The organism is Alcaligenes faecalis (assembly GCF_041521385.1).
Classification (GTDB): Bacteria; Pseudomonadota; Gammaproteobacteria; order Burkholderiales; family Burkholderiaceae_B; genus Alcaligenes; species Alcaligenes faecalis_E.
Genome location: NZ_CP168006.1, coordinates 1,428,264 through 1,485,934, shown reverse-complemented (window position 1 = coordinate 1,485,934; position 57,671 = coordinate 1,428,264). Strand labels below are relative to the sequence as shown.

General features: G+C 56.7%; 46 protein-coding genes and 1 other RNA gene (2 of these 47 cut by a window edge). 36 read left to right on the top strand and 11 right to left on the bottom strand.

Annotated features, from left to right (window positions below; all coding sequences use genetic code 11):
• From ettA to ACDI13_RS06650, 3 genes are all read left to right on the top strand, one after another.
• On the top strand, positions 1–575 hold the 3' portion of the coding sequence (gene ettA / locus ACDI13_RS06660; RefSeq protein ID WP_316988209.1) for an energy-dependent translational throttle protein EttA. It extends 1,099 nt beyond the left edge of the window; 575 of the gene's 1,674 nt are visible here — the last part of the coding sequence; its start codon lies off the left edge, out of view; its stop codon occupies positions 573–575.
• 10 nt (positions 576–585) lie between these two features.
• Complete coding sequence (locus tag ACDI13_RS06655) at positions 586–1,122, top strand: isochorismatase family protein (protein ID WP_316988208.1); 537 nt, start codon at positions 586–588, stop codon at positions 1,120–1,122.
• A 125-nt stretch (positions 1,123–1,247) separates the two neighbouring features.
• Positions 1,248–1,475: a glycine zipper 2TM domain-containing protein gene (locus ACDI13_RS06650; RefSeq protein WP_094195732.1), complete on the top strand. Its 228-nt coding sequence runs from the start codon at positions 1,248–1,250 to the stop codon at positions 1,473–1,475.
• A gap of 106 nt (positions 1,476–1,581) precedes the next feature.
• Here ACDI13_RS06650 and ACDI13_RS06645 read toward each other — a convergent pair whose 3' ends face one another.
• The 5 genes from ACDI13_RS06645 to ACDI13_RS06625 all read right to left on the bottom strand — a co-directional run bounded on the left by ACDI13_RS06645 (position 1,582) and on the right by ACDI13_RS06625 (position 6,847).
• Positions 1,582–2,730: an aromatic ring-hydroxylating dioxygenase subunit alpha gene (locus ACDI13_RS06645; protein ID WP_316988207.1), complete on the bottom strand. Its 1,149-nt coding sequence runs from the start codon at positions 2,728–2,730 to the stop codon at positions 1,582–1,584.
• Between the two features lie 259 nt (positions 2,731–2,989).
• Positions 2,990–3,268, bottom strand: a complete 279-nt coding sequence (gene minE / locus ACDI13_RS06640; RefSeq protein WP_009455079.1) for a cell division topological specificity factor MinE — start codon at positions 3,266–3,268, stop codon at positions 2,990–2,992.
• A 1-nt stretch (position 3,269) separates the two neighbouring features.
• Positions 3,270–4,085, bottom strand: a complete 816-nt coding sequence (minD, locus tag ACDI13_RS06635; protein ID WP_316988206.1) for a septum site-determining protein MinD — start codon at positions 4,083–4,085, stop codon at positions 3,270–3,272.
• A 223-nt stretch (positions 4,086–4,308) separates the two neighbouring features.
• Positions 4,309–5,079 carry a septum site-determining protein MinC gene (gene minC, locus ACDI13_RS06630; RefSeq protein ID WP_316988689.1) on the bottom strand — a complete coding sequence of 257 codons (771 nt, stop codon included), beginning with the start codon at positions 5,077–5,079 and terminating at the stop codon, positions 4,309–4,311.
• 10 nt (positions 5,080–5,089) lie between these two features.
• Positions 5,090–6,847, bottom strand: a complete 1,758-nt coding sequence (locus ACDI13_RS06625) for a glutamine--tRNA ligase/YqeY domain fusion protein (protein ID WP_316988690.1) — start codon at positions 6,845–6,847, stop codon at positions 5,090–5,092.
• Between the two features lie 161 nt (positions 6,848–7,008).
• Here ACDI13_RS06625 and ACDI13_RS06620 point away from each other — a divergent pair, with 161 nt between their 5' ends.
• The 8 genes from ACDI13_RS06620 (at position 7,009) to yfaE (ending at position 18,107) form a co-directional block, all read left to right on the top strand.
• The gene (locus ACDI13_RS06620; RefSeq protein ID WP_316988691.1) at positions 7,009–8,349 is read left to right on the top strand and encodes a cytochrome ubiquinol oxidase subunit I; all 1,341 of its coding nucleotides are present in this window, start codon (positions 7,009–7,011) and stop codon (positions 8,347–8,349) included.
• On the top strand, positions 8,346–9,395 hold the full coding sequence (locus tag ACDI13_RS06615; RefSeq protein ID WP_316988692.1) for a cytochrome d ubiquinol oxidase subunit II: 1,050 nt from the start codon (positions 8,346–8,348) through the stop codon (positions 9,393–9,395). Before ACDI13_RS06620 ends, ACDI13_RS06615 begins: the two co-directional genes overlap by 4 nt.
• 8 nt (positions 9,396–9,403) lie before the next feature.
• On the top strand, positions 9,404–11,176 hold the full coding sequence (locus ACDI13_RS06610; protein WP_316988693.1) for a ClcB-like voltage-gated chloride channel protein: 1,773 nt from the start codon (positions 9,404–9,406) through the stop codon (positions 11,174–11,176).
• A gap of 21 nt (positions 11,177–11,197) precedes the next feature.
• Positions 11,198–12,334: a hypothetical protein gene (locus ACDI13_RS06605; RefSeq protein ID WP_316988694.1), complete on the top strand. Its 1,137-nt coding sequence runs from the start codon at positions 11,198–11,200 to the stop codon at positions 12,332–12,334.
• 9 nt (positions 12,335–12,343) lie between these two features.
• Positions 12,344–14,170 carry a DNA helicase RecQ gene (gene recQ / locus ACDI13_RS06600; RefSeq protein WP_316988695.1) on the top strand — a complete coding sequence of 609 codons (1,827 nt, stop codon included), beginning with the start codon at positions 12,344–12,346 and terminating at the stop codon, positions 14,168–14,170.
• Between the two features lie 197 nt (positions 14,171–14,367).
• Positions 14,368–16,647 carry a class 1a ribonucleoside-diphosphate reductase subunit alpha gene (gene nrdA / locus ACDI13_RS06595; protein WP_316988696.1) on the top strand — a complete coding sequence of 760 codons (2,280 nt, stop codon included), beginning with the start codon at positions 14,368–14,370 and terminating at the stop codon, positions 16,645–16,647.
• 18 nt (positions 16,648–16,665) lie between these two features.
• Positions 16,666–17,802, top strand: a complete 1,137-nt coding sequence (nrdB, locus tag ACDI13_RS06590) for a class Ia ribonucleoside-diphosphate reductase subunit beta (protein ID WP_316988697.1) — start codon at positions 16,666–16,668, stop codon at positions 17,800–17,802.
• Entirely contained in the window at positions 17,799–18,107 is a 309-nt protein-coding gene (yfaE, locus tag ACDI13_RS06585) for a class I ribonucleotide reductase maintenance protein YfaE (RefSeq protein WP_316988698.1), read from the top strand. The genes nrdB and yfaE overlap by 4 nt, the downstream gene beginning before the upstream one ends.
• Before the next feature lie 15 nt (positions 18,108–18,122).
• On the opposite strand, the gene ACDI13_RS06580 is transcribed toward yfaE, so the two are convergent.
• A complete protein-coding gene (locus tag ACDI13_RS06580; RefSeq protein ID WP_316988699.1) occupies positions 18,123–19,937 on the bottom strand; it encodes an ATP-binding cassette domain-containing protein in 1,815 nt (604 codons plus the stop codon).
• A gap of 65 nt (positions 19,938–20,002) precedes the next feature.
• Between ACDI13_RS06580 and rnpB the strand changes: the two genes are divergently transcribed.
• From rnpB to lpxC, 16 genes are all read left to right on the top strand, one after another.
• Positions 20,003–20,409, top strand: an RNA gene (rnpB, locus tag ACDI13_RS06575) — RNase P RNA component class A.
• 289 nt (positions 20,410–20,698) lie between these two features.
• A complete protein-coding gene (gene mraZ / locus ACDI13_RS06570; RefSeq protein WP_003803565.1) occupies positions 20,699–21,127 on the top strand; it encodes a division/cell wall cluster transcriptional repressor MraZ in 429 nt (142 codons plus the stop codon).
• A gap of 7 nt (positions 21,128–21,134) precedes the next feature.
• Positions 21,135–22,205, top strand: a complete 1,071-nt coding sequence (gene rsmH, locus ACDI13_RS06565; protein ID WP_316988700.1) for a 16S rRNA (cytosine(1402)-N(4))-methyltransferase RsmH — start codon at positions 21,135–21,137, stop codon at positions 22,203–22,205.
• Entirely contained in the window at positions 22,202–22,504 is a 303-nt protein-coding gene (ftsL, locus tag ACDI13_RS06560) for a cell division protein FtsL (protein WP_316988701.1), read from the top strand. The genes rsmH and ftsL overlap by 4 nt, the downstream gene beginning before the upstream one ends.
• The gene (locus ACDI13_RS06555; protein WP_316988702.1) at positions 22,501–24,240 is read left to right on the top strand and encodes a penicillin-binding protein 2; all 1,740 of its coding nucleotides are present in this window, start codon (positions 22,501–22,503) and stop codon (positions 24,238–24,240) included. Before ftsL ends, ACDI13_RS06555 begins: the two co-directional genes overlap by 4 nt.
• Positions 24,237–27,014 (top strand): bifunctional UDP-N-acetylmuramoyl-L-alanyl-D-glutamate--2,6-diaminopimelate ligase MurE/UDP-N-acetylmuramoyl-tripeptide--D-alanyl-D-alanine ligase MurF, encoded by a 2,778-nt coding sequence (gene murF / locus ACDI13_RS06550; RefSeq protein WP_316988703.1) that lies wholly within the window; start codon positions 24,237–24,239, stop codon positions 27,012–27,014. The genes ACDI13_RS06555 and murF overlap by 4 nt, the downstream gene beginning before the upstream one ends.
• Positions 27,004–28,176 carry a phospho-N-acetylmuramoyl-pentapeptide-transferase gene (gene mraY / locus ACDI13_RS06545; RefSeq protein ID WP_316988704.1) on the top strand — a complete coding sequence of 391 codons (1,173 nt, stop codon included), beginning with the start codon at positions 27,004–27,006 and terminating at the stop codon, positions 28,174–28,176. Before murF ends, mraY begins: the two co-directional genes overlap by 11 nt.
• On the top strand, positions 28,173–29,702 hold the full coding sequence (murD, locus tag ACDI13_RS06540; protein ID WP_316988705.1) for a UDP-N-acetylmuramoyl-L-alanine--D-glutamate ligase: 1,530 nt from the start codon (positions 28,173–28,175) through the stop codon (positions 29,700–29,702). Before mraY ends, murD begins: the two co-directional genes overlap by 4 nt.
• The gene (ftsW, locus tag ACDI13_RS06535; protein WP_316988706.1) at positions 29,699–30,892 is read left to right on the top strand and encodes a putative lipid II flippase FtsW; all 1,194 of its coding nucleotides are present in this window, start codon (positions 29,699–29,701) and stop codon (positions 30,890–30,892) included. The genes murD and ftsW overlap by 4 nt, the downstream gene beginning before the upstream one ends.
• Positions 30,889–31,962 (top strand): undecaprenyldiphospho-muramoylpentapeptide beta-N-acetylglucosaminyltransferase, encoded by a 1,074-nt coding sequence (gene murG, locus ACDI13_RS06530; RefSeq protein ID WP_316988707.1) that lies wholly within the window; start codon positions 30,889–30,891, stop codon positions 31,960–31,962. The genes ftsW and murG overlap by 4 nt, the downstream gene beginning before the upstream one ends.
• The gene (gene murC, locus ACDI13_RS06525) at positions 31,959–33,365 is read left to right on the top strand and encodes a UDP-N-acetylmuramate--L-alanine ligase (protein WP_316988708.1); all 1,407 of its coding nucleotides are present in this window, start codon (positions 31,959–31,961) and stop codon (positions 33,363–33,365) included. The genes murG and murC overlap by 4 nt, the downstream gene beginning before the upstream one ends.
• Entirely contained in the window at positions 33,362–34,312 is a 951-nt protein-coding gene (locus tag ACDI13_RS06520; RefSeq protein ID WP_316988709.1) for a D-alanine--D-alanine ligase, read from the top strand. Before murC ends, ACDI13_RS06520 begins: the two co-directional genes overlap by 4 nt.
• A 17-nt stretch (positions 34,313–34,329) precedes the next feature.
• Complete coding sequence (locus tag ACDI13_RS06515) at positions 34,330–35,121, top strand: cell division protein FtsQ/DivIB (RefSeq protein WP_125277037.1); 792 nt, start codon at positions 34,330–34,332, stop codon at positions 35,119–35,121.
• Between the two features lie 7 nt (positions 35,122–35,128).
• On the top strand, positions 35,129–36,355 hold the full coding sequence (gene ftsA, locus ACDI13_RS06510) for a cell division protein FtsA (protein WP_316988710.1): 1,227 nt from the start codon (positions 35,129–35,131) through the stop codon (positions 36,353–36,355).
• Between the two features lie 171 nt (positions 36,356–36,526).
• Complete coding sequence (gene ftsZ / locus ACDI13_RS06505; RefSeq protein ID WP_316988711.1) at positions 36,527–37,693, top strand: cell division protein FtsZ; 1,167 nt, start codon at positions 36,527–36,529, stop codon at positions 37,691–37,693.
• A 208-nt stretch (positions 37,694–37,901) separates the two neighbouring features.
• The gene (gene lpxC, locus ACDI13_RS06500; protein WP_026485180.1) at positions 37,902–38,825 is read left to right on the top strand and encodes a UDP-3-O-acyl-N-acetylglucosamine deacetylase; all 924 of its coding nucleotides are present in this window, start codon (positions 37,902–37,904) and stop codon (positions 38,823–38,825) included.
• Positions 38,826–38,858: 33 nt separating this feature from the next.
• Here the strand turns inward: lpxC and ACDI13_RS06495 are convergent, their stop codons facing one another.
• The gene (locus tag ACDI13_RS06495; RefSeq protein WP_316988712.1) at positions 38,859–39,341 is read right to left on the bottom strand and encodes a DciA family protein; all 483 of its coding nucleotides are present in this window, start codon (positions 39,339–39,341) and stop codon (positions 38,859–38,861) included.
• A gap of 18 nt (positions 39,342–39,359) precedes the next feature.
• On the opposite strand from ACDI13_RS06495, the gene ACDI13_RS06490 reads away from it, so the two are divergent.
• From ACDI13_RS06490 to ACDI13_RS06465, 6 genes are all read left to right on the top strand, one after another.
• Positions 39,360–40,292, top strand: coding sequence for a M23 family metallopeptidase (locus ACDI13_RS06490; protein WP_316988713.1), 933 nt, complete (start codon positions 39,360–39,362; stop codon positions 40,290–40,292).
• Positions 40,293–40,411: 119 nt separating this feature from the next.
• A complete protein-coding gene (gene secA / locus ACDI13_RS06485; RefSeq protein ID WP_316988714.1) occupies positions 40,412–43,138 on the top strand; it encodes a preprotein translocase subunit SecA in 2,727 nt (908 codons plus the stop codon).
• A 214-nt stretch (positions 43,139–43,352) separates the two neighbouring features.
• A complete protein-coding gene (locus tag ACDI13_RS06480; protein ID WP_316988715.1) occupies positions 43,353–44,246 on the top strand; it encodes an NAD(P)-binding domain-containing protein in 894 nt (297 codons plus the stop codon).
• A 247-nt stretch (positions 44,247–44,493) separates the two neighbouring features.
• The gene (locus ACDI13_RS06475) at positions 44,494–45,102 is read left to right on the top strand and encodes a M23 family metallopeptidase (RefSeq protein WP_372372891.1); all 609 of its coding nucleotides are present in this window, start codon (positions 44,494–44,496) and stop codon (positions 45,100–45,102) included.
• Between the two features lie 119 nt (positions 45,103–45,221).
• A complete protein-coding gene (secA, locus tag ACDI13_RS06470; protein ID WP_316988714.1) occupies positions 45,222–47,948 on the top strand; it encodes a preprotein translocase subunit SecA in 2,727 nt (908 codons plus the stop codon).
• 214 nt (positions 47,949–48,162) lie between these two features.
• On the top strand, positions 48,163–49,056 hold the full coding sequence (locus ACDI13_RS06465) for an NAD(P)-binding domain-containing protein (protein WP_316988715.1): 894 nt from the start codon (positions 48,163–48,165) through the stop codon (positions 49,054–49,056).
• 388 nt (positions 49,057–49,444) lie between these two features.
• Here ACDI13_RS06465 and mgtE read toward each other — a convergent pair whose 3' ends face one another.
• From mgtE to ACDI13_RS06450, 3 genes are all read right to left on the bottom strand, one after another.
• Entirely contained in the window at positions 49,445–50,926 is a 1,482-nt protein-coding gene (gene mgtE, locus ACDI13_RS06460) for a magnesium transporter (protein ID WP_316988716.1), read from the bottom strand.
• Positions 50,927–50,947: 21 nt separating this feature from the next.
• Positions 50,948–51,292 (bottom strand): acyl-CoA thioesterase, encoded by a 345-nt coding sequence (locus ACDI13_RS06455; protein ID WP_003803527.1) that lies wholly within the window; start codon positions 51,290–51,292, stop codon positions 50,948–50,950.
• A gap of 185 nt (positions 51,293–51,477) precedes the next feature.
• A complete protein-coding gene (locus ACDI13_RS06450; RefSeq protein WP_316988717.1) occupies positions 51,478–52,677 on the bottom strand; it encodes a M20 aminoacylase family protein in 1,200 nt (399 codons plus the stop codon).
• Between the two features lie 80 nt (positions 52,678–52,757).
• Between ACDI13_RS06450 and ACDI13_RS06445 the strand changes: the two genes are divergently transcribed.
• Positions 52,758–54,455 carry an AMP-binding protein gene (locus ACDI13_RS06445; protein ID WP_316988718.1) on the top strand — a complete coding sequence of 566 codons (1,698 nt, stop codon included), beginning with the start codon at positions 52,758–52,760 and terminating at the stop codon, positions 54,453–54,455.
• A gap of 162 nt (positions 54,456–54,617) precedes the next feature.
• Here ACDI13_RS06445 and ACDI13_RS06440 read toward each other — a convergent pair whose 3' ends face one another.
• Positions 54,618–55,481 carry an inositol monophosphatase family protein gene (locus ACDI13_RS06440; protein WP_372372889.1) on the bottom strand — a complete coding sequence of 288 codons (864 nt, stop codon included), beginning with the start codon at positions 55,479–55,481 and terminating at the stop codon, positions 54,618–54,620.
• A 131-nt stretch (positions 55,482–55,612) separates the two neighbouring features.
• Here ACDI13_RS06440 and mnmC point away from each other — a divergent pair, with 131 nt between their 5' ends.
• Both mnmC and ACDI13_RS06430 read left to right on the top strand, forming a co-directional pair.
• Complete coding sequence (mnmC, locus tag ACDI13_RS06435) at positions 55,613–57,478, top strand: FAD-dependent 5-carboxymethylaminomethyl-2-thiouridine(34) oxidoreductase MnmC (protein WP_316989129.1); 1,866 nt, start codon at positions 55,613–55,615, stop codon at positions 57,476–57,478.
• Positions 57,479–57,629: 151 nt separating this feature from the next.
• A protein-coding gene (locus tag ACDI13_RS06430) for a glycoside hydrolase family 31 protein (RefSeq protein ID WP_316989128.1) crosses the window boundary here: on the top strand, positions 57,630–57,671 show its beginning. The gene runs 2,127 nt beyond the window's last position; only the first 42 of its 2,169 coding nucleotides appear in the window; its start codon is at positions 57,630–57,632; its stop codon lies beyond the right edge, outside the window.

Genomic DNA, 57,671 nt, shown 5'->3' with positions numbered 1-57,671 from the left:
CCTTGTTCCGCATGCTGGCCGGTAAAGAGCAGCCTGATTCCGGTACGGTCAAACTGGGTCAAACCGTCAAACTGGCGTATGTGGACCAGTCGCGTGATGCGCTGGCCAACGAGAAAACCGTATTTGATGCGATTGCCGATGGCGCAGACTTGCTGACCGTGGGACGCTTTGAAATGCCATCACGTGCTTATCTGGGTCGCTTCAACTTCAAGGGTGCGGATCAGAACAAGATCGTGGGCAATCTGTCCGGCGGGGAGCGTGGTCGTTTGCACCTGGCCAAGACCCTGATTGCCGGTGGCAACGTCTTGCTGCTGGACGAACCGTCCAACGACCTGGACGTGGAAACCCTGCGCGCCCTGGAAGATGCCTTGCTGGAGTTTGCCGGCTCAGTCATGGTGATCAGTCACGATCGCTGGTTTCTGGATCGTATCGCCACTCATATTCTGGCTTTTGAGGGTGATTCGCAGGTTGTCTTCTTTGACGGCAACTACCAGGAATATGAAGCAGACAAGAAGAATCGTCTGGGCGAAGATGCTGCCAAACCTCGTCGTATCCGCTACAAATCCCTGAAATAAGGAAATTGCCATGCCTGTGCTCAATGCCCACCAGTCTTTCGTCCTGATTGTTGATATGCAAACGGGTTTGTTGCCCGCCATTGCAGACCATCAAACCTTGGTCGAACGGGCCGGGAAGCTGGCACAGGCGGCCCGCCTTTTAGGGGTGCCGGTTCTGGCAACCGAGCACTGGGCCGAGAAAATTGGCCCAACAGCTCCGGCCCTGCTGCCACATATAGACAAAGTGCTGCATAAAACCCACTTTGATGCCACGCGTGAAACCGATTTTTTGCCCGCTTTGCCGGTAGGACGCACACGTGTCTTGTTACTGGGTACAGAGTCTCATGTGTGTGTGTTACAAACTGGCCTGGGTTTGATGGAGCGCGGTTATGAGCCGGTCATGGTGGGTGATTGCGTCGGCTCGCGTCATCCCGAGTCCCGTCAGGCGGCCTGGGATCGATGGGCGATGCATGGACTGGAGCGTGTTAGCGCCGAAATGGCGATGTTTGAATGGCTGGAAACGCCAGCTCATCCCGCATTCAAGCAGGTTCTGGCCTTGATCAAATAAACTGAACAAAAGCTGAATTACATCTGTTGCGTTACCTAACAATCGGGTCTGGACTAATCTGTTCCATAAGGTGAAGATAGACTTTAACGCCGTGTTAAGCACGGATACTTCACGGAGGTTTACGGATGAAAATGACGACTATCACTAAAGTAGGTATGGCCACGGTTCTAGCCGTCGTGATGGCGGGTTGCTCTTCCTGGGATAGTATGAGCAAGCGTCAGAAGGGGGCCGTAACCGGCGCTGGTGTTGGTGGCGTGGCCGGGGCAGTGATCACTGGCGGCGGTGTACTGGGTACTGTGGGCGGCGCTGCTATTGGTGGTGTGATCGGTGACCAGGTTGGCAAGAACCGTTAAATTAAAAATCGTTTGGTTGAGCTGACACGCTCGCCGAAGCAAAAAGCCTCAAGGCATGGGGAATGAGTCCCGACCTTGAGGCTTTTTTTGATGGGTACGTCCAGATCTATCGGTACGCGTCTCCATCCATCATGGAGCGATACCAGTGGTGAAAGTGCTTCATGCCGTCCTCCAGTGGTGACTGGTAAGGGCCAACTTCTGATACTCCGCGCTCCATCAAGGCGCGGCGGCCGGCATCCATGCGTTCGGCAATCTCATCATCTTCTACGGCCGTTTCCATATAGGCGGCGCGCTGCGCTTCTACAAAGTCACGCTCGAAGGCCACGATGTCCTCCGGGTAGTAGAACTCCACCACATTCATGGTTTCCTGCGGCCCCTTGGGGTAGAGCGTGGAGAGCACCAGCACATGTGGATAGATCTCGATCATGTGGGTGGGGAAGTAGGTCACCCAGACAGCACCGAAATCCGGCGCTTCGCCCTGGCGGTAGGCCAGGAGCCTGTCGTGCCATTGGCGATAGGTGGGTGAACCCGGATTGGCCAGGGCTTGATGCACACCGACTCGTTGCAGGCTATACCAGTCGTTGAACTCCCATTCCAGATCATCACAGGTCACGAACTGACCCAGACCGGGGTGGAAGGGGGCGACGTGATAGTCCTCCAGATAGACCTCGATAAAGGTCTTCCAGTTGTAGTTGCACTGGTGGATTTCGACGTGATCGAGCACATAGTCCTGAAAGTCGAACTCGGGGCGGCTGAACAAGGCTGCCATATCCTGGGCTGGATCGCGCGGGCCTTCAAACAGCAGGCCATGGCAATCGCGCAAGGGATAGCGTTCCAGGTTCAGACAGGGTTTGTCCTTGAAGCGGGGTGCCGCCAGTAAATCGCCTTGGGCGTTATAGGCCCAGTTGTGCAGGGGGCAGACAATATTGCCTCCCGTGCTGCTCAGGGAGCCGTGGCTGGCCTGATTGGGCTGGCCGGGCATGCCACCCAGCATCAGGGCCTGACGGTGTCTGCAGACGTTGGAGAGCAGTTCTACGCCGTGTTGGCTGCGTATCAGGGTACGGGCAGCATTTTCCTGTGCCAGGGTGCGCCAGTCGCCGGGTTCGGGAACGAGTTTTTCATTGCCGACGTATAAGGCGGACTGCTGAAAAATACGCTCTTGTTCGCGCTCGAACAGAGCGTGGTCAAAGTAGGCGCTAACAGGAAGCTGGGGGTGAGCGGGCACAAGACGTGCCATCTGACCGAGCTCGGTCATGATTCCCTCCGCATGGGTCAATAAGCCAGGCCTCTGTGGGCATTTGATGGCACTACTTGCCATCTCTGGCGCGAAGAAAAATCGGAACGGGCCGATTACCAAGGCGAAATTGTACCTGATCTATTAGCCACCTAGCCGCATTGCACCAGCCTTGGCGGGTGTTTTGCGTAATGCTTTTGGTATAGGGAACCGCCAAGAAAATGGCCATCCGCACGGGATGGCCATTTCAAGCAGCAAGGGTTTGCCTGTCAGCGACGCTTTACTTGTTCTCCAGCGTGCTGGCATCAATTTGCGGCATTTCGATTTTGACTTCCAGCACTTCCAGCGAGTCCTGGCGATCAAGGTTCACCTTGATGTCATCGGGGTTAATCTTCACGTAGCGCGAGATCACTTCGACCAGTTCTTTTTGCAGGCGGGGCAAGTAGTCCGGGGCAACACCCCCTTGGCCACGTTCGTTAATGAGGATCAGTTGCAGACGGTCTTTGGCAACCGTTGCCGACGTTTTCTTGTGACCGAGCAGGAAGGACAGGAAAGACATATTACTTTCCTCCGAACAGGCGCTTGAACAGACCTGGCTTTTCGTAATCCACAAAACGCAACGGTTTTTCGCCACCCAGGTAACGATCTACGATGTCCTGATAGGCCTGGGACACATCACTTTCCTTGATATGGATAACGGGTACTCCTTGGTTGGATGCTTGCAGCACGGTTTCCGACTCGGGGGTGACCCCAATCAGTTTGATGCGCAAAATATCTTCCACATCCTGTAAAGACAGCATTTCGCCGTCCGATACGCGCTTGGGGCTGTAACGGGTCAGCAGCAAATATTCTTTGATCGGCTCGTCGCCTTGCTCACCGCGTCGTGATTTGGCGGCCAAAATACCCAGGATGCGGTCTGAGTCACGAACCGAAGATACTTCGGGGTTGGTCACAACCAGGGCATCGTCTGCAAAGTAGGAGGCCATCAAGGCGCCGGTTTCGATACCTGCGGGTGAGTCGCACACAATGTATTCAAAGCCCATGCCCTTGAGCTCTTCCAGTACTTTCTCCACGCCTTCGCGGGTCAGGGCGTCTTTGTCGCGCGTCTGGGAAGCGGGCAGGATGAACAGATTTTCCAGCTGTTTGTCACGGATCAGGGCCTGGTTCAATGTGGCTTCGCCCTGGATCACGTTGACGAAGTCATACACCACGCGTCGCTCGCAACCCATGATCAGATCCAGGTTGCGCAAACCGACGTCAAAGTCGATGACCACGGTCTTGTGACCGCGCATCGCAAGACCAGATGCAAAACTGGCACTGGTGGTGGTTTTGCCCACGCCACCCTTGCCGGAGGTCACTACAACTATACGCGCCATGACAATCGGATTCCTTTGTTTTTCAAGTCACATAATCGTAAAGCATAACGGGCCTAATTTTGACATCCGTTCTGCCACTTAGCCTACTGCTTAGAAACAAAACATATCAATTGCTTTGTTCCGTGTCAGCTTACACGGTTGCGCTTGCACTTGCTTGCCCTCATGCGGGTTCTCAGTGCAAGCCACTATAAAAAGCGCCGGCAAAAGCCGGCGCCTTGTACGGTTAGGAGCTTAGGGGATCAAATCTGAGCGTGTCGTTGTCCAGTGTGACCACGGCTGGTTTATTGCGTAACTGCGTATCCAGCCGCGTTTCAATAATGCGATACACACCGGCAATGGCGATCAGTTCCGGGTCCAGTTCGGTCGTGAAAATGCGTGCCTTGGTATCACCACGGGCACCAGCCATGGCTTTGCCACGCAGTGGGCCGTAAACATGGATGTTGCCGTCAGCCACCACTTCTGCGCCCTGACTGACGGCTCCAATCACAATCAGGTCTGTGTGACGTGCGTAGATGCGTTGGCCGGAACGTAGCTGACGGTTGATGATGAGCGCAGCCGGAGCAATAGCGGGCGGCGGTGGGGTGGCCACGGCGGGGGCTTCCTGCTGGGCCGCTTGCGACAATACAGGCACTTCCTTGTCCGGAGCCGCCTGGGCTTGCGGGCGGGCCGGCGGGTTGGACAGTTCGACGTGTGGCAAGCCACTGTCGATAGCATTGTCGGCATGATCGGGGTGGGCAATGATGCCAACCGGATGCAGCTTGTGCTGACGCAGCGCGTCCACCAGAGCAGCCCAATCCACCGGCGCGTCAATGGCGCTGGCATCGATGACGACGGGCTCGTCTTCAAAGAAGGAGCCAGCGTCTTTCATGCGTTGAGCCAGTGCGGCTAATTGTTCGGCTGTATCCGCCGAACGTAGCACCACCCGTACGGCGTACAGTGTGGCGCTTTTGAAGTCCAGGGCCTGAGGCCCTTTGGCATGAGTCTGATCGTTCACGTTAATAGCCTTAGACCCAAGTGTCTTTCAGAGTCGTTGTGCGGTTAAGAACGGGTTTTTCGGGCGTCGAGTCCACACGGTCTGCCACAAAGTAGCCCAGACGCTCAAACTGCCAGCGAGCATCGGGTGTGGCATGGGTGCCAGGTTCCAGCCAGCCCTGAATCACGCGCAGCGAGTTTGGATTGATGTGCTCCAGGAAGTCCTGGTCGGCCGCGTCGGGCTGAGGATGGGCAAAGAGACGGTCGTACAGACGAATCTCGGCTGCAATCGCGTGTTCTGCGCTGATCCAGGTGATGTTGCCCTTGACCTTGACCGAGTCCGCACCGGGCGTGCCGCTCTTGGTGTCGGGCAGGTATTCGGCCAGTACCTGGGTGACATTGCCTTGCTCGTCCTTGACGCAGCCGGTGCAACGCACCACATAGCCGTACTTCAGGCGCACGGTATTGCCGGGAAACAGACGGAAGTACTTTTTAGGAGGTTCTTCCTTGAAGTCCTCGCGCTCGATGTACAGGCGAGCGGAGAAGGGGAACTCGCGTTGGCCGGCTTGCGGATTGTGCGGATTGCGTGGTGCGTGGCACAGCTCGCTTTGGCCTTCGGGGTAATTGGTGATGATCAGTTCTATCGGGTCCAGAATGGCAACGCTACGGTCGGCGACCGGGTCCAGATCATCGCGCAGAGCTTGTTCCAGTAGGCTGTAGTCCACGTGCTGGGCGGCTTTTGATACCCCCAGACGGTCTGTAAACAGACGGATGGCACCTGCGCTGTAGCCTCGACGGCGCAAACCGGCCAAGGTAGGCATGCGCGGATCGTCCCAACCGGATACGCGGTTTTCCTGAACCAATTGGCGCAGCTTGCGCTTGCTGGTGACTACATAGGATAGGTTCAAACGCGAAAATTCGTACTGTTTGGGCAACGGGTCGGCCAACTGACCCAGTTCGACCAGACGCTCCAGAATCCAGTTGTAGAAGGGACGCTGGTCTTCAAATTCCAGGGTACACAGGCTGTGCGTGATGCGCTCGAGCGCGTCTTCCACCGGGTGCGCCCAACTGTACATGGGGTAGATGCACCACTTGTTGCCCGTGCGATGGTGTTCAGCATGGCGGATACGGTACATGACCGGGTCACGCATATTGATATTGGGTGAGCCCATATCGACCTTGGCGCGCAGGGCCATACTGCCGTCAGGGTGTTTGCCGTCGCGCATTTCGCGCAAGAGCTGGATGGACTCCTCGGCAGGGCGGTCGCGCCAGGGCGAGTTCACCCCTTTTTCGGTCAAGGTGCCACGGTTGGTACGCATTTGTTCAGCGTTCTGTTCGTCAACGTAGGCATGACCCGCATTTACCAGAGCCTCGGCAAACTGGTACATATAGTCGAAGTAGTCGCTGGCAAAGTACAGGTTTTCTTCTTTCTTGAAGGTCCAGTCAAAGCCCAGCCATTTCACCATGTCGAGAATGGCGTCGACGTACTCCTGCTCTTCTTTTTCGGGATTGGTATCGTCAAAACGCAGGTGGCAGGCGCCTTGGTAGTCGCTGGCCAGCCCGAAGTTCAAACAGATACTTTTGGCGTGCCCGATATGCAGATAACCATTGGGCTCGGGGGGAAAGCGCGTACGAATACGTGCGGCATCAACAGCCGCCCCTTCCTGGGTGCTTGCCGGGCCCGGCTGACCGGCCCAGGTCTTTTGTGCGTAACGGCCGGCGCTCAAGTCCTGGTCGATGATCGTGCGCAGAAAATTAGATGCGGGAGCGGGAGTGGTGTCAGAGGTCATACACGTTTGAAATAAAGAAGCCGACAGACGAATCGGCCATTTTGCCACGTTCTTGTTTTAGAGGGGTATTTACCCCATGAACGCGTTCTGAAAAATCAGGGGAAAACTTGGGGTAGTATGGTGGCGTTTTCTGGCTAATTCACCCTACACTAGTGCTCATTATGACGCACTCCGCCCTTTCCCTGTCTCATGCCCAGTTTTTTCTTAGTCTGGGATTCATGCTGCTGTTTCTGGCCCTGGAGCTGGGGCTGGCCTGGGTGCTGCTGTATTTCAAAGTCAGGACCTTTGGCCGCAACGCAACAGCCTGGATGGGGGCATACCGTTTTTGGGTGCGTCTGTTTGCATTGGCGTTTATTTTAAGTTTTGCTGCGTCCATGCCGGTACTGATTCAGTTTGGCAGCGTCTGGCCAGGACTGATGGGACAGGTAGGCGATGTGATTGGCCCCATGCTGGCCGCCTCTATGTTGTCGCTGTTTGTTTTTAAATCCTGTTTTTTGGGTGTCATGCTGTTTGCCCAGCGCATGCTCTCCAATCTGGTTCACACCTTGGTGGTGCTGATGGTGGCCTTGGGCGTAACGGTAACGGCATTTTGGCTGGTGGCGATGGTGGCCTGGATGCAGGTGCCAACGGGTGTGGATGTTATTGAAGGCCATTATGTGGTGCTGGAGTGGCTGGATGTGCTTGGCACACCGGCCTTGCCCTGGTACGCCGGTCTTTTATTTGCAGGCAGTTTACTGACGGTTGCCTTTTTTATTTTGGGCGTGACGTGTGCGCAGACCATGCAAAAGCCGGTTACCGATCAGGAGCGCCTGGCTTTTCGTAGCGCCTTGTCTTTAGGCGCAGCCGCTTGGCTGGCTCTGGTTTTTGCGGTGGTGGGCAATGGTTTCATGACCGCCGAGCATCAGCCAGCCAAGGCTGCGGCGACGGCTGCGTATTGGGAAAGCGGCTCGCAGCCTGATCTGATTTTTGTGGCCGCACCCTCGGCCATGCAGGACAGCGTTTTGGGTGTGTTGCGTTGGTCACACGCCGGTGGTCGCTGGCTGGGCCGCAACGACAGTGGCATCCTGATGGGCCTGGATCAGTTTTCTGAAGCCATGCCTCCCGTTACCTTGACCTTCTGGTCCTTTCGTGTGGCGGTGCTCGCCGGCGCCTTGATGCTCTTTCTGTTGGTGTGGGTCTGGTTGCGTACCCGTCGTTATGGCTTGGATCCGCATTCACTTTCCTATAGAGAGCGTCAGGGAATGGTGATGGCGTCTGTACTGGGCTGGATCATGTTGTTGGGGGGGGCGGCCTATGTCTTGCTGGGCTTTCTGCCCTACCTGGTGGGTAACGATATCAAGGCCGTGCAAGTGCAAAGCACCGAAAGCGTCTTTACCGTGGGCCTGGGTTTGCTGTTCTATGGCCTGGTCTACGTCTTGTGCATGATTGGTTTTTTCCAGAAGTTGCGCCATGCCGTTCGTTTTGGTGTGGTGCCGATCGCACGTCATCGGGGTCGGGCATGATTGATTCTTTCGCCAATGCGCTGGGCCTGGGCGCCCATGATCCCGCGTTCTGGATGCCGCTGGCCTTTTTGGCCCTGTTCTTTTTGATTATTGTGGCCGGTACGGTTCTGGACGGCTTCGATATTGGTGTGGGCTGCCTGTCCTTGCTGGCACCGGACTCCTTGCGTCCCCGCATGCTGTCATTGCTCAGCCCCTGGCGCGATGCCAACGAGTTCTGGTTGTTTCTGGGTTTGGGCTTGTTTGTCTGTGCTTTTCCCAAAGCCTGGGGTGCAGTGATGGGGGGACTGTATGCGCCTTTATCCGCCTTGGGTATCGGCGTCTTTGTCCGTTCCGTATCCTTTGAGTTCCGGCTGCGTGCGCCAGTAGAGCGTCAGTCCCGCTGGCAGATGGGTTTTGCCCTGGGGTCCTGGTTGACGGCGTTCTCCCACGGTGTTTTGTTGGCACAAGTCGTCGTGGGTTTTCAAAGCGATGCGGGCTATATCTGGTTCTCTGTCTTCATGGGTTTTTGCGCTATTGCCGCCTACTGCTTGTTGGGCGCCAGTTGGCTCATCATGCGCGAGGCAGGCGAACTGCGTGCCCGTGCAGTGAACTGGGGGCGTCGCTCGGTACGTTGGTTTGCGGCCGGAGCCGTGGGCGTTTCGGTCGTGTTGGCCTTTGTCAATGCCGGTGTCCTGCTGAAATGGAGCGACGGGCCGTACTGGGGCTTGGTCTTGTTTCTGTGGGCCTTGATTCTCAGTTGCTTTGTGTCGATTGAAATGAGCCTGCAGCGCATGATCAACAGCAGTTATCGCACTACTGCCTTGCCCTTTTTGCTGACTCTGTTCGTGATGGTGTCTGTCATGGCAGGATTGGCGTTCAGTTTTTTCCCCTATCTGATTCTGGACGAGATGACGATCTGGGATGCCGCCGCGGGGGTGCCTGCCTTGAGTCTGATCCTGTCGGCGATTGTGATTACCTTGCCCATCGTGCTGATTTTCAACGTGTGGGTGTACTGGCGCATGTTTGGATTGTCCCGCCCACCTTTGCCGCCCAGCTTTAAAGGCTGACCCTTTTTATGATTGCCCATTCTGTGCTGTCGATGCGCAAGCGTCTGCAGGGTTTCAAGTGGTTATCTGATATGCCCGCCATGCTGGCGTGGGCAGTCTTGGCTGGCATTTTGGGAGCCCTGGCTACGCTGGCCTTTCATCTGGGCATGCGTTTTGTGCAGCAAATAGTTACTGGACAGCACGGCGGTATTGTTGCGGTAACGGAAAGCCTGCCTTGGTACATGCGCCTTTTGTTTCCCACCTTGGGCGGTTTGTGTGCCGGTATCTTGCTGTGGCTGGCGGGACGTCTGCCGTCGGGCAGCAATTCAGACTATATGGAAGCTGTAGCCATTGGTGATGGCCGCTTGTCCATTCGTCAGGGCTTGCTGCGATCCTTGTCTTCCTTGATGACGGTGGCCTCGGGCGGTTCTATTGGGCGGGAAGGGGCGATGGTGCACCTGGCTTCCTTGTCTGCTTCTGCGATTGGCCGTTTCACGCTGTTTCGTGAGGCTCGCCTGCGTTTGTTGGTGGCTTGTGGTGCCGCAGCCGGGGTGGCTGCAGCCTATGGTACTCCCATTGCCGGTGCGGTATTTGTGGCCGAGATTGTGCTGGGCACCATGACCATGAGCAGCTTTGGTCCCCTGTTGATGGCGGCGGTCAGTGCTCACCTGACCATGCGTGTGCTGGGTGGTTATCACGCCCCTTATGAAATGACAAATGTACAGGCGGTGACGGGTTGGGATATTTTGCCTTTTCTGGTTCTGGGGGTACTGATTGGTCTGGCTGCGCCCGCTTTCCTGAAGTTGCTGAATTTGTTTCGCGCTCTGTTCAAGCGTACTGGCCTGGGTCTGCCTCTGCGTTTGGCTTTGGGCGGCTTGTTGCTGGGGCTTTTGCTGATCGCCATGCCGCGCGTGGCGGGTAATGGCTTTAGCGTAGTATCTGCCATGTTGCACAGTGACTGGGCCTGGTACAGCGTACTGCTGATCCTGGCATTCAAGGTTCTGGCCACGGGCCTGACGGTGGGTTCAGGTGCCGTCGGTGGTGTGTTCACTCCCGCTATCTTTGTGGGAGCTGCCTTTGGCACCTTGTTTGGACAGTTGAGCCTATTGATTTTTCCGGGTCTGGACCTGCCTTTGTATCTGTTCACTTTGGTGGGCATGGGGGCGTTTCTGGGGGCGGCAACCAGTGCGCCCTTCATGGCCATTCTGATGTTGTTTGAAATGACATTGAGCTACCAACTGGTGCTGCCGCTGATCGTGGCCTGTGTCATGGCTTATTTTGTGTCGCGTGGGGTGGCCGAAGTCGCCATGTATGAAGTCACCCTGGTACGCGAGCGTGATGCCTTGCTGCGCCACAAACTGCGTCACACCACCTTGGCTGAGCTGGTGCGTCCAGCAGACACCGTGGTCAGTACCACCACACAAATGCGCGATGCCTTGCAGATGTTCCTGGATTATCCCGTGCGCTATCTTTATGTGGTGGATGAGGAGCAGATCTATCAAGGTGTGATTGCCCAGCCTGACCTGACCCGGATGTTGTTGGACGACAACGCTGCCCAGGAACGTGTGGTGGGGGATATCTTGCGTATGGATTTTGTCAAGACGCTCTACCCGAACATGAGCCTGGACGAGGCTCAGGAGCATTTTGTCAGCTTTGCCGGAGAACGCCTGCCTGTATTGAATGGTGACGGCTCGGGTCGCCTGATTGGTGTAGTCTATAAGTCTGCTGTGCTGGAAAAATACTCCGCCATCAAACGCTCCCTGGATGCGAGCGGCGAAGTCATGCTGGATGCCCGGCGCTAAACTCTTTTTGTGACATAAACCATGCGTACCAAAGCTTGCCAGCGAGGCTTGGCAGGCGGGCTGATTGTCGGTCTTGCCATGCTGTTCGCTGTTCCATTGGCCACCGCTCAAAACCGTGTTGGGCTGGAGAACTTATCGGCCACGCGTGTGTATGGTGTGGATGAGGCCCAGGCGATTCCTCCTCAGGAGCTTCCCCCGGTAGAGCCGTTTTTTGATGCCTCGCAATGGCATCGTCAGGGCGACCAGGATTTGGTCAACCCAGCCACGTCGATTGATTTTTCTTTTTCCGATTTCAGCCTGAACGGTGCCAGTACGGCCAGTCTGGCGCGCTCTATTCAATATAGTCAGCAGTCCTCGCCGATCTGGAGTGGGCGGTGGCTGAGCAGCGCACCTGATCAGGTCTGGCAGTTTGGCGAGCGCAATTGGCGCTACGTCAATGATGATGGCTTGCAACTGACCCTGGGTAATGACACGGTGACTGCCCCGGATTGGGCGCGGCCTGTGGAGCTGGGCGGGATCAATATTACCCAGCAGTTTGAACAGGGCCCTGCTGGCCCCTGGCGCTATGCCTTGGCGGTGGGGGCGCTGGATATAACTGGCAAGCAGGACAATGGGGATCTGGTGTACGGATCGTCGGCAAGTAGCTTGATGGTCAGCACCGATATCACCAGCAGGACCAGTATTGATACTCAGGTGGAAAGCGCAAGCGATTTTGGCTTGACCGGAGTGGGCGCTACTTATCACTCCCCTGATTTTGGGGTGTGGCAGGCCAGTGTGGCCAAGGCGTCCCATTCGGTGGGGCAGGGTTGGCGATATCAGGCGGCTTACGGCCTGGATGTGCTGGATGATTTGCATCTGCAATGGCAAGGCGAACGCTATCAGGACCACTTTCTGGATTTAAGTCGTTATCAGGGCATGAAGATCGATGCGGCCAGCAGCCGGCAGGTGGTGGGCTTGTCCGTGCCCCTGCGCCGCTGGGGCGAAGTCAAGACCCAGTACGAGGTGCAGCAGGTAATGGCCGGTGGGCAGAACCGCTATCTTGGGGTCACGCAGCAGTTCTGGTACAGTCCCCACCTTAGGGTGGGTTTGCAAGCTCGCCGTCATCTGGAAAGTCGCCAGTCGAATATCGCGCTGCGCTTTTCCATTCCGATTTTTTAAGCAGGCGGCATGGCCCAGTCAGCACTTGAGGTTCTTCAGGAAGTTTTTGGTTATGACAGTTTTCGTGGCTCTCAGCACGAGATTATCGAGACCCTGATCCAAGGCGGCGACGCTCTGGTCTTGATGCCCACGGGCGGCGGAAAATCGCTTTGTTACCAGATTCCTGCTTTGGTGCGACCCGGCACCGGCGTGGTCGTATCCCCCTTGATTGCCTTGATGCAGGATCAGGTGGACGCCCTTAACGAGTTGGGTGTTAACGCGGCGTATTTGAACTCCACCCAGGACTGGCAAACGGCCCGCGAGGTTGAGCGCGAGTTTCTGACGGGGCAACTGGATCTGCTCTATGTGGCTCCCGAGCGTTTGCTGACAGACCGCTGCCTGGATTTGCTGGCACGCGGCCAGATTTCCCTGTTTGCCATTGACGAAGCCCACTGCGTATCGCAATGGGGTCACGATTTCCGCCCGGAGTATCTGGGTCTGGATTTGCTGGCCCAGCGTTGGCCGGGTGTGCCACGGGTTGCGCTGACGGCGACGGCCACTCAGTTTACGCGGGTAGAGATTGCCCAGCGCCTGAAGCTGGAAGCGGCCCGGCATTTTGTCGCCAGTTTTGATCGCCCCAATATTTGTTATCGCATCATTGAGAAAAACGAGGTGCGCAAGCAGCTCTTGAGCTTTATTAAGGAAGAGCACTCCGGGGATGCGGGAATTGTGTATTGTCTGTCGCGCTCGCGTGTGGAGGATACGGCCGAGTTTCTCTGCAAGAACGGTATTCATGCCTTGCCTTACCATGCTGGGCTGGATGCGCAGCAACGTGCCATTAACCAGGCCCGCTTTCTTCGAGAAGAAGGGGTGGTCATGGTGGCGACCATTGCTTTTGGCATGGGCGTCAATAAACCGGATGTGCGTTTTGTGGCCCATATTGACCTGCCCAAATCAGTGGAAGGTTATTACCAGGAAACCGGGCGGGCAGGACGTGATGGCGAAGCGGCCACGGCCTGGCTGGCTTATGGCCTGCAAGACGTGGTGCAATTGCACCGCATGATTAATCAGTCGCAAGGTGATGCGGCACACCGACGTCAGCAAGGTCAGGCGCTGGATGCCATGTTGGGCCTGTGCGAAACCATTTCCTGCCGTCGCCAGCGTTTACTAGCGTATTTTGATCAGCAGATCGAACCTTGCGGCAACTGTGACACCTGCCTGGAGGCCCCCGAGGCCTGGGATGGCACCGTGGCCGCGCAGAAAATGCTGTCCACTATTTATAGACTGTGGCGCGAGCGCGGCCAGCGTTTCGGGGCCGGGCACCTGATTGACATCTTGCTGGGCAAGCTGACGGATCGTGTCAAAGAGCATGAGCACGACAAGCTTACGGTCTTTGGGGTGGGCAAGGAATTGACCGACCAAGCCTGGCGCGGGGTGCTGCGCCAGTTACTGGCGCATAGTCTGGTCACGGTCGACCCGGAAGGCTACGGCACTTTGTTGCTGACCGAAGCCAGCCGCGAAGTACTCAAGGGAGAGCGCACCTTGATGCTGCGGCGCGAAACCGTAAAACGTGGACCGGCAGCACACCGGGTAAAAGGTCAGGCGCCTGCCGGACCCGCGCTGGAGCCCGATCAACAGCGACGATTCGAGGCTTTGCGCACCTGGCGTGCCACTATCGCACGCGAACATGGCGTACCCGCCTATGTCATTTTTCATGATGCCACCTTGCGCGAGGTGGCCATCCGCTGCCCCAGCTCAGAGGCTGATCTGGAGCCGATTACCGGCATTGGCGTACGCAAAAGAGAGGCCTACGGCGAGGCTTTGCTGCGCTGCGTTCAAGAGTTCCAAACGCAATAGAAATTGTTAGCAGAGCAAAGATTAGTTGCATTTTTATGCGCTGAATCTGCTCTGCAGTGACAAAACCGCTATTCGCTCAATCCGCTATATGTAGTAGAATGACGCCAATATCGCACTATATATGGTGTGCATCAAATGACGCCGGCGGCTGCAAAAGCCGCGTCTTCCGTCAATTACCACCGATTTCCGAGACTGACATGCAATCAACCGAACAGTTAATGGTCACTAAGCGAGATGGCCGTACAGAACCTATTAACCTCGACAAGATTCACCGAGTGGTTGATTGGGCTGCTGAAGGTCTGAGTAATGTGTCCGTCTCTCAAGTAGAGCTGCGCTCGCACATTCAGTTCTACAACGGCATTCGCACCAGCGACATCCACGAAACCATCATCAAGTCGGCGGCGGATCTGATCTCTGAAGATACGCCGGACTACCAATATCTGGCTGCCCGTCTGGCGATTTTCCACCTGCGAAAAATCGCTTTTGGTCAGTTTGAGCCACCAAGCCTGTTCGATCACGTGACCTTGCAAACCAAGGAGGGTCGCTACGATCCACACCTGCTGCAAGACTATACGCGCGCCGAGTTCGATGAGCTGGATGCGCATCTGGATCACTGGCGTGACATGAACTTCTCTTACGGCGCCGTCAAGCAGTTGGAAGGCAAGTACCTGATTCAAAACCGTGTGACCAAGCGCATCTACGAAAGCCCCCAGTTCCTGTACATGCTGGTGGCCATGTGCTTGTTCGCCCGTTACCCAGCCGAGACCCGTCTGGGTTTTATCAAGCGTTTTTACGACGCCGTATCGCAATTCAAGATTTCCTTGCCCACGCCCATCATGGCTGGCGTGCGCACACCCACCCGCCAGTTCAGCTCTTGCGTGCTGATTGAATGTGACGACAGCCTGGACAGCATCAATGCCACGACCAGCGCCATTGTTCGTTACGTGTCCCAGCGTGCCGGTATTGGTATCAATGGTGGCCGCATTCGCGCCGTAGGCAGCGAAATTCGCGGCGGTGAAGCGCAACACACTGGCTGCCTGCCGTTCTTCAAGATGTTCCAGGCTGCAGTGAAGTCGTGCTCGCAAGGCGGCGTGCGTGGTGGTGCGGCAACCTTGTTCTACCCCATGTGGCACCTGGAGGTGGAAACACTGCTGGTTCTGAAGAACAACCGTGGTGTGGAAGAAAACCGTATTCGTCACTTGGACTACGGCGTTCAGATCAACCGCTTGCTGTATCAACGTTTGATCAAGGGTACCCATATCACCCTGTTCTCGCCGCATGATGTCCCCGGACTGTACGACGCTTTCTTTGCAGACCAGGACGAGTTCGAGCGTCTGTACGAAATGTACGAGCAGGATCCCGCCATCCGCAAGCGCAGCCTGCCAGCCGTGGAGCTGTTCTCCTTGCTGATGCAAGAGCGTGCCAGCACTGGCCGTATCTACATTCAGAACGTGGACCACTGCAACACGCACAGCCCATTCCAGGCCGACCGCGCTCCCGTGCGCCAGTCCAATCTGTGCATGGAAATTGCTCTGCCCACCAAACCCTTGAACGATCTGAACGACCCCGAAGGTGAAATTGCACTGTGCACACTGTCGGCTTTCAACCTGGGCGCTCTGGAGTCTCTGGACGAGCTGGACGGTCTGGCTGAACTGATTGTTCGTGCTCTGGATGCTCTGCTGGATTACCAGGACTACCCGGTCAAGGCTGCGCTGAATGCAACCAACAAGCGTCGTTCTCTGGGTGTTGGCGTCATCAATTACGCTTACTACCTGGCCAAGAACGGCGCTCGTTACTCCGATCCCGCTGCCTTGGGGCTGACCCATCGTACCTTTGAAGCGATCCAGTACTACCTGTTGAAGGCTTCGGTTCAGTTGTCGCGCGAATATGGTCCTTGCGACGCCTTCGACGAAACAACCTATGCCAAGGGTCTGTTGCCTACCGACACCTACAAGAAAGATGTGGACGGTATTTGCAACGAGCCATTGCACCTGGATTGGGAGGCCCTGCGTGCCGACATCGTCAAGCACGGTCTGCGCAACTCCACCCTGACCGCCTTGATGCCTTCGGAAACCTCCAGCCAGATTGCCAATGCCACCAACGGTATTGAGCCTCCGCGTGGTCTGGTGTCCGTCAAGCAGTCCAAGGACGGCATCTTGCGTCAGGTGGTGCCTGAATTTGAAAAATATAAGGATCAGTATGAATTGCTGTGGCAAATGCCTGGCAACGACGACTACCTGAAGTTGGTTGGCGTGATGCAGAAGTTTGTTGATCAGTCGATCTCTGCGAACACCAACTATGACCCACAGCGGTTCGAGGGTGGTCGCGTCCCGATGAAGCAACTGCTCAGGGACTTGCTGCTGGCCTACAAATACGGTGTGAAGACCTTGTACTACCACAACACCCGCGACGGTGCTGATGATTCGCATGGCGAAGTAGAGGACGACGGTTGCGCAGGCGGCGCGTGCAAGATCTAAGCAAGGGTAAAGAGCATCATGACTACCTATAGTACTTTTTCTAAAACGGATAACGATCAGCTCAAAGAGCCCATGTTCTTTGGGCAGCCGGTTAACGTGGCTCGCTACGACCAGCAGAAATATCCGATTTTTGAAAAGCTGATTGAAAAGCAGTTGTCTTTTTTCTGGCGTCCGGAAGAAGTGGACATTACGCAGGATCGAATCGACTACCAGAACCTGCCTGATCACGAAAAGCATATTTTCATCAGCAATCTGAAGTATCAGACGTTGTTGGACTCCATTCAGGGCCGTAGCCCCAATGTGGCCTTCCTGCCTCTGGTGTCAATTCCAGAGCTGGAAACCTGGATTGAGACCTGGGCTTTCTCCGAGACGATTCACTCGCGCTCGTACACGCACATCATTCGCAATATTGCCAATGATCCGTCCGTTATTTTTGACGATATCGTGCGTAACGAGAATATTCAGCTGCGTGCTGCTGATATTTCCTCGTATTACGACGACCTGATCAGCGACACCATGCTGTATGCCCAACTGGGTGCTGGTGAACATGAGATCAACGGTGAGACTCGTACATTGAGCCTCTATGAGCTGAAGAAGAAGCTGTACCTGTGCATGATGAGCGTCAATATTCTTGAGGCCATCCGCTTTTATGTCAGTTTTGCCTGCTCTTTCGCCTTTGCCGAGCGCAAGCTGATGGAAGGCAATGCCAAGATCATTCGTCTGATTGCGCGTGATGAGGCGCTGCACCTGACTGGCACGCAACACATCATCAATATCCTGCGTTCCGGCAGTGACGACCCCGAGTTCGCTCAGATCGCCCGCGAACTGGAGCCGGTCTGCTTTGATATGTTCAAAGATGCCGCCGAGCAGGAGAAACAGTGGGCGGATTATTTGTTCCGCGACGGTTCCATGATTGGTCTGAACAAGGACATTTTGGGTCAGTACGTGGAGTACATCACCAATATCCGTATGGGTGCGGTGGGCCTGAAGCCTGCGTTTGAGTCCGTCAAGCACAACCCCATTCCCTGGATCAACACCTGGCTGTCTTCGGACACCGTGCAGGTGGCACCTCAAGAGGTGGAACTGAGCTCTTACCTGGTCGGTCAGATCGATTCGGCCGTGTCGGCTGGCGACTTCGACGGTATCGAGCTATGAGTCTAGTCCGGACAACTGATCATGATTTTCAGTTGCGGGACGGCGAAACTTTGTTGGAAGGTTTGGAGCGAACCGGCCATCAGGTTGAGTATCAATGCAGGAGCGGTTATTGCGGCTCCTGCCGTATTCCTCTTGTGTATGGAAAGGTTGCCTATAAAGAGCAGCCTTTAGCGTATGTCGGCCCAGGTGAGGTTCTGCCGTGTTGTTGTACGGTACTTGAACCGATCATGGTCGATTGTCAGCGCGTTGCCCGGATTGAGGAGGAACCAGAGGATCAGTTCGGTTTTACCGGGCTGAATCCCTGATTCCTTGATCTCCTTTTAGCTGGCCAGGCGTTTTTCTTCCAGCTTTTCCCAGCGTTCAAATAACTGCTCCAGGTCTTTGTTTAGCTGATCTAGTTGGCTGTTGATCTCGTCAGCTCGGGCAGAGCCGTCTTTATATAGATCCGGCGCGCTCAGTTGTTCCGCCAGTTCGGCTTGCTGGCTTTCTATAGCTGCAATTTTCTCGGGCAGCGCGTCCAGTTCCTTTTCTTCCCACGGGGCCAGACGGCCAGGTTTGGCCGTCTTGTTGTTGCGCTCAGCAGCAGGTTTTTCAGCGGCGGCGGGAGTTTGAGTGCTGGCTGCCGGTGTCTCAGCCTTGGCTTGTGGGCGTTGTGCCAGCCACTCGTCGTAGCCACCCACATACTCGCCCCAATGGCCGTCGCCTTCGGCCGCAATCACCTGGGTGACCACGTTGTCCAGGAAGGTACGGTCGTGGCTGACCAGCAGCACGGTGCCCGTGTAATCCTGAATCAGGTCTTCCAGCAGCTCCAGCGTTTCGATGTCCAGGTCGTTGGTCGGTTCGTCCAGTACTAATACATTAGTGGGCTGGGCAAACATGCGGGCCAGAGCCAGGCGGGCGCGTTCACCACCGGACAGGCTGCGTACGGGCGAGTGAGCGCGGGCAGCCGGGAACAGGAAATCCTCCAGGTAGCTCATGATGTGTTTGCGCTGATTGCCAATTTCCACCCACTCGCTACCAGGGCTGATGGTGTCGGCCAGAGTGGCGTTTTCGTCCAGGCGACTGCGCATCTGGTCAAAGTAGCCAATGTTTAGTTTGGTGCCGTGGCGCACTGTGCCGGAGTTGGGTTCCTGCAAACCCAGCATGATGCGCAGCAAGGTTGTTTTGCCGGCACCATTGTGGCCGATCAGGCCAATGCGATCGCCGCGCATCAACACAGTGGAAAAGTTCTTGATCAGGATTCGGTCATCGTAGCCGTGCGTGACATCTTGCAGTTCTGCGACCAGCTTGCCGGAGCGTTGGCCTTCGGAAATGGCAAACTTCACGTCACCGGAGCGTTCGCGTCGTTCAGCGCGATCACGGCGCAATTGCTCCAGACGGCGGACACGGCCTTCGTCGCGGGTGCGGCGCGCTTGCACCCCTTTACGAATCCAGACCTCTTCCTGAGCCAGAAATTTGTCGAATTTGGCGTTTTGCTGCTTTTCCGCTTCCAGAAATTCCGCTTTGCGTTCCTGCCATTGGCTGAAGTTGCCGGGGAAACTGAAGAGTTTGCCGCGGTCCAGCTCGATAATCCGCGTTGCCACTACATCCAGAAAACGACGGTCGTGGGTGATGATGACTGCGCTGCCACGGAAGTCCAGCAGCAATTGTTCCAGCCAAAGAATGCCGTCGAAGTCCAGGTGATTGGTGGGCTCATCCAGCAAGAGCAGGTCGGGTTCGTTGACCAGCGCATTGGCCAGGGCGACACGTTTGCGTTGTCCGCCCGACAGGCTGCCCGCTAGCGCATCCGGGTTTAAACCCAGCTTGTCGATCAAGGCGTTGACGCGGGCAGGGCGTTGCCAGTCTTCGGCTTCGGTGAAATCGCCGCACAGCAAATCGTAAATGCTGAGGCTGGGGTCCAGCTCGGGTTCTTGCTCGACGGTGGCCACTTTCAGCCCGCCCAGTCGTTTGACCTGACCATCGTCAGGTGCCTGACGTTGATCCAGAATTTTCAAAAGCGACGATTTGCCAGCACCATTGCGCCCGATCAGACCGATACGTTCGTTGCTTTGAATGACCAGATCGGCGTGGTCCAGCAAAGCATGGTGGCCAAATGCCAACTGGGCATCGGTCAGGGAAATCAGATTGGTGGACATAAGACTCCAGATAAAACAGCGCGTCCTGCGAATTTCTCTATTGTCGCAGGTTACAATGCATCTGTGAGGCAGGCTGGGCAGTCGCGGTACACAAGTATCGAGGAAGGTCCGGACTCCATAGAGCAGGGTAGCGGCTAACAGCCGTCCGGCAAGTGTGGCATCACGCCAGACGAGCCGAGGACCAGGGCCACAGAGACGAGACCACAGCAAGGGCTTGCGAAAGCAGGCACAGATACGGCCACTTCCGTGTTTTCTTGCGCTTCGGTGCAAAGTGCTGTGGGGTGAAACGCGGTAACCTCTACCCGGAGCAATACCAAATAGGCATACGCAGGCTTTTAGCCCGAGAGGCGGCTCGTCTCAGTATGCGGGTAGGTAGCTAGAACCGGCCAGCAATGGTCGGTCCAGAGGAATGATTGCCGGTCAGCGGGTTCCCGCTGACATACAGAATCCGGCCTATAGGCCTGTCTCACACTTCTCCTGGCATTCGCCACCAATTGCACCGATTTCGTACATTTGAAAGCAATTGTTAAGGATGTTGAGTCCTTGGCAGGGGTTGCTTGTGCGCGTTTTTATAACAATTCACTTTTAATGCACACCGCAATTTCTTGATTTAACACGATATTTTTTTTTAGCCACTTCTGGGATAGTGCGCTAAGTGCTTGTTGTGATTGAAAAAATTGCAACCGCTGCCTTGACCGCAAAGCCTTTCCACCGTAGAGTGGGGAAAAGTAGGAAATAGTGTAAAAAAGTGGGGGAAAAAAGTGTTCCAAGGCAGCAGCGCACTCACACTGGATGCTAAGGGTCGGATGTCTATTCCGACTCGGCACCGTGACGCGCTTTTGCAACAGGAACAAGGCCGCTTGACTCTCACTCGCCATCCCGACGGCTGTTTGCTGGTGTATCCGCGCAGTGTGTGGGAAGAAAAGCGCGAACAAATTGCCCGCTTCCCCATGAGTGCACGTTTCTTGCAACGCCTGCTGCTGGGCAGTGCTCAGGACGTTGATCTGGATTCCGCTGGTCGGATATTGATCGCTCCCGAACTGCGCGCCGCAGTAGGGCTGGAGCGCGACGCCATGCTGCTGGGTATGGCCACCCATTTTGAGTTGTGGAATGCCCAGGAACTGGAACGCCGACAGGCCCAGGACCTGGCTGAAAACTCCACAGACGTATTCGACACTTTTTCTTTCTGAGTAAGTCATGACGCTGGTACATCGATCCGTGCTGCTGGAGCCTACGGTGGCGGCCCTCGTGGACCCGTCCTTTGAGGCCCGACGCTGGGCGAAAAACCCGGAAATTCAGGGTTTGGTCGATGGTGTGTACGTGGATTGCACCTTTGGTCGTGGTGGTCACAGCCGCTTGTTGTTGTCACATCTGAGCCCTGAAGGGCGCCTGATTGTCATCGATAAGGATCCGCAGGCGATTGCCGTGGCTCAGGAGCTGGCGGCACAGGATAGCCGGGTCACGGTTGTACATAGTGGTTTTGGTGATCTGGCCCAGGCTCTGGACGAGCTGGACGTGGGGCCATTGCAGGGCGTCATGATGGATTTGGGCATTTCCTCGCCACAAATCGATGACGCAGAACGAGGTTTCTCTTTTATGCGCGAAGGTCCGTTGGACATGCGCATGGATACCAGCGGTGGTTTGACTGCTGAACAGTGGCTGGCCGAGGTCAGCGTGGAAGTTTTAAAGGAGGTCATTGCAGAATATGGCGAAGAACGGTTTGCTTTCCAGATTGCAAAGGCGATTGTTGATCGCCGCCAATCCCGCCCGCTACATACAACGCGTGATCTCGCCGAGCTCGTCGCCGGTGTCGTCCGCACGCGCGAAAAGGGTCAACATCCGGCAACCAGGACCTTCCAGGCTATACGGATTTACCTCAATCGTGAGCTCGAAGAGCTCGCGTACGCGCTTCCGTCAATTCTGAGTCGATTGGCGACTCGGGGCAGGCTTGCGGTGATTGCATTTCATTCGCTGGAGGACCGTATGGTCAAACAGTTCATGAACGCAGCTGCGCGTCCCGCGCAGGAACAGTCACGTCTACCTATTCTTGAAAAAGACTTGCCCCAGCCTCTGGTGCAGTCTTTGGGCAGAATCTTGCCCACCGACCAGGAGTCCAGCGACAACCCCCGAGCCCGCTCGGCGGTATTACGTGTGGTGCAACGCACCGACACCCCCATCCCTCAGGACTGGATGCGCAGCGCCAGCGAGCGTCTGCTGCAACAGGCCGCCTATAGCCGACAGCCCGCCGGCAAGCGAGGCCGCCGATGATGCGCCTGGTCATCACCCTCTCTTTGGTGTTGATGCTGTCGGCCATCTCTTTGGTGACAGCGCGCTATCAGGCGCGCGAGCTGTTTGTGCAAACGGATCGTCTGATTACCAAGGCCGGCGAGCTGGATACGGATTGGCGTCGTTTGCAACTGGAGCGGGCCGAGTTGGCTCGCAACGCCCGGGTGGATGATATCGGTCGCAACGAGTTGGGTCTGGTGCTCAGCTCCCCCGAGCGCACTCTTTATGTACAAGGTGGTCAGCTAAGTTCGACCCTGGCGCAGCCTGGAGCGCGGCCATGAAACGATACGGCTATCACGAGAACCCTGCCCTGAGCGTCCAGATCCCATTCTGGCGTTCGCGTTTGGTGTTGGTTCTTTTGTTCCTGGGTTTTGGCGCCCTGATCGTCAAGGCCTTGTACTTGCAGGGCCTGTCTACCGAATTTTTGCAGCAACAAGGCGAGCGTCGCTACGAGCGCACCCAGGTGCTGCCGCCCATGCGTGGCAAGGTGTTTGATCGCAGTGGTTCCGTGGTGCTGGCCTCCAGTGTGCCCGTCAAGGCAATCTGGGCTATTCCTGATGATGCCCGTAATGCCAAGCCCGAGCAGATTGGGCAACTGGCCAAGTTGCTGGGCATGGGCTCGTCCGATATCGAGCGCCGTTTGTCCGTCGAGGACCGCAATTTTGTTTACATCAAGCGTCAGGTGGACGTGGATGTGGCTGCCCAGATTGCTGAATTGAAAATTCCAGGCATTCACCAGCAGGAAGAAATGCGCCGCTTCTACCCAGAAGGGGAAGTAATGGCGCATGTTCTGGGCTTTACGAATATTGAAGACCAAGGCATTGAAGGTATCGAGTTGGCCTTTAATTCTGCCTTGTCCGGTACACCCGGTTCGCGTCGTGTGATTCGTGACCGTCTGGGCCGCGTGGTTGAGGACGTACGTGCCATTATCCCGCCTACTCATGGCCAGGATTTGCACCTGTCGATTGACGCAGGTCTGCAATTTGACGCCTACACTGCCCTGAAAAAGGGGATGGAAGACGTCAAAGCCAAGGCGGCGGCCGCTGTGGTCATGGATGTAAAAACCGGGGAAATTCTGGCCCTGGTGAACTTACCTACCTACAACCCCAACGACCGGGATGATCGCAAGGGGCCGGCTCTGCGTAACCGTGCCTTGACTGACACCTTCGAGCCTGGTTCCATCATGAAGCCCTTTACGGTGGGGCTGGCGCTGGATATTAACCGCATTACCACTGCCACCCTGTTCAATACGGGTAATGGTCAGTATCGCTATCAAGGCAATGTGATCAGCGATGTCAGCCGCCACAATGGCACCTTGGATGCTGCGGGGATCTTGCGTCGCTCCAGCAATATCGGCATGACCATGATTTCCGAGCTCCTGACATCTCAGGAGATGTGGAACAAGTTTACCGAGTTGGGTTTTGGCCGTTCTCCGCAGGCCGACTTCCCCGGTATTGCCAGCGGGCGACTACGCCCGTGGGAACGCTGGCGTCCTATCGAGCGCGCCACCATGTCCTATGGTTATGGCCTGTCGGTTTCCCTGCTGCAAATTGCCCACGCCTATACGGCGTTTGCGCGTAATGGCGATATGGTTTCCATGACCTTGCTCAAACGCGAGGGCAAGCCTGCCAGTGTTCAGGTTTACACCCCTAAAGTGGCTGCCGAACTGCGCGCCATGCTGGAGGCTGCAGCAGGCCCTGCCGGTGCCCGGCTGGCCCAGGTGCAAGGCTATCGCGTCGCAGGCAAGAGCGGTACGGCCCGCAAGATTGTAGATGGTCGTTATAGCAAATCCCTGTACCGCGGCTCTTTTGTAGGCTTCGCACCCGTTTCCGATCCTCGCATTGTGGTGGCCGTCACGATTGACGAACCGCATAGTTCCAATTATTACGGCGGGCGTATTGCCGCGCCGGTTTTTTCAGAAATTGTGGCCCGGAGCTTGCGACGCCTAGGTGTCCAGCCCGATGCGCCCATAGATTCGCTGGTGGCTGTTGGCCCCGGTGCGGAGAATGTACGATGAACGCCGCAGCAATACTGGAGTGGCTGGCGCAGCATGTAGCGCCTACGGCTAATCTGTGTTTGGATTCTCGCCAGATCAAGGCGGGTGATGCGTTTTTTGCCTGCCTCGGCCATCAAGGTGATGGCCGTGAGTACGAAACTCAGGCTGTGCGGCAAGGTGCGGTTGCGATTGTGCGTGAGCAAGGCGATCAGACCGTTGATCCTGGTGTGCCTGTTTTGCAGGTTCGCAATCTGGGGGCCTTGCTGGGTGAAGTCGCTCATGAATGGTGGGGCCGCCCCTCCGAGGAAATGACGGTTGTGGCTGTAACCGGCACCAATGGCAAAACCTCCACGGTCCAGTGGGTGGCCTCGGCGCTGAATCATTCCCAAGTGCCTTGCGGCACGATTGGTACGCTGGGTGTGACCTTGCCCGATGGTTCCAATCTGGGTGGCGTGTTGACGACCCCGGATGTGCTGACTGTCCACCGCAGTCTGGCTGCGATTCGCGCTCAAGGTGGGAATGCCGTGGCGCTGGAAGCCTCGTCGATTGGTTTGGAGCAGGGTCGCCTGGATGGTGTCCGTATTGATATTGCCGGGTTCACCAACCTGACACATGATCATCTGGACTATCACCACAGCATGCAAGAGTACAAACAGGCCAAGCTGCGCTTGTTTAGCTGGCCCGGTCTGCGTAGTGCTGTTGTCAATGCAGATGATGAAACCGGCCGTGAATTGATGCAGGCCGGTCTGGCCGCTCGTGTGATTTCTTATTCCATGAGCCAGCCCGAGGTGGATCTGCTGGCGCAGGACGTGCATACCGGTGCTGATGGTCAGGTATTTAATCTGGTTACTGCTCACGGCACTGCTCAAATTCTGACCCACCTGTTGGGCGAGCATAATGTGGCTAACCTCTTGCTGGTGGCCGGTGTGCTGCAAGAGGTGGGTTGGCCGGTCTCCAAGATTGCCCGCATCATGGACAAGTTGGAGTCCGTTCCTGGTCGTTTGCAGATTGTAACGCCCAAGAGTACGGCGGGTCGCCAGCCTTTGCCGTTGGTGGTGGTGGATTACGCCCATACGGCGGATGCGCTGGAGCGCGCCTTGCAGGCGCTGCGTGAAGTGGCCAGTGTGCGGGGCGGCAAGCTGATTTGCGTATTTGGTTGTGGCGGTAACCGCGACACCAGCAAACGCCCCATCATGGGTGAAATAGCCGCTCGTCTGGCTGACAGCGTCCTGGTCACGACCGACAACCCGCGTTTTGAAGATCCCGCCGATATCATTCGTCAGATTGTGGCCGGTATGCCTGAAGCGCCTGCGGTACAACTGGATCGCGCCCGCGCCATTCTGTCTTCAATCTGGGCGGCCAGTCCTGACGATATTGTGCTGCTGGCTGGCAAGGGGCATGAAACCTACCAGGAAGTGCAGGGCGAACGCTCTGTGTTTGATGACGGCGACTGGGCCAAAGCGGCCTTGCTGTGGTTGCGTGGCGTGCGTTTGAGCACCGACTCTCGCAGCTTGGCCAAAGGTGATGTGTTCCTGGCTTTGAGTGGCGAGCAGTTCGATGGTCACCGCTATTTGGAAACAGCCAAAGAGCAGGGTGCTGTTGCCGCCATCGTGGCTCAGCGTGATGCCCAGGTAGAGCTGCCACAGATTGTGCTGGGCGATACACGTCGTGCCTTGATGACCTTGGCTACCGAATGGCGTTCGCGCTTTGACATTCCCGTCATCGGCGTGACGGGCAGCAATGGCAAGACCACGACCAAGGAAATGATTGCGGCTATCTTGCGCGCCTGGCTGGGCGAAGCGCAAAGTCTGGCAACTCGCGGCAATTTGAACAACGATCTGGGTGTGCCTCTGTCCATTTTGCGCTTGAGTGCCGAGCACAAGGCCGCCGTTCTGGAAATGGGCATGAACCATCCCGGCGAAATTGCCGTGCTGGCGTCCATGGCTCGCCCCACGATTGCACTGATCAATAACGCACAGCGTGAACACCAGGAGTTCATGCACAGTGTGGAAGCGGTGGCTCGTGAAAACGGTGCTGTCATTGATGCGCTGCCTCTAGATGGCGCGCTGGTCATTCCAGATGACGATGCGTTCAGTGCCATGTGGGTTGAACAGGCCGGTCAGCGTTCCGTGTTGCGTTTTGGCCTGAGTGGTCAGGAAACGGTGTTTGCAGCCGATATGTTTGTCGAGCCGGCCCAAACCCGTTTTGTGCTGCACGTAGCAAGCCAGTCCTCCGCCTTGATCTTGAGCAGCCCTGGCATTCATAACCTGCGTAATGCCTTGGCTGCTGCCGCTTGCGCCCATGCCGCCGGTGCTCCTTTGAGCGCGATTGTGCAAGGTCTGGAGAGTTTTCGTCCTGTTTCGGGACGGATGCAGCCCAAGCAGTTGTCTTCTGGTTACCAACTGATTGATGACACTTACAACGCCAACCCGGATTCGGTTCGTGCCGCGATTGATGTGCTGGCACAACTGAAAGGTCGCAAGGTGCTGGTGCTGGGCAATATGGCCGAAATCGGTGACAACAGTTCTGAATTGCACGCGGAAGTTGGCGCCTACGCCAAAGAGCGCGGTATGGATGAATTGCTGACCCTGGGTGGCGATGCCAGCCATGCTGCTCAGGCTTTTGGTGCACGTGCGCATCAGTTTGAGACGCTGGAAGACATGGTGGTCTACTTGTTGGCTTTGGAGCCGTCCCACGTGTTGATCAAGGGGTCGCGCAGTGCTCGTATGGAGCGCGTGGTTGCTGCCCTGGAAAGCCATTTCTCCCATAACGAAGGGGCCACTCATGCTTCTTGAATTGGCACGCTGGCTATCGGACGATCATATTCGCGCCTTTGGGGTGTTTGAGTACATCACCCTGCGTGCTATTTTGGCCAGCGCCACCGCGCTGGCGATTGGCTTGTTGGCAGGTCCCTGGGTTATTCGCAAGCTGACCGAACTGAAGATCGGTCAGGCTGTACGCGCTTATGGTCCTGAATCGCATCTGCAAAAGAATGGCACCCCCACCATGGGCGGTGTCCTGATCCTGATCTCCATCGGTATCAGTACCTTGTTGTGGGCAGATTGGACCAACCGCTTTGTGTGGGTTGTTCTGCTGGTGACGTTCGGTTTCGGCTGGATTGGTTGGGCTGACGACTACAAGAAAGTCGTCAATCGTGACCCCGAAGGCATGTCCTCGCGTCAGAAATTTTTCTGGCAAGCCTTGATCGGTATCGTTGCGGCCGTGTACCTGAGCTTTGCCGTTTCGGTGCCTGCCAATACTGAGCTGTGGCCCTTGTTCAAAGAGTGGGTCTTGAGCGGCTTCACCATGCCCCTGCCTACGCAGGCTGACCTGATCGTGCCGTTCTTCAAGTCCGTCAGCTACCCGCTGGGTGTGCTGGGCTTTGTGGTATTGACCTGGGCAGTGATTGTTGGCTCCAGCAACGCCGTCAACCTGACGGACGGCCTGGACGGTCTGGCCATCATGCCTACCGTGCTGGTGGGCGCTGCCCTGGGCATTTTTGCCTACGTGGTTGGCCGGGTCGACTACTCCAAATACCTCTTGTTCCCTTATATCCCCGGCGCGGGCGAGCTGATGGTGATCTGTGCGGCCATCGCGGGTGCGGGCCTGGCCTTTCTGTGGTTTAACGCGTATCCCGCGCAGGTATTCATGGGCGATGTAGGCGCTCTGGCTCTGGGTGGCGCGCTGGGCACGATCGCGGTGATCGTACGTCAGGAAATCGTGCTGTTCATTATGGGTGGCGTGTTTGTGGTGGAAACCTTGTCGGTGATGTTGCAGGTGACCTGGTTCAAGTACACCAAGAAACGCTACGGGCAAGGCAGACGGATATTTCGTATGGCGCCGCTGCATCATCACTTTGAAGTCAGCGGCTGGAAAGAAACCCAGGTGGTGGTTCGCTTCTGGATCATCACCATGATGCTGGTCATGATTGGCCTGTCTACATTGAAACTGCGATGAATGCCTTGAGTTTTCCTTCGATCCGTAAAGACGGTCTCATGCTTATCCTAGGGTTAGGCGAGACAGGCTTTGCTGCGGCTCGTTGGTCTTTGGCTCAGGGGGCCAGCATTCGTTTGGTAGATACGCGCGAAAATGTGCAGGGTCTGGACAAGCTCCAGGCTCTGAGCAGCTCGGCTCTGGATGTGCGTTTGGGGCAGGACGCTGTGCAAGTCGATAGCCTGAACGACGTACACACTGTGGTGATCAGCCCCGGTTTGTCGCCTGTGGATCCTGTTTTGGCTGGTTTTTTAGCTCAGGCACGCGATCGTGGAATCGAAATCATTGGCGAGATCGAGCTGTTCGCCCGTGCCCTGAAAGACCTGGCCGACCAAGGTCACGAAAGCCGCGTAGTGGCTATTACGGGTACCAATGGCAAGACGACGGTCACCGCCATGACGCGCCATTTGCTGGAGCAGGCCGGTGTCGCTGCGCTGGCTGTGGGCAATATCAGCCCTGCAGCACTGACTGCCTTGTGCGACGCTCTGGAAAATAATGCCTTGCCTCAGGTCTGGGTACTGGAACTGTCCAGCTTTCAACTGGATAGCACTTTTAGCTTGCGGGTGGATGCCGGCGTTGTACTGAATATTTCGCAGGATCATCTGGACTGGCACGGCGGCATGGATGCTTATATCCAGTCCAAGCAACGTATGTATGGCATGTGCGATGTGGCCTTGGTCAATCGCGATGATCCCGCCGTTATGGCCATGATCCCCGATGCCAGCCGGGAGTCGGTCCGTAGCTTCGGTCTGGATAAACCCGCTTTGTTGGGTGATACCGGCTTGGTGACGGATGGTGGCATGCAGTGGTTGGTGGCCAGTGAGCCTACTGATTTTGAGCTGCCCACCTCGGGCCTCAAAAAGCGTAATGCGCCTGTTGAGCCGGCCGTGCGCGTCAAGGGGGGGGTGAAACGCTTGATGCCCGTCGAGGCATTACAGATCAAAGGACGCCACAACGCGTTGAACGCACAAGCTGCGCTGTTGCTGGCCCGCTGCCTGGGGCTGGGTTGGGCTGAGTTGCTCAATGGCCTGCGCACCTATCAAGGCGAGCCGCACCGTGTAGAACTGATTCGTGTACTCGATGGCGTTCAGTATCTGGACGATAGCAAAGGCACCAATGTCGGCGCGACTGTCGCGGCCTTGCGCGGCTTTGATCAGCGCGTCTGGCTGATTGCCGGTGGTTTGGGCAAGGGCCAGGATTTTGAGCCGCTGGCTGTGGCTGCTGCCCAGAACGTGGCTGAGGCTTTTCTGATTGGGCAGGACGCCAAGCAGATTGCCGCTGTTCTAGCAGCACACGATGTCCGCCATCGTTTTTGCGATGGTCTGGAAGCCGCGGTGCAAGCAGCCGCCGAGCAGGCGCGTTCGGGCGATGTGGTCTTGTTGTCGCCGGCCTGCGCCAGCATGGATATGTTCAAAAGCTATCACCACCGTGGCATGTGCTTTGTCGCTGCCGTAACGGAGATGGCCCTGGATAGAGGAGAGCTGGCATGAGTCTGTTTGCTGAGCTGACCTCAGGTGTCAATGCGGTACGTCCGGGACGCACGGCATTGCCTGCGTTCGATCGTCCCTTGCTGACTGCCACTTTGATGCTGACTCTGTTCGGTTTGCTGATGGTGTATTCAGCTTCGATCGCTTTGGCAGACGGGCCGCGTTATGAAAGCTATGGCCGTTATTACTTTGTGATACGACACGCCTTGTTCATCGTAGTGGGTGTGGTGCTGGCCATGTTTACGGCTACGATCCCCTTGCGTGTGTGGCAGAAGTTGGCTGTGCCCGTGTTTGTACTGGCTATTTTCCTGTTAATGGTTGTTTTGATCCCCGGAATTGGCCGGGAAGTGAACGGCGCACGCCGCTGGCTTCCATTGGGCATCATCAATTTCCAGCCCTCGGAGCTGATGAAAGTCGCCATGGTGCTGTATGCCGCTGACTACACGGTGCGCAAGCAGCAGCATCTGCATGCTTTTGTACGGGGTTTCCTGCCGATGGCGGTGGCCTTGGGCTTGGTCGGTGTTCTGCTGTTGATGGAGCCCGATTTGGGCGCCTTCATGGTCATTGTGGCGATTGCGGTAGGCATTCTGTTTATTGGTGGCATTAACGGAAAATTGTTCTCCGCCTTGCTGGGGATCATGGTCAGCAGCTTTCTTTTACTGATCTGGCTCTCGCCTTGGCGTCGTGAGCGTTTGTTTGTGTATCTGGACCCCTGGAATCCCGACAATGCCTATGGCAGTGCCTATCAATTGTCGCACTCGCTGATTGCTCTGGGTCGGGGTGAATGGTTTGGCGTGGGCTTGGGCTCCAGCGTGGAAAAACTGCATTACCTTCCTGAGGCCCATACCGACTTTATCGTTGCGGTCATTGGCGAGGAACTGGGCTTTGTGGGTGTTGCAGCCTTGGTTCTGACCTTTGGGTTTGTTATCTGGCGCGGCTTCAATATTGGTCGTCAAGCCTGCGCCATGGATCGTTTGTTCAGCGGTGTGGTGGCTCAAGGTGTCGTGCTTTGGTTTGGCGTACAGGCCTTTATCAATATTGGCGTCGTGTTGGGACTGTTGCCAACCAAGGGTCTGACACTGCCTTTGGTCAGTTATGGTGGTTCGGGCATTGTGATGAATCTGGTGGCTTTTGCCTTGTTACTGCGGGTTGATTTTGAGAACCGGCAAATGATGCGAGGTAAACGCACATGAGCACTCCAACCATCCTGATCATGGCAGGCGGTACAGGCGGGCACATCATGCCCGGACTGGCCGTGGCTGAAGCCATGCAGCAACGCGGCTGGAACGTGTTGTGGTTAGGTCATCCCGAGCGCATGGAAGGTAGCTTGGTCCCTCAGCATGGGATTAAAATGCTGCCTCTGCGATTTTCCGGATTACGGGGCAAGGGCGTGAAGGCATTGCTCTCTTTACCCTTTACCTTGATCAGTGCCTGCTGGCAGGCACACCGTTGCTTGCAGCAAGCCAAGCCTGATGTGGTGCTGGGGATGGGTGGTTATGTCGCCTTCCCGGGTGGCCTGATGGCTTTTGTGTCGCGCCGTCCTTTGATTGTGCACGAGCAAAATGCGGTGGCTGGTACGGCGAATCGCTACTTGGCCAAAATGGCGACCAGTGTGTTGACCGGGTTTCCGGGTGCCTTGCCTGGCGCTGTAACCGTGGGCAACCCTGTGCGCGATGCCTTCGTAGGCCAGGGTCCCGCTGCCGAGCGTTATGCCAAGCGTAGCGGACCACTGCGTATTCTGGTGGTAGGCGGTAGCCTGGGGGCGGCCGCACTGAACAAGGTGGTGCCTGAAGCCATGGCGCTGATCCCTGCCGAGCAGCGTCCGCATGTGACGCATCAGTCGGGCCAGCAGCATCTGGACAGTTTGCAGCAAAGCTATGCAGACAATCAGGTACAGGCTGACTGCAAGGCCTTTATAGGCGATATGGCGCAGGCCATGAAAGAGGCCGATCTACTGATTTGTCGTGCCGGTGCCATGACGGTAGCCGAAGTGGCGGCGATCGGCGTAGCAGCCCTGTTTGTGCCTTTGCCACATGCTATTGACGATCACCAGACAGCCAATGCCCGTTACCTGAGCGAATGCTCGGGGGCGTGGCTCAAGAAACAATCGGAGTTGACGGCTCAGTGGCTTGCACAGTGGTTGCAAGACCTGAACCGTGAAGAATTAAGTCGTGTGGCCAGCCACGCGCAAGAACATGCACAGTTGAATGCCACGCAGCAGATTGCCGAAGCATGTCAGCAGGCGGCAAGGAGGGTGGAATGAAACACCGCATTCAACATATTCATTTTGTAGGGATTGGCGGCTCGGGCATGAGCGGCATTGCTGAAGTCATGCTGAACCTGGGCTTTGCCATCAGTGGCTCGGATATTCAGGAAACGGCAGTAACGCGTCGCCTGGAGCAGCTCGGTGCCCGTATTGTTATCGGTCACAAGGCGGAAAACGTCGCTGGCATGGGCGCTATCGTCACTTCCACCGCCATTGCGGGCGATAACCCTGAAGTGCTGGCCGCGCGCGCTGCCCGTATCCCGGTGGTGCCACGCGCCCTGATGCTGGCCGAGCTGATGCGTTTGAAGCGCGGCATTGCCGTGGCCGGCACGCACGGCAAGACCACCACCACCAGTCTGGTCGCCAGCCTGCTGGGCGCTGCTGACCTGGACCCCACCTTTGTGATCGGTGGCCGTTTGAATTCGGCCGGTGCCAATGCCCGCTTGGGGCAGGGCGATTACATCGTGGTCGAAGCGGATGAGTCCGACGCTTCTTTCCTGAATTTGCTGCCGGTGATGGCCATCATCACCAATATCGACGTAGACCATATGGACACCTATGGTCATGACGTTGCCCGGCTGAAAAGTGCGTTCATCGACTTCACACATCGCTTGCCGTTTTACGGTAGCGCCATCGTGTGCAACGACGATGCGAATGTGCGCGAAATCATTCCTTTTGTATCGCGCCCTGTCACCACTTACGGTATTGATACCGATGCCCAGGTTCGTGCAATCAACATTGAAAGCCGTGGTACCACCATGTGTTTTGATGTGCAGCGCAAAGGGGCAACAGGCGATCTCCCGCTGCTGTCCGTGTGCCTGAATCTGCCCGGAAAACACAATGTACTCAATGCCTTGGCCGCCATTGCGGTTGCCACTGAGCTGGGTGTCAGTGACGAGGTCATCGCGCGTGGTCTGAAAGAGTTTACCGGCGTGGGTCGCCGCTTCTCCATGGTGGGAGACTTCCCGGTCTCGACCGAGCATGGCGGTGGCACGTTTACCGTTGTTGACGATTATGGTCACCATCCTGTCGAAATGGCTGCTACCTTGGCGGCCGCACGGGGTGCTTGGCCTGATCGCCGCATCGTGCTGGCATTCCAGCCACACCGCTACACGCGTACCCGTGATTGCTTTGAAGATTTCGTGCAGGTACTTAGCCAGGCCGACGCGGTCCTCCTTGGAGAGGTCTATCCCGCCGGCGAGGCTCCCCTTGTGGCCGCCGATGGCCGTGCCTTGAGTCGCGCAGTGCGTGTGCTCGGCAAGGTCGAACCCATTTTCGTGGCCGAAATCAGCGATATGGCACAAGCCGTTCTGGACTTTGTCCGTGACGGCGATGTGGTGTTGGTAATGGGTGCAGGGTCCATCAGCCGGATTCCTGCTCAATTGGGAGAAATGGCATGACAGCGGATTTTGGTCGGGTCGGCGTGTTGTACGGCGGCAAGTCCGCCGAACGGGAAGTGTCCTTGATGTCTGGCGCAGGCGTGCATGATGCCTTGTGCAGCATGGGTGTGGATGCGCATTTGTTCGATATGGGCGAGAAAGGACTGACCGAACTGGCGCAGGCCGGATTTGACCGCGTGTTTATTGCTTTGCATGGTCGTTACGGCGAAGACGGCACTTTGCAGGGAGCCCTGGAGTGGATGGGCATCCCTTACACCGGTAGCGGGGTGATGGCCTCGGGCCTGGCCATGGACAAGATCATGACCAAGCATGTCTGGCAACACCTGGGCTTGCCAACCCCTGGCTTTGCGCAGTTGGATCATGTCAGCCAGGTTGCCGCTGCCGTGGAACGTCTGGGCGTGCCCCTGATCATGAAGCCGCCCCATGAAGGCTCTACCGTGGGTGTGGTGCGTGTGGATCGCGCCGAAGAAGCCGTTGCCGCCTTTGAAACCGCCATGCATTACGACACAGTCGTGCTGGCTGAGCAATTCATTCGGGGTCGTGAGCTGACAGTGCCCATCATTGGTGTGGGCGCTCAGGCACGCGCCTTGCCCGTGATCGACATTGTGGCTCCGCAAGGCAATTACGACTTTGAACACAAGTACTACTCGGACGAAACCCAATACTTCTGTCCTGCTGATCTGTCGCCTGAACTGACGGCGCATATTCAGGATTTGTCGGTCCGTGCGTTTAATGCACTGGGCTGCGAAGGCTGGGGCCGTGCCGATTTCATGCTGGACGAGCAGAACCGCCCCTGGCTGCTGGAGATGAACACCTCTCCAGGCATGACCAGCCACTCTTTGGTACCCATGGCGGCCAAAGCGGAGGGCATTAGCTACGCCCAGTTGTGCGTGAACATTTTGGCAACGGCGCGCTGCAAAGTGCAGGCCATTGCCCGCAGCCTATAGAGCGTGGAGCCAGAGTCATGTTTTCCGATGCCCGTCTGACCAACCTGATCGCCAATACGCTGGCTTTGCTAGCGGTATCGGCATTGGTGATCGGTGTTGTGGTTTGGGCGGTACGTCGTCCGTACTTCAATATCGAGCGCATTCAGATCGAGTCCTCGCAAGGTGAGCGTCTGGCCTACGTTACTCCTGAAGGGGTGAAAGCCACGATTGCCGGCCGGTTGCAGGGGAATTTCTTTACGGTAGACCTGGATCAGTCTCGCGCCTTGGTTGAAACGGCCCCTTGGGTGCGACGTGCGCAAATTCGCCGCGTCTGGCCCAACAGCCTGTCGGTACGGATTGAGGAGCAGCAGCCACTGGCGTATTGGAACGAAGACGAAATGATCAACACCTGGGGTGAGTCATTTTCGGCCAATAAAGCGGTCGTGCCCGATGACGTGGATTTGCCCCAGTTAAGTGGCCCTCCGAATTCGGAGCGTCTGGTGGTGCAACGGTATGCCGAGCTGGCACGCTGGTTTGGTCCTCTGGATGTGCAGGTTCGTGAAGTGACCTTGAGCCCGCGCTATGCCTGGGATGTGGTTTTGTCTAACGGTGTGCAGTTGAGCCTGGGGCGTGACCCGGCGGCTGATATCGCCGACCCGCATGGTCGTAAAGGGGCCTTGCCCTTTGCGGTTCGTGTTGAACGATTTGTGCAGGCCTGGCCTGCCTTGATGCAACGGCTTGGCGACCGTGCTTTGCAAAGTGCCGATTTACGTTACCCGAATGGCTTTGCGATAACGCTGGCTCCGGTTTCATCTACCCCTGTGAAGTAAAGAATATATGACTCGTGACATCAAAGACCTGATCGTTGCATTGGACATCGGCACCAGCAAAGTGGTTGCGGTGGTGGCTGAAGTGCTGCCGGAAGGCCGGTTTGAAGTGCTTGGTCTGGGCCAGCATGAATCCCAGGGCATGCGCAAAGGGGTGGTCGTCAATATCGAGACGACAGTCAACTCCATCCAGCGCGCTTTGGAAGAGGCAGAGTTGATGGCCGATTGCAAGATCCGTGAGGTCTACACCGGCATTGCAGGCAGCCACATTACCAGTTTCAACTCCAGCGGCATGGTGGCGGTGAAAGACAAGGAAGTCACGGCGACCGATGTGGCGCGCGTGATCGAAACGGCCAAGGCGGTGAACATCCCCACCGATCAGCAGGTGCTGCACGTGTTGACGCAGGAATTCATCGTGGACTCGCAAGAGGACATTCGCGAACCCATCGGCATGAGCGGTCTGCGCCTGGAAGTGCGGGTACACATTGTGACTGGTGCGGTCAGCGCGGCGCAGAACATTGTCAAATGCGTGCGTCGCTGCGGTCTGGAAGTGCAGGACCTGATTTTGCAGCCTCTGGCCTCCAGCCTGTCCTGCCTGACGGCGGACGAGAAAGAGCTGGGGGTGGTGCTGGTGGATATTGGTGGTGGCACCACCGATATTGCCATCTACACCGGCGGCGCGATTCGTCATACTGATGTGATCCCGATTGCGGGCGACCAGATCACCAGCGACATCGCCGCCATGTTGCGCACCCCCACGCCGGATGCGGAAGAGATCAAGCTGCGCTTTGGTGTGGCCAAGCAATCGTTGGCTCATCAGGAAGAAATGATTGAGGTGCCTGGTCTGGGTGATCGCCCCAACCGGCAGGTCAAGCGTCAGGCTTTGGGCGCGGTGATCGAGCCGCGTGTGGAAGAGCTGTTTACCTTTGTGCAGCAAAGCCTGCGTGAGTCGGGTTACGAAGATTTGTTGTCCTCGGGCGTGGTGCTGACCGGTGGTACGGCCATGTTGCCAGGCATTGTGGAGCTGGCCGAGGACGTATTCCTGAAACCTGTACGTATTGCCGTGCCCAGCTACGAAGGCAGTCTGGCTGACGTGATGCGCAACCCGCGTTTTTCGACGGTGATGGGGCTGTTGACCGAAGCGCGCCTGCAAAGTGCTCGCGGTCGCAAAGTGGCCCAGCAAAAAGGCAGTGTCAAAGGCCTGATGGCACGTATGAAGGAATGGTTCATGAATTAAGGGCGTTGCAATACGCTCAGGTCGGGCAGCCCAAAAAGGCGGTCCAGGAGGCAGTTCAAACCGGGTGCGAACCCCTTGGTTGGCAGATGTTTTGAGCTGATTCCAAATTTCAGTTGTATCGGGGAAGTACGTAGGAACTTGACTAATTAAGTGTTTGAGTGGGAGTCAATCATGATGAACTTTGAAATGTTAGATACCAGCGGTAGCGGCACGGTCATTAAGGTCGTGGGTGTGGGCGGCGCAGGCGGCAACGCGGTGATGCATATGATCAACTCTGGTGTTCAGGGTGTTGATTTCATTTGCGCCAATACTGATTCGCAGGCTCTGGCCAGCAGCGATGCACCTATCCAGATCCGTCTGGGCCGCAGCGGTCTGGGCGCCGGTGCCAAGCCTGACCAAGGTCGTGCAGCCGCTGAAACCGCTCGTGAAGAAATTCGCGCCGCACTGAACGGTGCCAATATGGTGTTTATCACGGCCGGTATGGGCGGTGGCACCGGTACGGGCGCCAGCCCCGTCGTGGCTGAAGTGGCCAAGGAATTGGGCATTCTGACCGTGGGCGTGGTCACCAAACCTTTCTCCTTTGAAGGCAACCGTCGTTTGCGCATGGCCGAAGAAGGGATCGAGGAGCTGAGCAAGCATGTTCACTCCCTGATTGTTGTATTGAACGAAAACTTGTACGACTTGATGGATGAGGACGCCACGCAGTCCGATTGCTTCAAGGCCGCTGACGATGTCTTGCACAATGCCTGCGCCGGTATTGCCGAGATCATCAATGTTGAAGGTAACGTGAACGTCGACTTTGAAGACGTGAAAACCATTATGGGCGAGCAAGGTCAGGCCATGATGGGTACGGCAGTGGCTTCCGGCTCGAACCGCGCTCGTGAAGCGGCCGAGCGTGCCATCGCTTGCCCCTTGCTGGAAGGTGTGGATCTGCACGGCGCCCGTGGCATGCTGGTGAACATTACGTCCTCCTCGTCCCTGAAGATGCGTGAAACGCGCGAAATCATGGACACAATTCGTGGCTACGCTGCAGAAGACGCCACTGTTATCTTTGGTACCGCTTACGACGAATCCATGGGCGACAGCCTGCGTGTTACGGTTGTGGCTACCGGCCTGGGTCGTAAACAAGCGCGCCCACAGTTGGTACAAAACAACGAAGAAGTGTTACGTACAGGCACCGATAACATGCCTGTCATCGGCGCGGATTACGACAATGCCGACGTGCCTGCCGTTATTCGCAACCCACGCAGCCAGGCTTCGGCCCAGGTGCGCGCGTTGGAGACTGCCGGTATGGATCACTTCGATATTCCGGCGTTTTTGCGCAAGCAGGCTGATTAAAAATCAGGTTCGGCGATTACCCGAGTCGCCAATTTGATTTCTCCCACGACTCCTCCTGAGCGTTCGCGCTCAGGAGGCGTAAGTGCTTTGTCGTGCTGGTGTTGGATGCTTGGCAATGACGCAGGTTTGGAAAAAGCCTATAGTGGATAACCCGTATTACGGTTACAATAGTCTTTGCGAACAACACTTTACAAATACAAGAACAGCTATGCTTCGTCAGCGCACCATCAAAAATGTCATCAGTACCAAAGGAGTCGGCTTGCACTCTGGTCGTCGTGTCGAATTGACGCTACGCCCTGCTGCGCCTGACACGGGTATTGTGTTTCACCGTATCGATCTGCCCGAAATTGTGGATTTACCCGCACAGGCAGACAAGGTCGGTGGTACGCGCATGGCGTCGGTGCTGATCAAGGATAATGTTCGGGTTTCAACCGTAGAGCATTTGATGTCGGCCATTGCCGGTCTGGGCATCGATAATCTGCACGTAGACCTGACGGCTGAAGAAGTACCCATCATGGATGGCAGTGCCGGTACGTTTGTGTACTTGTTGCGCTCGGCAGGCTTGCAAGAGCAGGAAGCTGCCAAGAAGTTTTTGCGTGTCCTCAAGCCCATCGAAGTCTCAGAAGGCGAGGGGCAGGACATTAAATGGGCTCGTCTGGAGCCCTATGAAGGCTTTGCCCTTCAGTTTTCCATCGATTTTCACCACCCGGCCATTGATGCAACGGCCAATTTTGCCGAGGTGGATTTTGCGCATGACTCGTACGTGAAGACCATTTCGCGTGCGCGCACCTTCGGGTTCGCCAGCGAAGTAGAAGCTTTGCGTGCGGCCGGTCTGGCCCGTGGTGGCAGTTTGGACAATGCCATTGTCATGGACGAGTACCGCGTCCTGAACAGCGACGGTCTGCGTTACGAGGACGAGTTCGTCAAGCACAAGATTTTGGATGCCATTGGCGACTTGTACCTGATTGGCCACCCCCTGATTGCGCGCTATGTGGCGTGCAAATCCGGCCATGGTTTGAACAACCAGTTGGCGCGCGCCTTGCTCGCCGCCCAGGATAGCTGGGAACTGGTGACTTTCGAGTCTGCTGCCAGTGCACCCCATGCATTTTCCAGCGAGTGGAAATTCGCTTGATACGCGCCTAGGGCTTCGGTCTTGGTGCTGTGTTTAGCCGCGATGATGACGCAACAAGCGTTCGATGGCTTGCGCCAAGGGACCTTGCGGCAATGAGTCATGCAGCTTTTCAAATGATTCCAAGGCCCGTTCATCCAGGACTTGTACCTGGCGGGCGGGCTTTTCTGTCACGCTTGCAAACAAATGGGCTTGCACGTGAACCAGTGCCTCGTTAATGTTCCAGCCAGCGGCATTCATCTGCCGTGTGACAGTGGGCAAAAGCTGGCGCAGCTTGGCCGCATGCGCCGCGCTGGGAACTGCCAGCGTCAATTGCTGTCTGTCTATACGGGCTACTTTACAAGCCTTGCCCAAAGCAGGTGGCAAGGCTTTGCTTACATGGGTCTGAGCCGCCATCAGCTGCCGGGCCATTTCCAGTACCTGGGAACCTTGCTGGTCGCTGGCCAGCCAACCCAAAGCGTGGCTTTGCCCGCTACTGCGTTTTGGCGCGGATGAGGAAAAAGGGGGCTTCCAGGACATGTTCGAGGTTATACGATAGTGGATCAACATAAAGACTATACGTCCTTAGATGCCAAAGCCAAAGGGGTGCGCCGTACGGTGATCGCTCTGGTGGCTTTGGTGTCGCTGGGCGTTTCCGCAGCGGCGGGAGCTCTGGTGCAGTCGCACTGGGGGGACCGCGGCGGTGCGTCGCTGGATACGGATATGGCCCAGAGCCAGGCCGCCGCGATGCAGGACAACGTGACCCGCCTGGCTGAAAAAGTCGGCGGTTTGCAGGCCAAACTGATCGAGATGGACGGTGTCAGCAAACGTGTGGCCAAGGCTGCCGGGATCGAGTATACCGATCCGGAGCTGGCCGGTGCCATGCCCGTGCAGGATCTGGCCGTCATGGACAGCATGGATGGGGCCGACCTGGTTTGGAGCGCCGATCGTCTGGGTGAACAACTGGATAATCTGGCCAAACAGATGTCCGAGCAACAGGACTGGTTCCAGATGCTGGATACGGTGCTGACCGAGCGTACCGGCAACGAAGCCCGTCTGCCCAATTACCGTCCGGTGGATTATGCCGAGGTGGCGTCCTCCTTTGGCTGGCGTCGTCACCCGATTTCGGGCCGCCATGCCTTGCACGAGGGGCTGGACTTCCCGGCTCCCAAGGGCACGCCTATTTACGCGGCCTCCGGTGGCGTGGTGTCCGAAGCCCGTTACATGACAGGCTATGGCAAGCTGGTGGAAATCAATCATGGCAATGGCATGAGCACGCGATACGCCCATGCGTCATCAATCGTTGTTAAATTAGGCGATGTAGTAGAAAAAGGGCAGTTGATTGCCCGTGTCGGGTCGACCGGGCAGTCCACAGGCTCACACCTGCACTTTGAAGTGCGCATGGCCGGACATGCCCTGGATCCCAAGCTTTTTCTGCCGGCGCGTGAGTACGTAGAGCAGCAAGTCGCACAATTGGATTCGGACAAGTAGTTCCGTCTTGCAGCATGTGCGTTAAACTGATTGTTTGCGTGCGCATCCCTTTTAACCAGAGATAGGCTCGAGGCACAGATTCAAGCCCTTGCGGCCTCGCCTACATTGACGACACAAGAATGGTTTCATTGCTGAAAAAGCTTATTGGCAGTCGTAACGACCGACTGCTCAAACAGTACCGTAAGCAGGTCGCCCAGATTAATGCTCTTGAACCTGCCATGCAGGGTCTGAGTGACGAGGCCTTGGCAGCCAAGACGCAGGAGCTGCGCCAACGTGTTCAGGATGGCGCCTCGCTTAACTCGCTCTTGCCCGAGGCCTTTGCCGTGGTGCGTGAAGCGGGTATCCGTGTATTTGGCATGCGCCACTTTGACGTGCAGATGCTCGGTGCCATCGCCCTGCATAACGGCAAGATTTCCGAAATGCGTACGGGTGAGGGTAAGACCCTGACAGCGACGCTGGCCGTATACCTGAATGCACTGTCCGGCAAGGGCGTGCACGTGGTGACCGTCAACGATTACCTGGCACGACGCGATGCGGGCTGGATGGGCCGTCTGTACAATTTCCTGGGTCTGAGCGTGGGTGTGGTGGTTCCCCAGCAAGACAATGCCGAGAAGATTGCCGCCTACCAGGCCGATATTACCTACGGTACCAATAACGAATTTGGTTTTGACTACCTGCGCGACAATATGGAATACCGCGCCGAGGATCGCCGCCAGCGCGGTTTATCCTACGCAATTGTTGACGAAGTTGACTCCATCCTGATCGACGAAGCCCGTACACCGCTGATCATCTCCGGCCAGGCCGAAGACAATACCGAGCTGTATGTGCGCATGAACGTGGTCCCGCCCATGCTGACCCGCATGACGCAAGAGCCTCGTCCGCACGAGCCCGAGCCTGAAGGCGACTTCTGGGTCGATGAAAAGGGCCAGCAGGTTCATATCTCCGAAGCCGGTCACGAGCGTGCCGAACAAGTGCTGACCGAAATCGGCCTGTTGCCCGAAGGCGAATCGCTGTACGAGCCGCGCCACATTTCTCTGATGCACCATTTGATGGTCGCGCTGCGCGCCCACAACCTGTTCTTCCGCGATCAGCAATACGTGGTTCAAGACGGTGAAGTGGTGATTGTGGACGAATTCACGGGCCGCTTGATGGCCGGTCGCCGCTGGTCCGATGGCTTGCATCAGGCCGTGGAAGCCAAGGAAGGCGTTCGTATTCAGAACGAAAACCAGACACTGGCGTCGATTACCTTCCAGAACTACTTCCGTATGTATGACAAGCTGGCTGGCATGACCGGTACAGCCGATACGGAGGCCTACGAGTTCCAGGAAATCTACAGCCTTGAAACCGTCATCATTCCACCGAATCGTCCGCTGGCTCGCAAGGACCAGAACGACCAGGTGTTCAAGACCGATGACGAGAAGTTCAACGCCATTCTGAAAGACATCCAGGACTGCCACGAACGTGGTCAGCCTGTTTTGGTGGGCACCACCAGTATCGAAAACTCCGAGCTGATCTCCACCCGTCTGAACGCCGCGGGTGTCAAGCACGAGGTATTGAACGCCAAGCAACACGCCCGTGAAGCCGATATCGTGGCTGAAGCCGGTATGCCGGGTCATGTCACCATCGCTACCAATATGGCCGGTCGTGGTACGGATATTGTGTTGGGCGGCAGCATCGAACGAGCGATTTCTCAGGTGCGTGAAGACGAATCCCTGAGCGCCGAGCAGAAAGAAGCCAAGATTCAGGCTATCCGCGCTGCGTGGGAGCCCTTGAATCAGCAGGTCAAGCAGGCGGGTGGTTTGCGCATTATTGGTACCGAGCGTCACGAATCCCGCCGTATCGACAACCAACTGCGTGGTCGTGCCGGTCGTCAGGGTGACCCAGGTTCCTCGCGCTTTTACCTGTCGCTGGAAGATTCGCTGATGCGCATCTTCGCCGGTGACCGGGTGCGCGCCATCATGGAGCGTCTGCGTTTGCCGGAAGGCGAGCCTATCGAAGCCCGCATGGTGACCCGTTCCATCGAGTCTGCCCAGCGCAAGGTCGAGGCCCGCAACTTCGATATTCGTAAACAACTGCTGCAGTACGACGATGTGGCCAATGATCAGCGCAAGGTGATCTACGCCCAGCGTAACGAAGTGCTGGAGTCGGCTGATATTACCGACACCATCAGCAGCTTGCGCGAAGCCGCTGTCAGCCGTCTGTTCCGTGAATACGTGCCACAAGACACGATGGAAGAGCAATGGGATATCCCTGGCCTGACCACTGCTTTGCAAAGTACCTTCCAGATTGAGCTGCCTTTGGCTGAAATGCTGGAGAAAGAATCCAATCTGACTGACGATGATTTGCATGATCGCGTTATCGAGGAGTCTCAGCGTCTGTTGCAAGCCAAGATTGACCAAGTGGGTCAACCTAACTGGGGCAACTTTGAGCGTTCTGTACTCTTGCAGTCCATCGATACGCAATGGCGTGGCCATTTGCAGGCTCTGGATCACCTGCGTCAGGGTATTCATCTGCGTGGTTACGCCCAGAAAGACCCCAAACAGGAATACAAGCGCGAAGCTTTCGAGTTGTTCTCCGACATGCTGGATCGTGTGCGTGATGAGGTGGTCAAAGTGTTGATGACCGTGCGTATTCAAACACCGGAGCAAATCGAGGAAGCCGCTGTTGAGGCTCCAGCCAACTCCAATGTTCGTTTCCATCATTCGGACTACGATGCTGCCCTAAGCGGTGAGGATCCCGGTCTGGATGAAGCAGCCAAGGGTGAAGTGCCACGCGTGGGCCGTAACGATCCTTGCCCATGCGGTAGCGGCAAGAAATACAAGCAGTGCCATGGACGTTTGAGCTGATTCTGACTCAAGTTGTCCAGCCTGCAAGCTGTTAGCAGCAAGCCCCATGCGACTCCGGTTCATGGGGTTTTTTCATGCTTGTCCGAATTGCATTGAAAGCTGCTTGATCGTCTTGAGGGGCCAGGACAGTTCCTGGTGGTTTTTCCCTGTAAGCTACAGGGCGCTGCGCTATGATCAGGCGGCTGTTTATCGTTTTCTTATCTGCATTTCCTCTATGAACACATCTCCCTTATTGCATCGAGTTGCCCTGATCGGGGCGGGCGAAGTCGCGCGTTTTTATGGTGCCGCCATGAGGTCGGCGGGTGTGCAGGTGCCGTTTATCCTGGTGCGCCGGGAAAGTGCCGCAGCCAGTGAGCTGGCACAGCAATTGGGGGCGCAACTGTGCTTGCAGGCGGATGAGTGTTGGCAGGATCTGGATGGGGTGTTGTCGGCGGTGACGGGAACACAGGCGGATGTGGTGGGTAAAGCCGTTATGCCGCATTTGTCAGCAGGGACGCTGTACATGGATTTGTGTACAGCCGAGCCTCAGGCGATGGAAAGCATGGACCTGTTGGCGCGGCAGTACGGACTTGATCTGGCTGACCTGGCAATTATGGGTTCTGTACCCTCTACAGGCGCTCAGACGGCTTTACTGGCTGCTGGGAAAGGGGCAGGCCAGGCTGCGGCGTTCTGGCAGGCTCAGGGCGCTCCTGTGCGTGTTTTATCGGAGCAGGCTGGAGATGCGATGCGTTTGAAGCTGCTGCGCAGTCTGATGACCAAGGGATTGGAGGCGTTAGGGCTCGAAACTCTGATGCTGGCCGAGCAGATGGGGCTGCGGGGCGAGCTGTATGACGTGTTGGAGGATGTAAATCAGCGGGGCTTGCAGGACTTCCTGGAGTCTTGCGTGCGCAGTCATTTGGTGCATGGTGTGCGCCGTCGTGACGAGGTTCTGCAAGTACGTCGTCAACTGGAACTGGCAGGTATAGCGCCAAGAGTGACGAATGGCGTGCTGGATTTCTTTGAGCATACGGCACAGACTGAGTCGTTACAACGAAGTCGGGTTGTGGGGACCAAGGAGAGTCTGGAGGTCTTTTTGGAAGAGGCCCGATCGTCGTCCCCCCGTTCTTAGTTGTTTGGAAGGTCAGTTTGGTGCTTGCGTCAGGTGCTTGGCGTCTGAGTTTGAAGCCACTTGTGGGATTGGCTATCAAGATTTTCCTCTGAGAAGGATAAAGAGCTTGTGTTTAATGAGATGAAGCAAACATACTGAAAGCCAACGAGCCAACGAGCCAACGAGCCAACGAGCCAACGAGCCAACGAGCCAACGAGCCAACGAGCCAACGAGCCAACGAGCCAANGATCCGGAGCTGGCCGGTGCCATGCCCGTGCAGGATCTGGCCGTCATGGACAGCATGGATGGGGCCGACCTGGTTTGGAGCGCCGATCGTCTGGGTGAACAACTGGATAATCTGGCCAAACAGATGTCCGAGCAACAGGACTGGTTCCAGATGCTGGATACGGTGCTGACCGAGCGTACCGGCAACGAAGCCCGTCTGCCCAATTACCGTCCGGTGGATTATGCCGAGGTGGCGTCCTCCTTTGGCTGGCGTCGTCACCCGATTTCGGGCCGCCATGCCTTGCACGAGGGGCTGGACTTCCCGGCTCCCAAGGGCACGCCTATTTACGCGGCCTCCGGTGGCGTGGTGTCCGAAGCCCGTTACATGACAGGCTATGGCAAGCTGGTGGAAATCAATCATGGCAATGGCATGAGCACGCGATACGCCCATGCGTCATCAATCGTTGTTAAATTAGGCGATGTAGTAGAAAAAGGGCAGTTGATTGCCCGTGTCGGGTCGACCGGGCAGTCCACAGGCTCACACCTGCACTTTGAAGTGCGCATGGCCGGACATGCCCTGGATCCCAAGCTTTTTCTGCCGGCGCGTGAGTACGTAGAGCAGCAAGTCGCACAATTGGATTCGGACAAGTAGTTCCGTCTTGCAGCATGTGCGTTAAACTGATTGTTTGCGTGCGCATCCCTTTTAACCAGAGATAGGCTCGAGGCACAGATTCAAGCCCTTGCGGCCTCGCCTACATTGACGACACAAGAATGGTTTCATTGCTGAAAAAGCTTATTGGCAGTCGTAACGACCGACTGCTCAAACAGTACCGTAAGCAGGTCGCCCAGATTAATGCTCTTGAACCTGCCATGCAGGGTCTGAGTGACGAGGCCTTGGCAGCCAAGACGCAGGAGCTGCGCCAACGTGTTCAGGATGGCGCCTCGCTTAACTCGCTCTTGCCCGAGGCCTTTGCCGTGGTGCGTGAAGCGGGTATCCGTGTATTTGGCATGCGCCACTTTGACGTGCAGATGCTCGGTGCCATCGCCCTGCATAACGGCAAGATTTCCGAAATGCGTACGGGTGAGGGTAAGACCCTGACAGCGACGCTGGCCGTATACCTGAATGCACTGTCCGGCAAGGGCGTGCACGTGGTGACCGTCAACGATTACCTGGCACGACGCGATGCGGGCTGGATGGGCCGTCTGTACAATTTCCTGGGTCTGAGCGTGGGTGTGGTGGTTCCCCAGCAAGACAATGCCGAGAAGATTGCCGCCTACCAGGCCGATATTACCTACGGTACCAATAACGAATTTGGTTTTGACTACCTGCGCGACAATATGGAATACCGCGCCGAGGATCGCCGCCAGCGCGGTTTATCCTACGCAATTGTTGACGAAGTTGACTCCATCCTGATCGACGAAGCCCGTACACCGCTGATCATCTCCGGCCAGGCCGAAGACAATACCGAGCTGTATGTGCGCATGAACGTGGTCCCGCCCATGCTGACCCGCATGACGCAAGAGCCTCGTCCGCACGAGCCCGAGCCTGAAGGCGACTTCTGGGTCGATGAAAAGGGCCAGCAGGTTCATATCTCCGAAGCCGGTCACGAGCGTGCCGAACAAGTGCTGACCGAAATCGGCCTGTTGCCCGAAGGCGAATCGCTGTACGAGCCGCGCCACATTTCTCTGATGCACCATTTGATGGTCGCGCTGCGCGCCCACAACCTGTTCTTCCGCGATCAGCAATACGTGGTTCAAGACGGTGAAGTGGTGATTGTGGACGAATTCACGGGCCGCTTGATGGCCGGTCGCCGCTGGTCCGATGGCTTGCATCAGGCCGTGGAAGCCAAGGAAGGCGTTCGTATTCAGAACGAAAACCAGACACTGGCGTCGATTACCTTCCAGAACTACTTCCGTATGTATGACAAGCTGGCTGGCATGACCGGTACAGCCGATACGGAGGCCTACGAGTTCCAGGAAATCTACAGCCTTGAAACCGTCATCATTCCACCGAATCGTCCGCTGGCTCGCAAGGACCAGAACGACCAGGTGTTCAAGACCGATGACGAGAAGTTCAACGCCATTCTGAAAGACATCCAGGACTGCCACGAACGTGGTCAGCCTGTTTTGGTGGGCACCACCAGTATCGAAAACTCCGAGCTGATCTCCACCCGTCTGAACGCCGCGGGTGTCAAGCACGAGGTATTGAACGCCAAGCAACACGCCCGTGAAGCCGATATCGTGGCTGAAGCCGGTATGCCGGGTCATGTCACCATCGCTACCAATATGGCCGGTCGTGGTACGGATATTGTGTTGGGCGGCAGCATCGAACGAGCGATTTCTCAGGTGCGTGAAGACGAATCCCTGAGCGCCGAGCAGAAAGAAGCCAAGATTCAGGCTATCCGCGCTGCGTGGGAGCCCTTGAATCAGCAGGTCAAGCAGGCGGGTGGTTTGCGCATTATTGGTACCGAGCGTCACGAATCCCGCCGTATCGACAACCAACTGCGTGGTCGTGCCGGTCGTCAGGGTGACCCAGGTTCCTCGCGCTTTTACCTGTCGCTGGAAGATTCGCTGATGCGCATCTTCGCCGGTGACCGGGTGCGCGCCATCATGGAGCGTCTGCGTTTGCCGGAAGGCGAGCCTATCGAAGCCCGCATGGTGACCCGTTCCATCGAGTCTGCCCAGCGCAAGGTCGAGGCCCGCAACTTCGATATTCGTAAACAACTGCTGCAGTACGACGATGTGGCCAATGATCAGCGCAAGGTGATCTACGCCCAGCGTAACGAAGTGCTGGAGTCGGCTGATATTACCGACACCATCAGCAGCTTGCGCGAAGCCGCTGTCAGCCGTCTGTTCCGTGAATACGTGCCACAAGACACGATGGAAGAGCAATGGGATATCCCTGGCCTGACCACTGCTTTGCAAAGTACCTTCCAGATTGAGCTGCCTTTGGCTGAAATGCTGGAGAAAGAATCCAATCTGACTGACGATGATTTGCATGATCGCGTTATCGAGGAGTCTCAGCGTCTGTTGCAAGCCAAGATTGACCAAGTGGGTCAACCTAACTGGGGCAACTTTGAGCGTTCTGTACTCTTGCAGTCCATCGATACGCAATGGCGTGGCCATTTGCAGGCTCTGGATCACCTGCGTCAGGGTATTCATCTGCGTGGTTACGCCCAGAAAGACCCCAAACAGGAATACAAGCGCGAAGCTTTCGAGTTGTTCTCCGACATGCTGGATCGTGTGCGTGATGAGGTGGTCAAAGTGTTGATGACCGTGCGTATTCAAACACCGGAGCAAATCGAGGAAGCCGCTGTTGAGGCTCCAGCCAACTCCAATGTTCGTTTCCATCATTCGGACTACGATGCTGCCCTAAGCGGTGAGGATCCCGGTCTGGATGAAGCAGCCAAGGGTGAAGTGCCACGCGTGGGCCGTAACGATCCTTGCCCATGCGGTAGCGGCAAGAAATACAAGCAGTGCCATGGACGTTTGAGCTGATTCTGACTCAAGTTGTCCAGCCTGCAAGCTGTTAGCAGCAAGCCCCATGCGACTCCGGTTCATGGGGTTTTTTCATGCTTGTCCGAATTGCATTGAAAGCTGCTTGATCGTCTTGAGGGGCCAGGACAGTTCCTGGTGGTTTTTCCCTGTAAGCTACAGGGCGCTGCGCTATGATCAGGCGGCTGTTTATCGTTTTCTTATCTGCATTTCCTCTATGAACACATCTCCCTTATTGCATCGAGTTGCCCTGATCGGGGCGGGCGAAGTCGCGCGTTTTTATGGTGCCGCCATGAGGTCGGCGGGTGTGCAGGTGCCGTTTATCCTGGTGCGCCGGGAAAGTGCCGCAGCCAGTGAGCTGGCACAGCAATTGGGGGCGCAACTGTGCTTGCAGGCGGATGAGTGTTGGCAGGATCTGGATGGGGTGTTGTCGGCGGTGACGGGAACACAGGCGGATGTGGTGGGTAAAGCCGTTATGCCGCATTTGTCAGCAGGGACGCTGTACATGGATTTGTGTACAGCCGAGCCTCAGGCGATGGAAAGCATGGACCTGTTGGCGCGGCAGTACGGACTTGATCTGGCTGACCTGGCAATTATGGGTTCTGTACCCTCTACAGGCGCTCAGACGGCTTTACTGGCTGCTGGGAAAGGGGCAGGCCAGGCTGCGGCGTTCTGGCAGGCTCAGGGCGCTCCTGTGCGTGTTTTATCGGAGCAGGCTGGAGATGCGATGCGTTTGAAGCTGCTGCGCAGTCTGATGACCAAGGGATTGGAGGCGTTAGGGCTCGAAACTCTGATGCTGGCCGAGCAGATGGGGCTGCGGGGCGAGCTGTATGACGTGTTGGAGGATGTAAATCAGCGGGGCTTGCAGGACTTCCTGGAGTCTTGCGTGCGCAGTCATTTGGTGCATGGTGTGCGCCGTCGTGACGAGGTTCTGCAAGTACGTCGTCAACTGGAACTGGCAGGTATAGCGCCAAGAGTGACGAATGGCGTGCTGGATTTCTTTGAGCATACGGCACAGACTGAGTCGTTACAACGAAGTCGGGTTGTGGGGACCAAGGAGAGTCTGGAGGTCTTTTTGGAAGAGGCCCGATCGTCGTCCCCCCGTTCTTAGTTGTTTGGAAGGTCAGTTTGGTGCTTGCGTCAGGTGCTTGGCGTCTGAGTTTGAAGCCACTTGTGGGATTGGCTATCAAGATTTTCCTCTGAGAAGGATAAAGAGCTTGTGTTTAATGAGATGAAGCAAACATACTGAAAGCCAACGAGCCAACGAGCCAACGAGCCAACGAGCCAACGAGCCAACGAGCCAACGAGCCAACGAGCCAACGAGCCAACGAGCCAACGAGCCAACGAGCCAACGCCGCGATACTTGGGCGTTCCGGCGTTCCGGCGTTCGGATTTTCGAGTTTCCTGGTGTTAAAAGATTAAAAGACGTGAACGAAGCCCTTTGAGGCAGATTAAAAAACCGGCCAGGAGCCGGTTTTTTAATCATGACTGCTGGCGGTTTACAGCAAGAACACCGTCGCCAGTCCCAGGAATAGCAGGAAACCCAGCGAGTCCGTCGCAAAAGTCAGCAGTACCGAGGAGCCTACAGCGGGGTCATTACCAAAACGATCACGCAGAATCGGGATCATCACACCCAGCGCCGCGCCAATGAGCATATTGCCGATCATGGCAGCCATCATCACCGCGGCAATGGCAACGGAGTCAGAGATAAACCAGGCAAAGAAAGCGGTTACTGCACTGCCACAGACTCCGACCAGAAAGGTCACCAGCAGTTCACGCTTGATCAGTGGGATGACGTTGGAGCCGGTGACACGGCCAGTGGCAATGGCACGAATAATCATGGTCATGGTCTGGTTGCCGGAGTTGCCGCCAATACCGGCCACAATCGACATCAGAAACGCCAGGATCACAATATGGCTGACGGTGTCCTCAAAGCGCGAGGCAATGAAAGAGGCCGTGGCCGCTGTACAGAGGTTGATCAGCAGCCAGGGGGCCCGGTTGCGGATAGCCGTACGGATGGGAGCGAAAATGTCATCCTCTTGCAGACCGGCACGAGACAGGGCTTGTTCCTCCGAGTCCTCTTGCAGCACGTCCACCACTTCGTCAATGGTGACTCGGCCAATCAGGCGGCCAATATCGTCCACCACAGGGGCGGACACCAAGTCATACCGTTCAAATGCCCCAGCCGCATCGGAGTCTGAGTCCAGCGGATTCAGAGTCAGATAGTCGGTGGACATGACCGAGGACACCAGAGTTTCGGGTTCGCTGACCAGCATGCGTGTCAGGGACAGCGTGCCTTGCAGCTTGTCGGCACGGTCTACCACGAAGATCTGATCAGTGTGGTCCGGTAGTTCCTGCAAGCGACGCAGGTAACGCAAGACCACTTCCAGGGTCACGTCCTCGCGCACACGCACCATGTCAAAGTCCATGATGGCGCCCACCGTATCTTCGGGGTAGCCCATGGCTTCAATCAGTTGCGCACGCTCCTCGTCAGTCAAGCCGCGCTGCACGGCGGCCACCACATCGGGGGGCAGGTCGGGCACCAGATCGGCAATCTCGTCGGCATCCATATTGCCGGCGGCGGCAATCAGGTCTGCCGCGTCCATGGAACGAATCAGCGATTCACGTGCCCAGTCCGCCACTTCCAGCAGCACGTCAGCATCGTGCTCGGCATCGACCAGTTGCCAAATGGCCTGGCGTTCCAGCTCGGGCAAGGATTCCAGAATGAAAGCAATGTCGGCCGGATGCAGGTCATTCAGGATAGCCTTGATCTCGCTTTCATGCTGGCGATGGATCAGACCTTCAAGCAGGTTGGAGCGGTCGTCGTCCTCGAACTGGCGCTGAGCCAGTGACTCGACCACCTCTTGGCGTTTGAGGATGTTTTTCAGGCGGTAAAGTGCCTGCTGCGCGTCCTCGGGCTCCAGGCGGCGTGGCTTGGGTGTGTCACTGGGCGAAGTAGGGTGTACCAGATTTTCCTGCATAGGCCTGCCTGTCACAAATGCTTAGAGAGGGGGCAGCGGGCGGCTGCGGCGCTCGTCATCGGTGGCCACGTATGTCAGCGTGGCTTCCGTTACCTTGACCGTTTCCAGTTGCAGGCGTTTGCGTTCTGCATACACTTCCACTGACACCGTAATGGAGGTGCGGCCCGTTTTGATGATTTCTGTGTAGAAACTGAGCAAGTCACCCACAAACACGGGCTGTTTGAAGGTGAAGGCATTCACGGAAATCGTGGCAACCCGGCCTTGGGCCCGTCGTGTTGCAGGAATGGCTCCGGCAATGTCCACCTGGGACATAATCCAACCACCAAATACATCGCCGTGAATATTGGCGTCGGTGGGCATAGGCATGACGCGCAAGGTGGGGGCTCCGTCCGGGAGCGAAGAAATGTTGCTTGAAGTAGTCACAAGTATTCCCGTATAGGAGAAAAAGGGGGGACCGATGCCCGTTGCGCAGGGGGGCGCACGCCGTCAACCATAGAACTTGCCATTGTAACGGCAAGCTTTAAGCCCGCTATGAAACATTTGTTAAAGCATCAACGGTGTTGTGCCAGCCAGTCCAGAGCCAGTTTGGCCCAGTAGCTGGCACCAATGGGGATCAGGGCGTCGTTGAAATCGTAGCTGCCGTTATGCAGCATGCACGGCCCCATGCCGTGGCCAAGGCTTCGATGGTCGCCATCGCCATTGCCTAACCAGACATAGCAGCCAGGGACTTCCTGCAGCATGAAAGAGAAATCTTCGGCACCCATGGACGGGCGGATGTCCTGACGTAGCTTGTCGGCGCCGACAAGCTCCCGGATGACTTGCGCGCAAAAGGCCGCTTGTTCGGGATTGTTGATGGTAGGGGGGTAGCGGCGGTCAAAGTCGAACTCGGCCTTGCAGCCCTGCGCGGCACAGCTTTGCTCGCACAGTTCGCGCATACGGGTCTCGACCAGGTCCAGGGCTTCGGTAGAAAAGGTGCGTACCGTGCCGCGCATGACGGCTTCGTTGGGGATGACGTTGTCGGCCGAGCCTGCATGAATCTGGGTAATGCTCAGCACGACAGGCTCAAGCGGGTCCACATTGCGGCTGACAATGGTTTGCAGGCTTTGCGCCAGTTGCACGGCCGCCATGATGGGATCCACGCCCAGATGGGGCATGCCACCATGGGCGCCTTTGCCTTCAATACGAATCTCGAAGGTATTGCTGGAGGCCATCATGCCGCCTGGCAAAACCCCAAAGGTGCCGGCAGGCATGCCGGGCCAGTTATGCAGGCCAAAGACAGCTTGCATGGGGAACAGCGTGAACAAGCCGTCCTTGATCATTTCGCGTGCGCCGCCAAAGCCTTCTTCAGCAGGCTGGAAAATCAGATAGATGGTGCCCGCAAAATCACGGTGTGCGGACAGGTAGCGCGCTGCGCCCAGCAGCATGGCAGTATGTCCATCGTGTCCACAGGCGTGCATCTTGCCATCGTGGCGGCTTTTGTGTTCAAAGTTGTTCAGCTCCTGCATGGGCAGGGCGTCCATATCGGCGCGCAGCCCTACCGATGGGCCCTCGCCGCCTGTGCCCTTCAAGATGCCGACGACACCGGTGACTCCCAGGCCGCGATGCACCGGAATGTCCCATTTCGCCAGCCAGGATGCGACCTGATCGGCCGTCCGGGTTTCCTCGAAAGCCAGTTCAGGGTAGGTATGGAGATCACGCCGGATGGCCGCAATTTCATGGGACCAGGCGGAAATGGGATCAAACAGCTTCATGATGCGGGCTTGTCCTTGGGCTTGAACAATAAAGTAGAGTAGAGTTAACCATAAATAAACACGTATTAGGTGACAAGCCCTTGGATACTCAGCACAAACCTTGGCTCGAGCATTATCCGGCCTCCGTACCCCATGACATTCAGCTAGGTGCCGAGCAGACCTTGATCGATTGTCTGGATGCCGCCATGAAAAAGCATAAGGACAGGACTGCACTGACCTTTATGGGGCACGACATTTCCTATGCGCATCTGGATCGCAGCGCGGATGCTTTTGCGGCCTGGCTGCAAGCCCAGGGCCTGGAGCGTGGCAGCCGTGTCATGCTGATGTTGCCCAATGGACTGCCTTTCCTGATTTGCCTGCTGGGCACCATGCGAGCGGGCATGGTGGGCGTGAACACCAATCCCCAATACACCGAACGTGAACTGGAGTTTCAACTGGCCGATAGCCAGGCCCAGGTTATTGTGATTCTGGAAAACTTTGCGCATGTGCTGGAGCAAGTGCCAGCCAATGTGAGGCCTGCCCATGTGGTGTTGAGTACGGTGGGCGATTTGATGGGGCTTAAGGGTAGTGTGGTGAATTTTGCTGTGCGTTATTTGAAACGCATGGTGCCGTCATATTCTTTGCCCGGTTCGCAGCGCCTGGAAGCAGTGCTCGATCAGGGCAGCAAACTAAGCCTGAACCGTCAGCCCGCCAAGCCGGATGATTTGGCGCTGCTGCAATACACCGGTGGTACAACGGGGCGTCCTAAAGGCGCCATGCTGAGCCAGCGCAATCTGATGGCCAACGTTTTGCAAGTGGAAGCCGTGGGTTTTCCTGCCTTGGGTGATTTCAAAGGCCCTGCCTACACCATGATGGTGGCTTTGCCCCTGTATCACATCTTCGCGCTGACGGTTTGCGGCCTGTTTGCCATGTATGCGGGTATGCATATGGTGCTGGTGATGAATCCGCGCGATCTCAATTCGGTTTACAAGGCCTGGAAACGCAATCCGCCTGAGGTCGTTCCCGCGGTGAATACCCTGTTCAATGCGCTGGCGAATCACGAAAAATTCCGTACCTTGCCGTTTGCGCAGCTCAAGCTGTGTCTGGCTGGTGGTGCGGCTTTGCAAAAAGCCGTGGCCGAGCGTTGGCTGGCCGTGACAGGTAGCCCCTTGATTGAGGGCTATGGCCTGTCGGAGACCTCGCCGGTGGTGGCGGTGAACGCGACGGACTCACGCGAGTACAGCGGCACGATTGGTTTTCCTTTGCCGTCTACGGATGTGCTCTTGCTCGATGAGCAGGGTCAGCCAGTGGCTCTGGGAGAGCAGGGTGAATTGGCCGTTAAAGGGCCTCAAGTGATGTCGGCCTACTGGAACCAGCCAGAGGAAACGGCTAATGTTTTTACGCCTAATGGTTTCTTGAAGACGGGCGATATTGGTGTCATGGATCAGCAGGGACGGATTCGTCTGGTGGATCGCAAGAAAGACATGATTCTGGTGTCGGGTTTCAACGTCTATCCGAACGAAATTGAAGATGTGGTTGCGGCTCACCCCGATGTGCTGGAAGTGGCGGCGGTGGGCGTGCCTAGCGAACACAGCGGTGAAAGCATCAAGCTGTTCGTGGTCAAGCGTAATCCGTCTTTGACTGAGGCTGATATCAAGCAATGGTGCAAAGAGCGTCTGACGGCGTACAAGCGTCCCCGCATTATTGAGTTCCGTGACGAGTTGCCCAAAAGCAATGTGGGCAAGATCTTGCGCCGCGTCCTGCGGGACGAGGAGGCCAAGCCTGACGCGCAGGCTTGATTTGGCGGAAGGGGCGATTATTCAGCACATCGCCAAACCTGGCCAGCAACCCGACCTGAATAAAACCCGCATAAAAAAAGCGAGCCATTTAAAACGGCTCGCTTCTTTATTGGGCGATGAAGATCGGAGCAGGAAGTTTGGCAACTGGCCCCGGATACGGCGTTAAGGCTTGGGTTTGGTTGGGCGCTGCGTCAGTGATGGGCGCACCATGCCCAGTAGTTCATCGGCAATGTGGGCATTGCCCGCGTAGACATGGCCGCTGACGGGCCAAGGCTCTTCTTGATACAGATCCTGACACACGCCCTTGGCTTCACGCACCAGCAAGGTGCCAGCGGCAACGTCCCAAGGGGCCAGGCCCATCTCCCAGTAGCCGTCGTAACGACCGCACGCCACCCAGGCCAGATCCAGTGCGGCGGCACCCATACGGCGCACGCCACGGCTGCCGGTAATGGCGGCGTTCAAGCCGGGCATGTATTGGTCGGAAAAAGAGAAGTCGCGGAAGGGAAAGCCTGTGGCCAATACCGAGTCCGCCAGCTTCTTCGATGAAGATGTCTGAATACGGTTGCCGTTTAGCCAGGCTCCCACACCGTACATGGCCGTAAACAGCTCCTCGCGGTTGGGGTCGTAGACTACGGCAATGACTGGGGTGTCCTGAGCCAGAACGCCGTTGTCCATTTGGGTGCCGGCAGGCGCAATCAGGGCGACGGAGACGGCATAGTGAGGGATGCCATGCAGGAAGTTGGTGGTGCCATCGAGCGGGTCGATATACCAGGTGGGGCGGCCTGTGTTCACACCGCCGCTTTCTTCGGCCACGATATCAATGTCGGGAGTGCGTTCCATCAATACGCTGATGCAGGCCTGTTCAGCCTCGTGATCGGCTTGTGACACCAGATCGTTGTGCATTTTGTTGCTGATCACCAGAGAGCTACGGTCCGACGCATAGGCTTGTAAAATAGCGGCGGCGGCATGGGCTGCGGTAACAGCAGCGTCCAGGCAGGCGCTGAGCGGTAAACGTGACAATGGCATGGCAATCCGGTTTTAAAAAGAAAAGTCTGAAAGAAAGACTTTTGATTGTACGTGTTTGTTGGTGTCAGTTTGATTAAGGCCAGTTTAAGGGGTTGGAGCGTGTGTGAGTATTGTTATGGGCAGGAAAATTAATGGCTGCCTCTGCCTTTGGGCCTCTGGTTCCGGCCATTTTGGAGTTCAATGAGCACGGCGTGCCTGTCAGCGCGCTGTATCAGGATAGCTATCACCCGGCAGATGGCCCTTTAGGGCAGGCTCGCCGGGTGTTTTTGCAAGGCAATGGCTTGCCCGAGCGTTGGCGGGGACGATCTCAATTCACAATTTGCGAAACCGGCTTTGGACTGGGGGCCAGCTTTCTGGCGACCTGGCAGGCCTGGCGGCAGGATACGGAACGCAGTCAGAGACTGCATTTTGTCTCGGTAGAAGCTCATCCTTTCTGTCAAGCAGATTTGGCGACTTTGTACGCCCGATTGCCCGAGGAGTTGCAGCCCCAAGCCCAGGAGCTGCTGGCTACCTGGCCCAGGCTGGTGCCGGGCATACACAGATTGGAGCTGGACAAGGGGCGAGTCACCTTGACCCTGGCCTTTGGGCAGGCTGAAACCATGATGCGTGAGTTGCAATGTCATGCCGACGCGTTTTACCTGGATGGCTTTGCACCCCGTGGCAACCCCTCCATGTGGTCGCGTTCGGTTCTGGGGCAACTGGTGCGTCTGGCTGCGCCGGGGGCGACGGCAGCCTCTTGGTGCTGTGCCGGGCAGGTGCGACGTGATCTGGCCTCGGTAGGGTTTGAAGTGGAAAAAGTCCCCGGTGCCGGGGGCAAGTGGTGTACTATTCGCGCCCGTTTGCGTCCCCATCTGGGACGACGCGGTAACTTGCCGCCGCAGCAAGGGCGGGTAGTGGTGATGGGTGCTGGTCTGGCGGGGGCGGCCTGTGCCTGGGGGTTGGCCCGTAAAGGCGTGCCTGTGCTGGTTTGTGACCCGGCCTTGAGCCAGGGCCTGGATGCCACGCATCAAGGTCACCGTTTGGCCGCCATCTCTCCGGTGTTCGCTCTGGATGATGCCCCCTTGGCCCGCTTGAGCCGCAATGCGGTGCTGCATGCCTGGCAGGGCTGGAAGGGTTTGCCGGAAGCGGCTCGCCCGCGTCGGGTCGGGACGCTGGTGTTTGGTCAGGCGGGCAATAGTGATGCCGATATTCAGCAGGCGCTGCAGCAGTTGGCTTTGGACCAGGATTGGGTGCAATGGCTGGATCGCGAACAGGGCTCGGCTCTGGCTGGGGTGCCGCTGCAAGGTGGGGGGCTGTATTTTCCGCAAGGCATGGTGGTGGATCCGGGCGCATTGGTTGCCTGTCTGCTGGATCACCCTTTGATTGAATGTCTGCCTGAGCACGTGTCCTTGAAGGCCGGTCAGGAGCCGGGCGTGTGGGATGTTTGCAATCAGCGGGGAGAGCGCCTGGAAAGCAGCAATCGAGTGGTGATCGCCGCGGCAGCTCAAAGCCTGAGCCTGCTGCCCGACGAGTTCTTGGCCCAGCATCCCCTCCCACGGTTGGCGGCCATGCAGCGTCTGGCCGGGCAGGTGACGTACTTGTCTGCCGAACAGGCTTTGACGCGTGGTGAAGTGACTTTAAGTGGTAAGGGCTATATCCTGCCTGTAGGCCCGCAGGGGCAAGTCATTGGTAGCACCTACGAACGTTTTGGTGAATCTGCCCAGGTCAGCCGCCAGGGCCATCAGCAAAATATAGAAAAAGTTTCTGCCATGCTGGCCCATCCCGCTGTGGCGGTGGCAACACCCGAACACGGTTGGGCCGGTTGGCGCTGTGCTGTAAGTGATCATTTGCCCGTGATGGGTTTTGTGCCGGGCCTGCCCGGTTTGTTCATGGCTGCGGCTTACGGCTCACGTGGTTTGAGCTGGAGCCTGCTGGCAGCCAGTTTGTTTGCCGCTTATTGTTTGGAGGAACCTATTCCTTTGGAGCGGCGTTTGGAGCAAGCCGTAATACCTCGCTAAGGCCTGTTTTTTGAATTATTTCGGCGAAATTTGAAGCAACATTTTCCTTTGTAGCGCAAATACGTCAAAATAGTGACCTTGTTAAGTAATCTTGAGCGTGACCCTGCGATCAGCATCGTGCCGTTCGCTCCACTCTGACGACGTGACACAATTGTTTAATCATCTGAGTTTGTTGACGACGAAACCGGCCTTG

What these genes read in the sequence shown, in the direction of transcription:
- ACDI13_RS06655 (WP_316988208.1), top strand. Translation starts at nt 586, where the DNA reads ATGCCTGTGCTCAATGCCCACCAGTCTTTCGTCCTGATTGTTGATATG.
- ACDI13_RS06650 (WP_094195732.1), top strand. Translation starts at nt 1,248, where the DNA reads ATGAAAATGACGACTATCACTAAAGTAGGTATGGCCACGGTTCTAGCC.
- ACDI13_RS06645 (WP_316988207.1), bottom strand. Translation starts at nt 2,730, where the DNA reads ATGACCGAGCTCGGTCAGATGGCACGTCTTGTGCCCGCTCACCCCCAG.
- minE (WP_009455079.1), bottom strand. Translation starts at nt 3,268, where the DNA reads ATGTCTTTCCTGTCCTTCCTGCTCGGTCACAAGAAAACGTCGGCAACG.
- minD (WP_316988206.1), bottom strand. Translation starts at nt 4,085, where the DNA reads ATGGCGCGTATAGTTGTAGTGACCTCCGGCAAGGGTGGCGTGGGCAAA.
- ACDI13_RS06625 (WP_316988690.1), bottom strand. Translation starts at nt 6,847, where the DNA reads ATGACCTCTGACACCACTCCCGCTCCCGCATCTAATTTTCTGCGCACG.
- ACDI13_RS06620 (WP_316988691.1), top strand. Translation starts at nt 7,009, where the DNA reads ATGACGCACTCCGCCCTTTCCCTGTCTCATGCCCAGTTTTTTCTTAGT.
- ACDI13_RS06615 (WP_316988692.1), top strand. Translation starts at nt 8,346, where the DNA reads ATGATTGATTCTTTCGCCAATGCGCTGGGCCTGGGCGCCCATGATCCC.
- ACDI13_RS06610 (WP_316988693.1), top strand. Translation starts at nt 9,404, where the DNA reads ATGATTGCCCATTCTGTGCTGTCGATGCGCAAGCGTCTGCAGGGTTTC.
- ACDI13_RS06605 (WP_316988694.1), top strand. Translation starts at nt 11,198, where the DNA reads ATGCGTACCAAAGCTTGCCAGCGAGGCTTGGCAGGCGGGCTGATTGTC.
- recQ (WP_316988695.1), top strand. Translation starts at nt 12,344, where the DNA reads ATGGCCCAGTCAGCACTTGAGGTTCTTCAGGAAGTTTTTGGTTATGAC.
- nrdA (WP_316988696.1), top strand. Translation starts at nt 14,368, where the DNA reads ATGCAATCAACCGAACAGTTAATGGTCACTAAGCGAGATGGCCGTACA.
- nrdB (WP_316988697.1), top strand. Translation starts at nt 16,666, where the DNA reads ATGACTACCTATAGTACTTTTTCTAAAACGGATAACGATCAGCTCAAA.
- yfaE (WP_316988698.1), top strand. Translation starts at nt 17,799, where the DNA reads ATGAGTCTAGTCCGGACAACTGATCATGATTTTCAGTTGCGGGACGGC.
- ACDI13_RS06580 (WP_316988699.1), bottom strand. Translation starts at nt 19,937, where the DNA reads ATGTCCACCAATCTGATTTCCCTGACCGATGCCCAGTTGGCATTTGGC.
- rsmH (WP_316988700.1), top strand. Translation starts at nt 21,135, where the DNA reads ATGACGCTGGTACATCGATCCGTGCTGCTGGAGCCTACGGTGGCGGCC.
- ftsL (WP_316988701.1), top strand. Translation starts at nt 22,202, where the DNA reads ATGATGCGCCTGGTCATCACCCTCTCTTTGGTGTTGATGCTGTCGGCC.
- ACDI13_RS06555 (WP_316988702.1), top strand. Translation starts at nt 22,501, where the DNA reads ATGAAACGATACGGCTATCACGAGAACCCTGCCCTGAGCGTCCAGATC.
- murF (WP_316988703.1), top strand. Translation starts at nt 24,237, where the DNA reads ATGAACGCCGCAGCAATACTGGAGTGGCTGGCGCAGCATGTAGCGCCT.
- mraY (WP_316988704.1), top strand. Translation starts at nt 27,004, where the DNA reads ATGCTTCTTGAATTGGCACGCTGGCTATCGGACGATCATATTCGCGCC.
- murD (WP_316988705.1), top strand. Translation starts at nt 28,173, where the DNA reads ATGAATGCCTTGAGTTTTCCTTCGATCCGTAAAGACGGTCTCATGCTT.
- ftsW (WP_316988706.1), top strand. Translation starts at nt 29,699, where the DNA reads ATGAGTCTGTTTGCTGAGCTGACCTCAGGTGTCAATGCGGTACGTCCG.
- murG (WP_316988707.1), top strand. Translation starts at nt 30,889, where the DNA reads ATGAGCACTCCAACCATCCTGATCATGGCAGGCGGTACAGGCGGGCAC.
- murC (WP_316988708.1), top strand. Translation starts at nt 31,959, where the DNA reads ATGAAACACCGCATTCAACATATTCATTTTGTAGGGATTGGCGGCTCG.
- ACDI13_RS06520 (WP_316988709.1), top strand. Translation starts at nt 33,362, where the DNA reads ATGACAGCGGATTTTGGTCGGGTCGGCGTGTTGTACGGCGGCAAGTCC.
- ACDI13_RS06515 (WP_125277037.1), top strand. Translation starts at nt 34,330, where the DNA reads ATGTTTTCCGATGCCCGTCTGACCAACCTGATCGCCAATACGCTGGCT.
- ftsA (WP_316988710.1), top strand. Translation starts at nt 35,129, where the DNA reads ATGACTCGTGACATCAAAGACCTGATCGTTGCATTGGACATCGGCACC.
- ftsZ (WP_316988711.1), top strand. Translation starts at nt 36,527, where the DNA reads ATGATGAACTTTGAAATGTTAGATACCAGCGGTAGCGGCACGGTCATT.
- lpxC (WP_026485180.1), top strand. Translation starts at nt 37,902, where the DNA reads ATGCTTCGTCAGCGCACCATCAAAAATGTCATCAGTACCAAAGGAGTC.
- ACDI13_RS06495 (WP_316988712.1), bottom strand. Translation starts at nt 39,341, where the DNA reads ATGTCCTGGAAGCCCCCTTTTTCCTCATCCGCGCCAAAACGCAGTAGC.
- secA (WP_316988714.1), top strand. Translation starts at nt 40,412, where the DNA reads ATGGTTTCATTGCTGAAAAAGCTTATTGGCAGTCGTAACGACCGACTG.
- ACDI13_RS06480 (WP_316988715.1), top strand. Translation starts at nt 43,353, where the DNA reads ATGAACACATCTCCCTTATTGCATCGAGTTGCCCTGATCGGGGCGGGC.
- ACDI13_RS06475 (WP_372372891.1), top strand. Translation starts at nt 44,494, where the DNA reads ATGCCCGTGCAGGATCTGGCCGTCATGGACAGCATGGATGGGGCCGAC.
- secA (WP_316988714.1), top strand. Translation starts at nt 45,222, where the DNA reads ATGGTTTCATTGCTGAAAAAGCTTATTGGCAGTCGTAACGACCGACTG.
- ACDI13_RS06465 (WP_316988715.1), top strand. Translation starts at nt 48,163, where the DNA reads ATGAACACATCTCCCTTATTGCATCGAGTTGCCCTGATCGGGGCGGGC.
- mgtE (WP_316988716.1), bottom strand. Translation starts at nt 50,926, where the DNA reads ATGCAGGAAAATCTGGTACACCCTACTTCGCCCAGTGACACACCCAAG.
- ACDI13_RS06455 (WP_003803527.1), bottom strand. Translation starts at nt 51,292, where the DNA reads ATGCCTATGCCCACCGACGCCAATATTCACGGCGATGTATTTGGTGGT.
- ACDI13_RS06450 (WP_316988717.1), bottom strand. Translation starts at nt 52,677, where the DNA reads ATGAAGCTGTTTGATCCCATTTCCGCCTGGTCCCATGAAATTGCGGCC.
- ACDI13_RS06440 (WP_372372889.1), bottom strand. Translation starts at nt 55,481, where the DNA reads ATGCCATTGTCACGTTTACCGCTCAGCGCCTGCCTGGACGCTGCTGTT.
- mnmC (WP_316989129.1), top strand. Translation starts at nt 55,613, where the DNA reads ATGGCTGCCTCTGCCTTTGGGCCTCTGGTTCCGGCCATTTTGGAGTTC.